This window comes from Candidatus Electronema sp. PJ, assembly GCF_048287395.1.
In the GTDB taxonomy this organism is placed as follows: Bacteria; Desulfobacterota; Desulfobulbia; order Desulfobulbales; family Desulfobulbaceae; genus Electronema.
In genome coordinates, this window is record NZ_JBLWEO010000014.1 from 1 (window position 1) to 55,452 (window position 55,452).

At 53.3% G+C, this 55,452-nt stretch carries 58 protein-coding genes, 1 tRNA gene and 1 pseudogene (1 of these 60 only partly in view); 12 read left to right on the forward strand and 48 right to left on the reverse strand.

The features are described from left to right. On the reverse strand, window positions 1-147 hold a 147-nt coding region (locus tag ACNKIB_RS01530), incomplete at its 3' end, for a transposase (RefSeq protein ID WP_417908834.1). A gap of 210 nt (window positions 148-357) precedes the next feature. Between ACNKIB_RS01530 and ACNKIB_RS01535 the strand changes: the two genes are divergently transcribed. Then, a complete protein-coding gene (locus ACNKIB_RS01535; protein WP_417908778.1) occupies window positions 358-696 on the forward strand; it encodes a hypothetical protein in 339 nt (112 codons plus the stop codon). A gap of 115 nt (window positions 697-811) precedes the next feature. Here the strand turns inward: ACNKIB_RS01535 and ppk1 are convergent, their stop codons facing one another. The 6 genes from ppk1 to ACNKIB_RS01565 all read right to left on the reverse strand — a co-directional run bounded on the left by ppk1 (window position 812) and on the right by ACNKIB_RS01565 (window position 6,358). Then, complete coding sequence (gene ppk1 / locus ACNKIB_RS01540; RefSeq protein WP_417908779.1) at window positions 812-3,004, reverse strand: polyphosphate kinase 1; 2,193 nt, start codon at window positions 3,002-3,004, stop codon at window positions 812-814. 157 nt (window positions 3,005-3,161) lie between these two features. Beyond that, entirely contained in the window at window positions 3,162-4,067 is a 906-nt protein-coding gene (locus ACNKIB_RS01545) for an ABC transporter ATP-binding protein (RefSeq protein ID WP_417908780.1), read from the reverse strand. Continuing rightward, complete coding sequence (locus tag ACNKIB_RS01550; protein ID WP_417908781.1) at window positions 4,064-4,495, reverse strand: DoxX family protein; 432 nt, start codon at window positions 4,493-4,495, stop codon at window positions 4,064-4,066. The genes ACNKIB_RS01545 and ACNKIB_RS01550 overlap by 4 nt, the downstream gene beginning before the upstream one ends. A gap of 447 nt (window positions 4,496-4,942) precedes the next feature. Next, window positions 4,943-5,776: an ABC transporter permease gene (locus ACNKIB_RS01555; protein WP_417908782.1), complete on the reverse strand. Its 834-nt coding sequence runs from the start codon at window positions 5,774-5,776 to the stop codon at window positions 4,943-4,945. Window positions 5,777-5,811: 35 nt separating this feature from the next. Beyond that, window positions 5,812-6,102, reverse strand: a complete 291-nt coding sequence (locus tag ACNKIB_RS01560) for a BrnA antitoxin family protein (protein WP_417908783.1) — start codon at window positions 6,100-6,102, stop codon at window positions 5,812-5,814. Further along, a complete protein-coding gene (locus ACNKIB_RS01565; protein WP_417908784.1) occupies window positions 6,074-6,358 on the reverse strand; it encodes a BrnT family toxin in 285 nt (94 codons plus the stop codon). Before ACNKIB_RS01565 ends, ACNKIB_RS01560 begins: the two co-directional genes overlap by 29 nt. A 159-nt stretch (window positions 6,359-6,517) precedes the next feature. Here ACNKIB_RS01565 and ACNKIB_RS01570 point away from each other — a divergent pair, with 159 nt between their 5' ends. Further along, window positions 6,518-7,114 carry a hypothetical protein gene (locus tag ACNKIB_RS01570; protein ID WP_417908785.1) on the forward strand — a complete coding sequence of 199 codons (597 nt, stop codon included), beginning with the start codon at window positions 6,518-6,520 and terminating at the stop codon, window positions 7,112-7,114. Window positions 7,115-7,375: 261 nt separating this feature from the next. Here the strand turns inward: ACNKIB_RS01570 and ACNKIB_RS01575 are convergent, their stop codons facing one another. The 5 genes from ACNKIB_RS01575 to ACNKIB_RS01595 all read right to left on the reverse strand — a co-directional run bounded on the left by ACNKIB_RS01575 (window position 7,376) and on the right by ACNKIB_RS01595 (window position 11,174). Further along, on the reverse strand, window positions 7,376-8,425 hold the full coding sequence (locus tag ACNKIB_RS01575) for a putative urea ABC transporter substrate-binding protein (protein WP_417908786.1): 1,050 nt from the start codon (window positions 8,423-8,425) through the stop codon (window positions 7,376-7,378). 18 nt (window positions 8,426-8,443) lie between these two features. Then, entirely contained in the window at window positions 8,444-8,692 is a 249-nt protein-coding gene (locus tag ACNKIB_RS01580; RefSeq protein WP_417908787.1) for a DUF2442 domain-containing protein, read from the reverse strand. A 4-nt stretch (window positions 8,693-8,696) separates the two neighbouring features. Further along, on the reverse strand, window positions 8,697-8,945 hold the full coding sequence (locus tag ACNKIB_RS01585; RefSeq protein WP_417908788.1) for a DUF4160 domain-containing protein: 249 nt from the start codon (window positions 8,943-8,945) through the stop codon (window positions 8,697-8,699). 10 nt (window positions 8,946-8,955) lie between these two features. Then, on the reverse strand, window positions 8,956-10,164 hold the full coding sequence (locus tag ACNKIB_RS01590) for a toxic anion resistance protein (RefSeq protein WP_417908789.1): 1,209 nt from the start codon (window positions 10,162-10,164) through the stop codon (window positions 8,956-8,958). 176 nt (window positions 10,165-10,340) lie between these two features. Further along, window positions 10,341-11,174 (reverse strand): hypothetical protein, encoded by an 834-nt coding sequence (locus tag ACNKIB_RS01595; protein WP_417908790.1) that lies wholly within the window; start codon window positions 11,172-11,174, stop codon window positions 10,341-10,343. 82 nt (window positions 11,175-11,256) lie between these two features. Here ACNKIB_RS01595 and ACNKIB_RS01600 point away from each other — a divergent pair, with 82 nt between their 5' ends. Further along, window positions 11,257-11,535, forward strand: coding sequence for a BrnA antitoxin family protein (locus ACNKIB_RS01600; protein WP_417908791.1), 279 nt, complete (start codon window positions 11,257-11,259; stop codon window positions 11,533-11,535). Here the strand turns inward: ACNKIB_RS01600 and ACNKIB_RS01605 are convergent. From ACNKIB_RS01605 to tatC, 11 genes are all read right to left on the reverse strand, one after another. After that, window positions 11,513-11,689: a hypothetical protein gene (locus ACNKIB_RS01605; RefSeq protein WP_417908792.1), complete on the reverse strand. Its 177-nt coding sequence runs from the start codon at window positions 11,687-11,689 to the stop codon at window positions 11,513-11,515. The two genes, ACNKIB_RS01600 and ACNKIB_RS01605, sit on opposite strands and share 23 nt — an antisense overlap. Then, window positions 11,689-13,245, reverse strand: coding sequence for a phosphate ABC transporter substrate-binding/OmpA family protein (locus ACNKIB_RS01610; protein ID WP_417908793.1), 1,557 nt, complete (start codon window positions 13,243-13,245; stop codon window positions 11,689-11,691). The genes ACNKIB_RS01605 and ACNKIB_RS01610 overlap by 1 nt, the downstream gene beginning before the upstream one ends. Beyond that, on the reverse strand, window positions 13,242-14,042 hold the full coding sequence (locus ACNKIB_RS01615; RefSeq protein WP_417908794.1) for a vWA domain-containing protein: 801 nt from the start codon (window positions 14,040-14,042) through the stop codon (window positions 13,242-13,244). The genes ACNKIB_RS01610 and ACNKIB_RS01615 overlap by 4 nt, the downstream gene beginning before the upstream one ends. Window positions 14,043-14,053: 11 nt before the next feature. Further along, complete coding sequence (locus ACNKIB_RS01620) at window positions 14,054-15,772, reverse strand: ABC transporter substrate-binding protein (RefSeq protein WP_417908795.1); 1,719 nt, start codon at window positions 15,770-15,772, stop codon at window positions 14,054-14,056. A gap of 105 nt (window positions 15,773-15,877) precedes the next feature. Continuing rightward, complete coding sequence (locus ACNKIB_RS01625) at window positions 15,878-16,885, reverse strand: DUF3108 domain-containing protein (protein WP_417908796.1); 1,008 nt, start codon at window positions 16,883-16,885, stop codon at window positions 15,878-15,880. A gap of 115 nt (window positions 16,886-17,000) precedes the next feature. Next, window positions 17,001-19,136 (reverse strand): ferrous iron transport protein B, encoded by a 2,136-nt coding sequence (gene feoB, locus ACNKIB_RS01630; RefSeq protein ID WP_417908797.1) that lies wholly within the window; start codon window positions 19,134-19,136, stop codon window positions 17,001-17,003. Window positions 19,137-19,178: 42 nt separating this feature from the next. Next, entirely contained in the window at window positions 19,179-19,349 is a 171-nt protein-coding gene (locus tag ACNKIB_RS01635) for a FeoB-associated Cys-rich membrane protein (RefSeq protein ID WP_417908798.1), read from the reverse strand. A gap of 3 nt (window positions 19,350-19,352) precedes the next feature. Beyond that, a complete protein-coding gene (locus ACNKIB_RS01640; protein WP_417908799.1) occupies window positions 19,353-19,640 on the reverse strand; it encodes a FeoA family protein in 288 nt (95 codons plus the stop codon). Between the two features lie 210 nt (window positions 19,641-19,850). Continuing rightward, window positions 19,851-20,858, reverse strand: coding sequence for an NAD-dependent epimerase (locus ACNKIB_RS01645; protein ID WP_417908800.1), 1,008 nt, complete (start codon window positions 20,856-20,858; stop codon window positions 19,851-19,853). Window positions 20,859-21,057: 199 nt separating this feature from the next. Further along, window positions 21,058-22,338 carry a class II fructose-bisphosphate aldolase gene (locus tag ACNKIB_RS01650; protein ID WP_417908801.1) on the reverse strand — a complete coding sequence of 427 codons (1,281 nt, stop codon included), beginning with the start codon at window positions 22,336-22,338 and terminating at the stop codon, window positions 21,058-21,060. Between the two features lie 57 nt (window positions 22,339-22,395). After that, window positions 22,396-23,130 carry a twin-arginine translocase subunit TatC gene (gene tatC / locus ACNKIB_RS01655; RefSeq protein WP_417908802.1) on the reverse strand — a complete coding sequence of 245 codons (735 nt, stop codon included), beginning with the start codon at window positions 23,128-23,130 and terminating at the stop codon, window positions 22,396-22,398. Window positions 23,131-23,292: 162 nt separating this feature from the next. On the opposite strand from tatC, the gene ACNKIB_RS01660 reads away from it, so the two are divergent. After that, entirely contained in the window at window positions 23,293-24,672 is a 1,380-nt protein-coding gene (locus tag ACNKIB_RS01660; RefSeq protein WP_417908803.1) for a sigma-54-dependent transcriptional regulator, read from the forward strand. A 78-nt stretch (window positions 24,673-24,750) separates the two neighbouring features. On the opposite strand, the gene ACNKIB_RS01665 is transcribed toward ACNKIB_RS01660, so the two are convergent. Further along, entirely contained in the window at window positions 24,751-25,071 is a 321-nt protein-coding gene (locus tag ACNKIB_RS01665) for a hypothetical protein (RefSeq protein WP_417908804.1), read from the reverse strand. A 96-nt stretch (window positions 25,072-25,167) separates the two neighbouring features. Here ACNKIB_RS01665 and ACNKIB_RS01670 point away from each other — a divergent pair, with 96 nt between their 5' ends. After that, entirely contained in the window at window positions 25,168-26,907 is a 1,740-nt protein-coding gene (locus ACNKIB_RS01670; RefSeq protein ID WP_417908805.1) for a two-component system sensor histidine kinase NtrB, read from the forward strand. Here ACNKIB_RS01670 and murA read toward each other — a convergent pair. Together murA and ACNKIB_RS01680 are read right to left on the reverse strand one after the other, a co-directional pair. Then, entirely contained in the window at window positions 26,904-28,187 is a 1,284-nt protein-coding gene (gene murA / locus ACNKIB_RS01675; RefSeq protein ID WP_417908806.1) for a UDP-N-acetylglucosamine 1-carboxyvinyltransferase, read from the reverse strand. The genes ACNKIB_RS01670 and murA overlap by 4 nt on opposite strands. Window positions 28,188-28,281: 94 nt before the next feature. Further along, window positions 28,282-29,355, reverse strand: coding sequence for a hypothetical protein (locus ACNKIB_RS01680; RefSeq protein WP_417908807.1), 1,074 nt, complete (start codon window positions 29,353-29,355; stop codon window positions 28,282-28,284). Between the two features lie 487 nt (window positions 29,356-29,842). Between ACNKIB_RS01680 and ACNKIB_RS01685 the strand changes: the two genes are divergently transcribed. Continuing rightward, the gene (locus tag ACNKIB_RS01685; protein ID WP_417908808.1) at window positions 29,843-30,520 is read left to right on the forward strand and encodes a hypothetical protein; all 678 of its coding nucleotides are present in this window, start codon (window positions 29,843-29,845) and stop codon (window positions 30,518-30,520) included. Window positions 30,521-30,596: 76 nt separating this feature from the next. Here ACNKIB_RS01685 and ACNKIB_RS01690 read toward each other — a convergent pair whose 3' ends face one another. From ACNKIB_RS01690 to ACNKIB_RS01780, 19 genes are all read right to left on the reverse strand, one after another. Next, complete coding sequence (locus ACNKIB_RS01690) at window positions 30,597-31,028, reverse strand: HD domain-containing protein (protein WP_417908809.1); 432 nt, start codon at window positions 31,026-31,028, stop codon at window positions 30,597-30,599. 201 nt (window positions 31,029-31,229) lie between these two features. Continuing rightward, window positions 31,230-32,093 (reverse strand): peptide chain release factor N(5)-glutamine methyltransferase, encoded by an 864-nt coding sequence (prmC, locus tag ACNKIB_RS01695; RefSeq protein WP_417908810.1) that lies wholly within the window; start codon window positions 32,091-32,093, stop codon window positions 31,230-31,232. A gap of 83 nt (window positions 32,094-32,176) precedes the next feature. Next, window positions 32,177-33,247 carry a peptide chain release factor 1 gene (gene prfA, locus ACNKIB_RS01700; protein ID WP_417908811.1) on the reverse strand — a complete coding sequence of 357 codons (1,071 nt, stop codon included), beginning with the start codon at window positions 33,245-33,247 and terminating at the stop codon, window positions 32,177-32,179. 90 nt (window positions 33,248-33,337) lie between these two features. Next, on the reverse strand, window positions 33,338-33,556 hold the full coding sequence (gene rpmE, locus ACNKIB_RS01705; protein ID WP_417908812.1) for a 50S ribosomal protein L31: 219 nt from the start codon (window positions 33,554-33,556) through the stop codon (window positions 33,338-33,340). 126 nt (window positions 33,557-33,682) lie between these two features. Then, window positions 33,683-34,930, reverse strand: coding sequence for a transcription termination factor Rho (gene rho, locus ACNKIB_RS01710; protein WP_417908835.1), 1,248 nt, complete (start codon window positions 34,928-34,930; stop codon window positions 33,683-33,685). Window positions 34,931-35,156: 226 nt separating this feature from the next. After that, the gene (locus ACNKIB_RS01715; RefSeq protein WP_417908813.1) at window positions 35,157-35,441 is read right to left on the reverse strand and encodes a hypothetical protein; all 285 of its coding nucleotides are present in this window, start codon (window positions 35,439-35,441) and stop codon (window positions 35,157-35,159) included. Window positions 35,442-35,829: 388 nt separating this feature from the next. Then, window positions 35,830-36,420, reverse strand: a complete 591-nt coding sequence (gene coaE / locus ACNKIB_RS01720) for a dephospho-CoA kinase (RefSeq protein WP_417908814.1) — start codon at window positions 36,418-36,420, stop codon at window positions 35,830-35,832. Continuing rightward, a complete protein-coding gene (locus tag ACNKIB_RS01725) occupies window positions 36,413-37,345 on the reverse strand; it encodes an RluA family pseudouridine synthase (protein ID WP_417908815.1) in 933 nt (310 codons plus the stop codon). The genes coaE and ACNKIB_RS01725 overlap by 8 nt, the downstream gene beginning before the upstream one ends. Window positions 37,346-37,359: 14 nt before the next feature. Next, window positions 37,360-37,863, reverse strand: coding sequence for a CarD family transcriptional regulator (locus ACNKIB_RS01730; RefSeq protein WP_417908816.1), 504 nt, complete (start codon window positions 37,861-37,863; stop codon window positions 37,360-37,362). A 141-nt stretch (window positions 37,864-38,004) separates the two neighbouring features. Next, window positions 38,005-38,595 carry an aminoacyl-tRNA hydrolase gene (gene pth / locus ACNKIB_RS01735; RefSeq protein WP_417908817.1) on the reverse strand — a complete coding sequence of 197 codons (591 nt, stop codon included), beginning with the start codon at window positions 38,593-38,595 and terminating at the stop codon, window positions 38,005-38,007. A gap of 110 nt (window positions 38,596-38,705) precedes the next feature. Further along, window positions 38,706-39,263, reverse strand: a complete 558-nt coding sequence (locus ACNKIB_RS01740; RefSeq protein ID WP_417908818.1) for a 50S ribosomal protein L25 — start codon at window positions 39,261-39,263, stop codon at window positions 38,706-38,708. Between the two features lie 86 nt (window positions 39,264-39,349). Beyond that, a complete protein-coding gene (locus ACNKIB_RS01745; RefSeq protein WP_417908819.1) occupies window positions 39,350-40,288 on the reverse strand; it encodes a ribose-phosphate pyrophosphokinase in 939 nt (312 codons plus the stop codon). A gap of 30 nt (window positions 40,289-40,318) precedes the next feature. Then, a tRNA-Gln gene (locus ACNKIB_RS01750) sits at window positions 40,319-40,393 on the reverse strand. Window positions 40,394-40,427: 34 nt separating this feature from the next. Beyond that, a complete protein-coding gene (gene ispE / locus ACNKIB_RS01755; RefSeq protein ID WP_417908820.1) occupies window positions 40,428-41,321 on the reverse strand; it encodes a 4-(cytidine 5'-diphospho)-2-C-methyl-D-erythritol kinase in 894 nt (297 codons plus the stop codon). Between the two features lie 2 nt (window positions 41,322-41,323). Next, window positions 41,324-42,559, reverse strand: coding sequence for a glycosyltransferase family 9 protein (locus tag ACNKIB_RS01760; protein WP_417908821.1), 1,236 nt, complete (start codon window positions 42,557-42,559; stop codon window positions 41,324-41,326). Between the two features lie 227 nt (window positions 42,560-42,786). Continuing rightward, window positions 42,787-43,731, reverse strand: coding sequence for a lysylphosphatidylglycerol synthase transmembrane domain-containing protein (locus ACNKIB_RS01765; protein ID WP_417908822.1), 945 nt, complete (start codon window positions 43,729-43,731; stop codon window positions 42,787-42,789). After that, the gene (gene lptF / locus ACNKIB_RS01770) at window positions 43,724-45,145 is read right to left on the reverse strand and encodes an LPS export ABC transporter permease LptF (protein ID WP_417908823.1); all 1,422 of its coding nucleotides are present in this window, start codon (window positions 45,143-45,145) and stop codon (window positions 43,724-43,726) included. Before lptF ends, ACNKIB_RS01765 begins: the two co-directional genes overlap by 8 nt. Further along, a complete protein-coding gene (locus ACNKIB_RS01775) occupies window positions 45,135-46,586 on the reverse strand; it encodes a M23 family metallopeptidase (RefSeq protein WP_417908824.1) in 1,452 nt (483 codons plus the stop codon). Before ACNKIB_RS01775 ends, lptF begins: the two co-directional genes overlap by 11 nt. Window positions 46,587-46,607: 21 nt before the next feature. Continuing rightward, complete coding sequence (locus tag ACNKIB_RS01780; RefSeq protein ID WP_417908825.1) at window positions 46,608-48,131, reverse strand: Rne/Rng family ribonuclease; 1,524 nt, start codon at window positions 48,129-48,131, stop codon at window positions 46,608-46,610. Between the two features lie 286 nt (window positions 48,132-48,417). Between ACNKIB_RS01780 and ACNKIB_RS01785 the strand changes: the two genes are divergently transcribed. Continuing rightward, window positions 48,418-48,777 (forward strand): diacylglycerol kinase, encoded by a 360-nt coding sequence (locus ACNKIB_RS01785; RefSeq protein WP_417908836.1) that lies wholly within the window; start codon window positions 48,418-48,420, stop codon window positions 48,775-48,777. A 292-nt stretch (window positions 48,778-49,069) separates the two neighbouring features. Here the strand turns inward: ACNKIB_RS01785 and ACNKIB_RS01790 are convergent, their stop codons facing one another. The 3 genes from ACNKIB_RS01790 to ACNKIB_RS01800 are packed head-to-tail and all read right to left on the reverse strand — an operon-like array spanning window position 49,070 to window position 51,425. Next, window positions 49,070-50,173, reverse strand: a complete 1,104-nt coding sequence (locus tag ACNKIB_RS01790) for an adenylosuccinate synthetase (protein ID WP_417908826.1) — start codon at window positions 50,171-50,173, stop codon at window positions 49,070-49,072. Continuing rightward, entirely contained in the window at window positions 50,170-51,033 is an 864-nt protein-coding gene (locus tag ACNKIB_RS01795; RefSeq protein ID WP_417908827.1) for a hypothetical protein, read from the reverse strand. The genes ACNKIB_RS01790 and ACNKIB_RS01795 overlap by 4 nt, the downstream gene beginning before the upstream one ends. A gap of 2 nt (window positions 51,034-51,035) precedes the next feature. Continuing rightward, complete coding sequence (locus ACNKIB_RS01800; protein ID WP_417908828.1) at window positions 51,036-51,425, reverse strand: hypothetical protein; 390 nt, start codon at window positions 51,423-51,425, stop codon at window positions 51,036-51,038. Window positions 51,426-51,847: 422 nt separating this feature from the next. Here ACNKIB_RS01800 and ACNKIB_RS01805 point away from each other — a divergent pair, with 422 nt between their 5' ends. The 5 genes and pseudogenes from ACNKIB_RS01805 to ACNKIB_RS01825 form a co-directional block, all read left to right on the forward strand. Beyond that, window positions 51,848-52,249 (forward strand): hypothetical protein, encoded by a 402-nt coding sequence (locus ACNKIB_RS01805; protein WP_417908829.1) that lies wholly within the window; start codon window positions 51,848-51,850, stop codon window positions 52,247-52,249. 28 nt (window positions 52,250-52,277) lie between these two features. Beyond that, a complete protein-coding gene (locus ACNKIB_RS01810; RefSeq protein ID WP_417908830.1) occupies window positions 52,278-53,087 on the forward strand; it encodes a DUF2145 domain-containing protein in 810 nt (269 codons plus the stop codon). Between the two features lie 9 nt (window positions 53,088-53,096). Next, window positions 53,097-54,527: an FAD-binding oxidoreductase gene (locus ACNKIB_RS01815; protein ID WP_417908831.1), complete on the forward strand. Its 1,431-nt coding sequence runs from the start codon at window positions 53,097-53,099 to the stop codon at window positions 54,525-54,527. Window positions 54,528-54,699: 172 nt separating this feature from the next. Beyond that, a pseudogene (gene vapB, locus ACNKIB_RS01820) lies at window positions 54,700-54,958 on the forward strand (type II toxin-antitoxin system antitoxin VapB). 117 nt (window positions 54,959-55,075) lie between these two features. After that, a protein-coding gene (locus ACNKIB_RS01825; RefSeq protein ID WP_417908832.1) for a GlcG/HbpS family heme-binding protein crosses the window boundary here: on the forward strand, window positions 55,076-55,452 show its 5' portion. Its footprint extends 334 nt past the window's final position; 377 of the gene's 711 nt are visible here — the first part of the coding sequence; it begins with the start codon at window positions 55,076-55,078; its stop codon lies off the right edge, out of view.

Below are 55,452 nucleotides of genomic sequence, written 5' to 3' on the forward strand. Positions count from 1 at the left end.
CCACGGCGCGCCGGGGCGCAGCACCCATAAAATGCCGTTCAACACTTCGCGCGGATCACGCGGCTTGCGGCCACGGGAATCTTTCTTGCACATCAACTGCAAGATGACCGGCTCTATTTTTATCCATTGTCTGTCGGTAATTTCCATGCGGAAAATTTAACAAATTTAATGGCATTATTCTAGTTTATTTTGAGATAGGTTCGAGATTACGGGAAAGGTGCGGCAGCGGCTGAAGAGGTGAGCAACTCAGATAAAAATAACCCAGCTTGCTTTTTTGTTCTTGACAGCGTACTGGTTTAATGGGAAATTAAATCGATGCGTGATCAATTCCTTCTATCTATCTAAGGAACAATTCTTATGAAAAATAGAATTTTTCTTTGCGTTGCGGTAGTGACTGCAATAACAGCATACACAGGGGTAACTTCAGCAGAAGCTGAAACATTTTCTGGAAAAGTAGCTGCCATCACAAAAGGCAGCAAATCCACAACGGTTGAAATCACCCCTTCTTCAGCCGGAGGCCATGTTCCTTATCGCTATTCCGTTTCCACTACCTTTCAAGAAATTGCTGACATGCTCTTAAAAGCCATGGAATCAAAGGTAGCAGTCACTGTTGTCAGCTCAAAAAACTGTTCTTTTGAGGGAATGCTGCGAGATTGCGGCAGCATCGTCACAGTGGAAGCCGCCAAACCGTTATAGATTTTGCTGTATCTCTCTTTTCACCCCGCCGCAAGCCGCAGAGATCTCCTGCTCTGGCTCTGCCTTGCGGCAGTGGGTGTCCGTCTAATCGAGAAGAAGTTTCGTCTGCGGCTCCTTACTTCTTCAGTACGCCCTTCTTCCGCTTGATGATTTTCTTCTTTTTCAGCTTGAACAGCCGCTGGGCATCAGAGAGTCGCTTCTCGGCCTGGCGGATAAACTTTTCATGGCTGCCGACCGGATCTTCCCCCTTGCGCTGAACATAGCTGCCATCAGGCTGCATCTCCCAGGCACTGCGCTGATCAGTGAGCTGGACATCAAGGAAGCGGCGCAGTTCCGCCCGCAGCTCTGGTGGCTCGACCGGGGTGATGACTTCCACGCGCTCTTCCAGGTTGCGCTTCATGATATCGGCAGAGCCGATGAAATATTCCTCATCGCCACCGTTGTAAAAAGCATAAATGCGGCTGTGCTCGAGGAAACGGCCTACGACTGAGATCACCCGCACATTTTCAGATAACCCAGGAATGCCAGGCCGGAGTCGGCAGGTATCGCGGACGAGCAAATCCACCTTCACGCCTGCCATAGAGGCGCGGTAGAGGGCGGCAGTGATGTCTTTGTCCTCCAAGGCATTGGTCTTGAATTGAATCCGGCCCGGTGTTTTCTCGGTATGATTGCTAATCTCGCGGTCAATCTTCTCCAGCAGGGCTTTTTTCAACACCCGGGGTGAGGGCAGGAGTTTCTGATAGTGGCGATCAGGGGCATAGCCAGTGGTCAGATAATTAAATAACTCGGTGAGGTCTTCACCGATGATGGGATCGCAGGTAAGGATGCCCAAATCGGAATACATCCGGGCTGTGCCTGCATGGTAATTGCCGGTGCCAATGTGGGCATAGCGGCGTAGGCTGTCAAAGTCGCGGCGGACAACAAAAATCACCTTAGAATGGGTCTTCAGACCAACCACGCCGTATGTGACATGCACCCCAGCCTCCTCCAGATGTTCAGCCCAACGGATATTGGCTGACTCGTCAAAGCGGGCCTTCAACTCCACCACGACCGCCACCTGCTTGCCGTTTTTGGCTGCATCTAAGAGGCAAGGGATGATGTCTGAATCTGCGGAAGTCCGATACAAGGTCATCTTAATCGCCAAAACTTTGGGGTCTTGGCTGGCCTCGCGCAGGAATCGCTGCACAGTGCTATCAAAGGATTCGTAGGGATGCTGGAGCAGCAAGGCCCCCTGCTCTCGAAGGATATGAAAGATATTCCGGGAGTCACCAAGCAGCCGGAAATGATCCAATGGCTGGTGGGGCGGATGATGCAACTCAGGCAGGTCAAGCGACGCAAGCTGGAAGAAGTCGCGCTTGCCAATGACCCCTTTGACCGTGAACACATCCTTGTTTTCATCAATGCCCAGCTCAGCGGCTAACATGCCCCGATGCGAGGGGTTCATGCTCGACTCGATCTCTAAGCGGACAATCTCGGCAAACTTGCGGTCCCGCAAGGCAGTCTCAATCACCGCCAAAAGGTCATTGGCCTTTTCCGCGTTTTGCTCAGTGATAGCGTTGCGCGTCACGCGGAACAAGGCGCAGGACTCAATCAGCAGACCAGGAAAGACAATGCTCAGATTATTGGCAATCAGGTCTTCAAAGCGGAGGTAAAGGTGGCCGCTGCCAATCTTGATGAAACGGGGAATGCCGACCCGGGTCGGTACTTTGATCCGATTGAGAAAGGTGTGATCGTCGTGTTCATAGCGCGTCACGACCAACAGATTGATGGACAGATTCGAGATAAAGGGAAAAGGATGGGCTGGATCCATGCCCTGCGGGGTGAGCAAAGGGTAAATGTTGTCGTGAAAATAGCGATCAGCCTCTTTCCGCTGTTCTTTATCTAATTCCTGATAAGCAGCGATGCGGATGCCCTGCCGAGCCAATTTGTCGAGCAGCACTGCTTCCAGTTCTTCCTGCCGATCAAGAAGCTCGCTGACCACATCATGACATTCCGTGATCTGCTCGCCCGGACTCCGGCCATCGACAGTTAAACTGCGGACTCCGGCCCCAACTTGCTGTTTCAGGCCACCGATCCGCTTCATGAAGAACTCATCCAAGTTGCTGCCGACAATGGCCAGGAACTTAATCCGCTCCAACAGAGGAGTGCGCTCATCCTGCCCCTCGTGCAAAACGCGGCGATTAAATTCCAACCAAGTCAGTTCCCGGTTTAGATACCACTGGGACGAGTCAAGATTGAACTCCTGCTTGGCTAAGGGTTCCTCAAGCGCAGCATCCTCTTTTTTCTCCTGTCCGGGCAAGGTCATCATGGTGATTTATTCTTTGTATTCCTCTCGAAAGCAGCGAACCACCCCTCAGGGCAGAGCAGAAAAGTAGAAAATATATACCACAAATCTGTTCAGATGTATAGAGAGGTAGCATAAATTGTCTTCTCTTCGGGTAAATGAATTTTCCGGCCTGCTCAAACTAACTGTTGCGGCACTCTTCTGGCCGTAACGTCTGAAAGGAATGCGGGTGGGCCAGATCAAAACTGCTCGCATGACGGAGATACTTGGGGTTAAACCCCTCCTGCCGGATTTGCTGAATCAGCGCACCGAATTCAGCCGTGGTTTTGACAAGGGTTGACTGGGCTACTTTGGGGAGTGCATAGTCAGAGACAATGCGGGCACCGCGCCGCACTTCTTCGCCGTGGCCTCGGTTGTCGGTGTAGTATTGCGACAGGACAATAATCCGGGTGCCAAGAAACACCGCCTCTTCCAGGTCGTGGGTGACAAAGAAAATGGTCATCTTGAACTCTTCCCACAGCTCCAGCAGAAAGATTTGCATATTTTCCCGGCTACCAGGATCAAGCGCACCAAACGGCTCGTCCATCAACAGGATTTTCGGCTGCATGATCAGCGACTGGGCAATCGCCACCCGCTGCCGCATCCCGCCAGACAGTTCGTGCGGGAACTTGCGACTGTGCTCTTGCAGGCCCATCCGGCTCAGATAGGTCATTGCCTTTTCCTCAAACTCCTTGCGTCGTCGCCGTCGTTCAAAAAAGCCATGCGAAAGACGCAGGCCAAGCAGCACGTTGTCCAGGACATTCAGATGCGGGAAAAGGGAATATTTCTGATAGACAATGCCCCGGCTGTGATCGGCAAAACCACACGGCTGGCCATCAATCAGCAGCGTACCAGAGGTGGGAAATTCCTGCCCCAGCACCAAGCGGAGCAGGGTTGATTTGCCGCAGCCTGACGGCCCAACCACCGTGACCAGTTCCCCTTGCGCTACAGCTAAATCAATGTCATCCAGCACGACCTTGCTGCCATAGGCCTTATAGACATCCTCGAGAAAAAGGCAGCTGGTTTGGCGCAGCGCGTCCGGGTTCATGATTCTTTTTTAGAATGCTGGGAGTCAAAGCTGAATGCGCCAGGGCCATTGGCGATAATCAGCAGCAGGCCGCCACTAATCGATACGTTTTTCATAAAAGACTTGAAGTGCTCCTGCATTTGTCCTGGCGCAGTGTATGTCCAGAAATGATGAAAGAAATAGGTGCCTGAGAGAGTGAAGATCAAAAGCAGCACTGCCCCGGCCCGCGCCTTAAACCCGACAATCAGCGACAAGCTGCCTACGAGCAGGAAAAGAATTGCGCCGATCAGCATGAACCTGGGGAAAGGAACTCCCTCTTGCGCCATTTGCACAACAACATGATCGAAATCTGGAATCTTGTTGACAAGCGCGGTTAGCAAAAAGACTGAAGCGAGCAGTATTCTGCCTATCAGATTGATGATTCTAGCTGGGTCTATCTTCATCTTCATAAGATTTCTCAAGAAGTCACCAAAGAGTATTTGCAGTACGTAGCCATTGAAGCAAAGTACAAATAAGTAAGAGAAGAGTACAGCTCGTTTACCAAGGAGTTTGGCTCGGCCAGAAAGGAGTTGTACTCGGCAGAAGAGAAGTTCGGCTTGGCCAAACTGCTTTCTTGCCGACAACCAAAGGAGTTTGGCCGACTAAAACTCCTTTCCTAATCGGCAGAACTCCTTTCTGGCTTACTAGCACTCCTTTGCTACTCGGCCAAACTCCTCTGCTGCCGATTAGAACTCCTTGCCAAGTCGGCAGAACTCCTCTTTGGCCGACTATAACTCCTTTGCCAGCGAGCAAGAAAGGAGTTTGGCTTGAGAGTGATGCAGAAAATCCTACCACAAAAGAAGCCAAACCACTCTCCACTGCAACCGAATTATTGACTTCTGCAAAAGCTTTTCTGCCTATTCCTGCGAATCTATGTACCAAGCGTAGCGGGTTCGCAAAATAAGGCGTAAAGCAAAATCCACGGTCGCGCTCAATAGGGCAATCCAGAGTACATAGGGAATGATCAGATCCATTGCCAGATAACGCCGCACCAGAAAGATGCGGTAGCCGAGTCCGTTGGTGGCAGCAATGGCCTCAGCCGCGATAAGGAAGAGCCAAGCTGGCCCCATGTTGATTCGCACGGTTTCGATCAGGCGTGGCATGATCTGGGGAAGCACGATACGGTAGGCCAAACTGATTTGCGACGCGCCCAAGGTGCAGGCTTTGATGATCTGCTCGTGTGGGATCTTTTTGACCGTCAGTTGGATGTCTCTGGTAATGAGCGGAAAGGTGCCGATGAAGATCAGCACTACCTTGGCCAGTTCATCTACGCCAAAGACAATGAACAGGATGGGCAGAACGGCCAGCGGCGGGATGATGGAAATAAAGGTCACAAAGGGCAAGAAGAGATGCTCCATGCCGATAAAGAGACCAAGGTTGAGGCCGCAGAGCAGACCGCACAGGGCAGCTATTCCTAGCCCGATGCCAATGCGCCGCAGGCTTGTGCCAGTGTCTGTCCAAAGCTGGTATTCGCCGGTGCGGGCATTCTCCTCGAACGCAGCCCGCTTCATGGCATCATACATCTTCGAGGCAGTCGGCAGGAGCTTGTCCGAAGGATTCTCCTTCTGCCGGATATCCGAAGCTATGCCGTAGATGATGACCAGCAGAACAAAAGGGATGATGGTCAGTACCCACCGCAGCCAGTTGGGTGGGATCGCGTGAATGCTGAGGAATTTAGGTGGGGAGGGCATAGTGGAGGGGAGTAGATTATTTTGATTGGGTTGCTTCAGGTTGCACGATGAGAATCTACATACTGCTGAAGGATATCGTTGAGTTTAGCTTGCCAGCCTTTGCCGTGCCTTTTGAAGAAATCAACGACTTCATGATTCAGCGTGATGCTGATACGCTCTTTGACTGGGTGCATTCGGAGAAGCGCGTCTTCGGTGAGCGGCGGATTGTCTGGGTCAGACAACGCCGCACGGGTGATCTCTTCGTCGGTCAGAGCATCAACCTTTGCCCAGTCTGTTGCTGACGACATCTTTTTCAGTTCATCCGCAGAGTAAGTCACGATGGCCATGATATGCTGTTTCCTCACGTTGATTGGCTTTTCTCAGGCTGATCAACCTTATCCTGCTGTTCCGCTGGGTATATACCAAAACCACAAGTCTGTTATGAAGAAGCCCGAATGCCCTGATACGCTTCTCGCCGTAATTGCTCCGGTCATCCTCAATTTCAAGAGCAGAATGCCAGTCAAAATAGACTACATCGGCAAAGTCAATGCCATGTTTCTCAACATTCTGCCTGCACTTCTTTTCATCCCATTCGTACTGCATGAATTTATTGTATGCACATCAATGGATACGGTCAAGCGGTTACTGGCCTGAGACGGGAAAGGGAACAAGGGGGATGGCTGAGTCTATTTCTCCAGCAGATTTTCTCTATTGACAGAGCCATTCCAGGCAATTATGCTGGCTGAGTATGAGTAATTCCCCTTGCAGAATCTGCTTCCTCTCCATTTCGCTATGCACTGGCTCAATACTACACTTGAACTGCTGTCACCCGGCTGGATGGGAACCATTGCTAGTCTTCTTGGTCTCATTGTCGGTCTCATCGCTGCGGTCGTGACCTATCTGCTCACCCGGCAGCGCACCCATATATCATACTCTGAACGTCTAAATGCGTTGATCAGCAATTTAGGTAAGGCAACCAATGAGGTCGATGCAATCTTGGCCGATATGGCTCAAGTCGCTAAGGATCGATCAGAAAACGTTCAGCTCCTTGAGAAGGAATTGAGACTGTTAGAAACGAAGGAACAGGAACTGAAAGAGAAGGTCAACTTGTTACAAAATACGCCACTGCCAGTTGTTGAGCATTTTGCAAAATTGCTTGAACCGGGAGAACGCCGCAGTGCGAGGCGAGATTTTATGCTATTTGGAGCTGGCCTTATTTTAAGTACCTTAATATCCTTGCTTCTACAGGTAGTTGGCCTAACACACAAAGATAACGGCACTGAGGCGAACAAGCAGATAATGGTGCAACCTGCTCCTGCTACGTCAAATCAGTTCACTGGGTCAAGCAAAACGCCATAGGTTGGTGAACCATAACCCAAACACACCACTAAGGTAGCTGCTCTTGTCACTGGTGTGTTGATGGCTTGGACAGCCTGCCTGCCATATCTTATAATGACGCATGATTCAGTCATTCAAGGACAAAAGCACAGAGGCCATCTTTGATGGCTCCGCCTCGCGGGCAGCATTGAAATGCTGCCCGAAGTCTATCTGGCCTGTCGCCCGACAGGCCTATACCATAACTATACGCAGCTCTTGTCCCTTAGGGGTACGCAGTAGTTTTCACAGCTTCCCGTCCGCCGCCATCTGCATGTAGGTCTTGTCAAAGCGCAGCTTGACGTTGGCCTTATCGCCCAGCACAGAACCATCCGGGAAGGCGATGCCCACCAAGTCCTTACTCGGTGCGCCCTCGCCGTATAAGCCGTGGTCAAAGCTGAAGGAGCGGACATAGTCCATCGTCTTCTTCACCTGCTCGCCTGCGGCAAAGGCGGCAGCCTCAGCCGGGGTGTAGAACATCTTCGTGGTCTTGAGCTGCGCCTTGAACTCTGCCAGCGTGCCGCCTGCTGACTTTGCCATTGCCTCCAAGGCCTCCTTGCTGCCTGCCGGACTGCTCATCTTGGCCATCGCCTCATACCAAGCACCGGTGAGGGCCTTCTTCAGGGTCTCCGGCGCGCTGGACTTCACCACCAGGCAGTCGATAATCTCCCCTGGAATCTGCGAGGAGTCGAAGACAAGGTTGGCACCTTTGACGTTGCGCACCTGCATGAGCAGCGGGTTCCAGGTGGTGACTGCCGCCTTGGGGTCTTTCTCCGCTTCTGAGGCAAAGATGGAGGCGATGTCCGCGTCACTGGTGTTGATCAGGGTCAGGTCTTTCTCCTTCATGCCGTTCATGTCCAGGGCGCGGGTCAGCAGGTAGTGAGAGACCGAGAGCTGAACAATGCGCATCTTTCGTCCTGCCAGATCTTTCACCGAGCTGCCGTTCATGGCGACAACACCGTCATTGCCGTTGGAGAAGTCGCCGACGATCAAAGCCGTGGAATCCACACCACCCACTGCCGGGATGGTCAGGGCATCCATGTTGGTCATCACACAGCCGTCAAACTGACCAGATGTATAGAGGTTGATGCTCTCCACGTAGTCATTGACCAGGACGATCTCCACCTTGTCAAGGCCATACTTCTTGGCCCACTTGTCCATGATGCCGGACTCCTGGATGTAAGCCCAGGGTTCCCAGCCTGTGTAGTGCGACCAGGCAATGCGGTGGGTGCTGCCAGCAATGGCCTGGCTGGCCAGCAAGACGGTGATCAGCAACGACATAATTCCTTTCTTCATGGTTCCTTTCTCCTGATGTTACGCTATGGTTTGGCCTCTGCTCCACAGTTCATGCTCGCTGAGGTCTATTGCCTTGTTCCAAGAAACTGCCCAGCCTCCCGGCTCCACACGGACAGCTTTGAACAGGGCATAGTTCGCCAGCGGCGCAAACACCTCTTTGTCAAGCAGCGGCTCGATGTCATATCGCTTCGTTATATTATTGTCAAACTCAACGGCCAAGGTGTGCGGGTCAAGCACATGGACTGACCGCACCTTTGGGTGGCTCATGGCATTACTCCAAGGGTGGAAGCTGACGAAGCTCCTGCTTGTTCCACATATCCAGCAGCTCGCTCTGGTTGCGCTCCGCCCATTCAAGGACTAAGCTCCTTGCCCTGCGAGGCAGGTCGCCTTCAACCATGTCAAGGGTGCTGATGTTAAACAGGCCAATATACTCACCGTACACAGCATGAAAGTGCGGCGGCGGATGATCACCAAAGAACAGCTTGATGACGATGCCATAGAATCTTGCAATCTCAGGCATGGCAATGCGCTCAGTCTATGTTCAGGTACATAGCCGGGCTGACCTGATTGCCCCGCTCCAGCTTCTTAATGGCACTCTCGGTCTCGTTAGTCAGCCTGTCCATCTCCAGCACGCTCTTTGCCATCTGCGGCAGAGCCTCTTGTCGGAAACGGGCGATGTCATCCAAGGCACCGTGGATATCAGCGAATGCCTGCTTGAGCACACCAATGTCAAGCTGACTGGTCGAGGCCTGCTTGTGAATCTCCACCCCTTGCTCTTTCAGCCGCCGGGCTGTATCGCCAATCAGCTTGTTGGTGGTGGTGTTGACCGCCTCGATCTTGCCGAGGACAATCTTCTGGTTTGCCAAGGCCAGAGCCACGGTCACAGCCACGTTCAGGGCATTGACGGTCACATTCACCGCCCGGTTCACTCCCCTGATCAGCTCCTTGTTGTTGCGGACAATGATCTCTATTGCCAGCACGGCCTGCTGATTGACGGCCAGCTGCTGCTGCAAGTCCATCAAACGCTGCCGGAGCGGGAAGAGCAACTCCTCATTGATGAAGCGGGCACGCGGGTCATCCGAGGGGATGTCCTCTTGCACTGCCTGACTCAGCTTGGTGTCCAGCAGCAGCCCAAGTTCTATGGCTTTCCTGAGCTTGTGGGTGGCCAAGCGGAGCTGCTTCTGGTCGTCAGTCAGGGTGAGGTTATCTCGCTTCAGCGTGTCCGCGCCAGTCTGCAAGGAGCGGAAGATGGCATCGAGTACCGTCTGCGCGCTCTCGAACTGCATAAAGTACCGCTTCAAGGGTGTGCCGATGCCGGGCAAGGCACCCAGAAGGCGGGCGAACCACCCCGGATCAAGGTTGAACTTCTGCGGGTCCAGCTCCTCCACCTTCAGGTTGAGGTCAACCAGGGCATTCGCCACTGCGCCACCATCCTCGCCTTTCTCCGCCAGCTTGCGGATTGGCTCACGCAGCATGGCACTGCGCAGGGCCGAGTCCTTCTGGGCCTTAGCTCCAAGGTTGTCGATTGAGGCAACATTCTGCTGCCTGATCTCCAGCTGGGTGGCATCCTCTGGGTTGAAGGCGAGGATGTTGGCAATGAACTCATTCGCCATCTTCTCTAATTCCGGGTCAGCAGCCTTTGTTACTGCCAAGCTGCTTGGATCAACCAGCCCTAGCTCTGCACTGAGCTTCTGCTCATCGACCTTAACCAAGCCTCTTTCCTGCACTGTCTCTGCCATCTCCCTGTCTCCCTTGATAGTCACGTTGCGTGGTCTGAACAGGGTACCCTGCAAAATATCTAGTGGGTACCCATCAGCCTGTCTAGTGGGTACCCATCAGCCTGTCTAGTGGGTACCCATCTGAATGCCTAGTGGGTACCCTCCAGATTTTCACCTGGGTACCCAGCAGCGGTGCTTTAATAGTGGCGGGCGCGGGCCGCCACCTGCTGGAGCTGTGCTATGGCTGTCTCAAAATCGCCCCTGGCCAAAGCGGTGTCCGTGGACATCGCGGCCACTGCCACCACGGTCTCTTCCAGGGCGGTCATCGCCTCCTCGTTGGCCGCCAGCAGTTCATCCACTCGCTCTAGCTGCTCGCAGCGCAGCTTGCGGCGACGGATGAGGGCCTCGCGCTCCTTGCGGTCAGCCTCGCTGTCCGGCTTGTCAAGGTTGGCGAGCCGCTTGTCAATGTAGGCCAAGTCAATGCCGCCGACACTCTCCAGTAGGGCAGCAACCCGTTGCAGATTATCCAGACCGCCTAAGTACACCTGCTCTGCCGCACCCAGGAAACGCCCGTAGGACAGCTCGCCTTGTTGGAACCTTGTTGCCAGCAGGCTGCCTAGCTTGTCAAACTTGGCCCGCATCCGCTCGAACTGCTCCAAGCCCTGCTCGGCAGAGGACTCAGCCCCGGTGATCCGCTGCGCCTGCGCCAGGTTGCGGCGCAGGCTCTCAAGGAACTGGGCCTTCTGCGCCTGGGTGCCTTCTGCGAGCTGCTGCAAATAGCGGGCAGAGAGGGTCTCACCCCGGAAGAAGATGTTGACAATGGCACTGCCCAAGCCCACGGTCAGCCCGCCAATCAGGCCTAGATAGAGCAGAGGCGTGTTGAAGAGATAGGCGGCAAAGCCGAGCGGCAGTGCCAGGGCAGGCGGGTAGAGGGTCAGCCAGTGACTGAGGCCCTGCCGCACGATCTGCCGCTGAATCGCAGCCTGGCTGAAGTCTTGCAGCTTGGGCGGGGAGGGAGGATTGGACTGCATTGGCTCAGAATCCCTGTTCAGCGGGCGATAAGATGGTCAGCATGTTGACAAGCAGCCTGATTGTATATACGATAAAAGGGCCATGAAACGCAGACCTGAACATATTTCCCAGGCAGACTGGGATGCTGTTGACTCCCCGCCGTTAGACAACTCCCTTCTTGCTGCTATGAAACCGGTGAGGATGGAACATCCCAACATTCCGCCACGGGTGCGCGGCCCCCAGAAAGCAGCAAGGAAGGCCGCTGTCTCTATCCGGCTTGACCAAGCCGTTGTCGAGTCCTTCCGGGCTACGGGTCGCGGTTGGCAGGCCCGCGTGAATGACATCCTGCGGGACTGGCTCAAGGAGCACAAACCGGCTTGAGGAGCCTTGCGTTCACAACGTTCAGGAACTCGTCTAAAGAGACAGCTCTGCCGTCGATCATCGGGGTTGCCTGGGCAAAGAACTCATCTGTCAGTTCCGGGGCATCATCAGGATCAGTCCATGTGGAGGAAGTATCTTCCGCTTTCTCGTTCATCACATATCCTCCCGCACTAGCACCAGTTCCACTCGCGGCAGGCGGTACTCGTAGGTGCGCAGGGACTCGCCGGGCTGCTGGGTAAGCGGCTTGGTGCCGCCTAAGCCCAGAGGATGAACGCGGTTGGCATCAAGGCTGTGGGTGATCTGCAAGTAGCGGCTCACCGCCTCTGCCCGCTCTTGAGAGAGGCGCAGGTTCTCCTCTGCGTCCCCGCGCACTCCAGTATGCCCTTTGATGACAATACGGAAGTGCGGGTAATGACTGAGCCGGGCCATTGCCGTGTCGATGGTCTGCTTGCCGAGGATGTCCAAGGTGGCTGTGCCCTGCTGGAAGATGATCGGATCAATCTTCAAAGTGCCGACCTCTTTCAGTGCATCCCAGCCTACATTGTCAAGCGGGGCAAAGCTAACTGCTCCGATTGAAGAAGCCTTCTCGCCAGACGCAGTAAAGCCTGCTGTGCCGCTGCTGAAGAGTTCTTCGAGAAAGCTCTTGTTGGTGAGCCGGTAGGGATTGCCGTCCGGTACTGGGCTGGCGGGAAAGTCACCGGCATTCACCAGTATCTCTGCTGCCGATTCGATGGCCGCGACCAAGCCTTCCTCCCCTGCCCCTCCTGCCGCAGTGATGCCGAACCACTGCTCGCAGTTGTCTGAGAGCGAGAGCCAGTCCACGCCCTTGAGCATAATCCGCACCGGCTCTTCAGTAAGCCCCGTTTCCTCCTTGATGTGGCGGATGAATAGCTCCTCTTCTTGGCGGTACTTCTTCAGCACCTTAAAGTAGGTGGCGAGGAAGAGCTTAACGATGTCAGGGTTCTTCTGGGCAAAGTCCCGACGAACAAGCAGTACGTCCACAATCAGCCGCTCTGTGTCCTCAGTGCCAAGCAGCTTCACTATCCCCTTCTCCTGAAGAGCCTTGGTGACATCTGGTTCCCAGAGCACAGCCACATCGGCCTTGCCAGAGAGCAAGGCATTCTTCGCCTGCTCAGAGCCGTTCACGGCCAGACGCAAAGGGCCAGGCGGCGGGTGCAGCTCCTTGACGTTGAAGTGATCTGCTGCTGCCTTGGCAAGATGCTCGCTGGGACTGGCTGGAGTGAAGGCGACCTTAGCATCCAGCTTGCCTTTCAGGTCATCAAGGCTGGCCACCCGGTCTTTGCGGGCAAGAATGGCATCGCCACCCTTGGATTCGTCAAGCACGGCAACGATGACCCCAGGATAGGCAAACCGCTCGGCATTGAGGAGGTAGGAATCGACTGTAGCTACAGCGAAATCAAGCTCGCCCTTCTCAAGACGTTCCATGCGGCGAGCATAATCAGCCTTGTCGTCCTCCCAGGCCAGCAGCCAGCCTGCCCGGTGCATCGCACTTTTCATCTCTGGTGAGCGCAAAGGGAAGTAGCCAATCCAGTTGTCGAGGGCAATGCGGAGTTTGCCCTGCGTTTGGGCGGCATCGCTGGTGGTCTGCTGCTTGCGGTCAAGCAGCTTGGGCAGGAGCAGCCAGATGCCGTAAGTGACACCCAGGCCCAGGAGCATCAGGAGCAGGGCACCAATCAGCCTGGCCTTCATTGCTGGAACGTAGCGACATCAAAGGTTTCTGCTTCCGCCAGCACATCAGCCAAACCTTGGCGCAGGGCAGCTGGATTGTCCGCCGCCTTATAGACCGTGCGGCCTGGCATGTTGAGAGCGTGATCTGTGCCGATGCAGAAGCCAATGGTGTGCAGCTCCACCGGGGTGTTATCCAGCATCCACGCGACCTTCTCGTTGGGTTCCTGGCCTGGATTCGCTTGACCATCTGTAACCACGACTAAGATATAACGGCCATAGCCGAGCTGACGCACAGCCTGCTGCTCAAGCCGGGCATAACCGGTGCTGATCGCATCACGTAGTGGGGTGCCGCCAGCAGCGTAGGCAGACTGCACCTGCTCGGTAAGCTGCTGGCGGTTGCCGGTGCCCAGCGGTACCAGTTCCCGAATTTGGCTATCAGTGAAGATCAGCATCCCAAGGTTCGCATCTGCGGGCACACTGGCAGCAAACTCTTTAAGTGCGTCCTTGGCAGTCTCGATCTTATTTTTATTGCCAGAACACTGACTATCTCCCATAGAGCCGCTGCCGTCCAAGACGACATAATAGTTGTCAGCCAGCAGGTTCGGAGCCAGGACTGTATTGCCATTTGGCGCAGGCGGCCAGGGCAAGGCGAGCGGTTTAGGCACGGAAGAAGCGGTTGGAGCATGAGCAGAAAGAAGACTGGTGGCCTTGTTTTGTTCCTTGAAGAGGATAAACAGCACAACACCTATGATCACGAGAAAGACTATGAAGAGTCGAGGCAGCGTGCTCTTTTTCTTCTGGCTGTAAAGCGTTGCCATTCCGTCCTCCTTCACAGTGGCTTGAAGACCGAGGTCTCGGCTTCGAGCTGGATGATACGGAACTCCACCCGCATGTTGTCACGCCACTCCTGCTCGGTCTTGGGTGGGCAGGGTTCGCCACCGCAGATGCCGCTCTTGGGCTTGGCGATACCGTGGCCAACCACGGCGAACTGGCTCTCATCAAGGACAACACCCTTGGCTGAGGCGAACTCGGTGATGCCATTACGCACCGCATTGGCCCGCGATAGGCTCAGATTCTTGGCTGACTGCTTGATCTGGCCCAGCACCATCTCTGTGGCGTTCTGCTTCTTCGCCTTGAGATAGCCCATTGGGTCAGAATGGCCCTCAATGGTGATCACTGCGCCGCCATAGGTGGTTGCCAACTCAATCACCTTGCTGAAGGCATCAGCGTACAGATCAGCAGAGAACTGGTTCTGGTTGGGCTGGAAAAAGACCTCAAAGGAGAACAACTCGCCTTGCCCCAAAGTGTCCTGCTGCTGCTTGCGCTGGATCACGCCTGCGACCTGGGCTGTGTCGAACTTGGGCACAGCCACGCCTGCCACGTTGGTCAGCCCTTCTTTGAGCGTGCCGTAGTCAAAGCCAGCCACAGTCAGGGGAGCCTTTTTCGCCAGTAGGCCGATCTTGACCAAGGCACTCTGAATCTGCTCCTTGAGGTTGGTGAAGTTACGCGGATAATTCGCATCCGTAAAGAACTTGACATTGCCAGCAAAGCCGACAAACTCGCAGTCAGCATAGAGTGATTCGGCATCAGCCACAGCAGCGGGACTGTCAAACAGTAGCTGGGCCGAAGCCTTGATCGTTTCGGTGTAGTCCTTCATCCGGGCTGCCTTGTCCTTGAATAGCGCAGCAAGCTGCTCCTCGCCCTGCATCAGGCCGTTGACAAACTTCTCCACCTCATTGCGATGAACCTTGAAGTAATCCGAGCGCACTGCATAAACATCGGCGATGACCCGGTTGGCGGTCTTGGTAGAGAGCATGATCTCCGCGCCTTTCACCGAACCTTCCGAGCCAGTGCCTACTTTGCCGCCGGAAGTCAGGGCCTGACCGTCTGGAATGATCATCAGAGCTGCGTCAACGTCGGCATCATGGAAGGCTTCTGCCGGAGTTTCCTGCGTGCCGGTCAGGTCTTTCACCCATTTGAGGTTGACATCGCTCATGGACAAGCCAGCATCGGCCAAGACCTTAGCCAGATAATCGACATGCGGGCCATACGCCTGAAGAGCCACGGTCTTGCCCTTGAGGTCTTTGGCGGTCTTGATGCCCTCTTTCACTACCAGGCAGTCGCCGCCGTTTGACCAGGTGAGTTGGTAGATGATAACCGGTGCGGTGCGCGGGTCACGGGCTAAAACCTCGGCAGCCATGTTCACCATGCCGAGTGTACCGCGTAAATAGGGAGTTTCACCGCTCAGATAGGCTTCGACTTGCTTCTTGAAGTCATCCTCACGCACTAAAGTCAGCTTGAGGCCCTTTTTGCCAAAGATGCTGTCCGGTACAGTCTTGGCTGCATTGCCGTTGGCCAGGATGGTGGCTTCGTCGCCACCCCAAGTAATCAGCGGCACGCGGATGGCATCTGCTGCCTTGACCTCCGCAACCGGCGCATTGATGGTCTTGGTCAGTGGTGGTGCGTCAAGATACTGCACTGCCTGGGCCGTAGCACAGCACAGCACGAGACAAATGCAAACGAACTGGCCAATTCTTTGTCGCATCATGAAATCCCCCTTTGGTTGTATGCAGGTATCGCCCCTGCTCCGGTGCAGATTGTCACGAACAGGGAAACATGTCAAGTTCTTTTGCGGAAAATGGAATGGATCGCACTATTTTTCCTGCTTGGTTCTGTATAACACGCAGGCTGGGTTGGAGTATTCAACCAGCTCTGCCACCAAGGAGCCGATCAGGAGCTTTGCTTGAATCTCCACCGGCACCCGACAGATATCATCTGTCAACCAGAACACGGTATCCCCGTTCTTGTCGTATAGACCCCGGAAGGCCATCTTCGGTTGCACCTTGACGGTGTTGAGTCTGCCGAAGAGGGTGTCTTTGGCTTCCTTGCGGAAAATTTTCACTGGCACGAGATGGCGTTTTTTATCGACAAAGACCGGTACAGCCTGCTGCTGTTCCTGGTTGAGTCGCAAGGCACGGGTGATAAAGAAGGCGGAGAATTCATTATAGGCCGGGCCGTCAAGTTGATAGCTTTCCGGCAGCTTGTTCTGCTTCTTGTAGATGATTTTAAACTGCTGCTGATCATACAGGGTGAGCCGCTGCACCGTCTTGCGCCGCTCAATCTGCTGCACTGCATAGCGCACTGGCAACTTGAGCGGCCCGCGCAGCTGCGTGACAAAGGTGTCATCAACTGGATAGACCGCCTTAAACAGACCATAATCCGTTACTCTGGCAATAAGTACCTGCCCGCCGTTGGCAGGTGCTTTGCTCAGGCTGAGATGCAGATCACCAATCTTTATTCCGCCTGACCAAGACACTGAAAAGTGCATTTTTTCCTGGCCTGAGTACACAACGGCAAGGGCTTGCGGGTCAAGGACAAGGGGAGATTCAGCAGCGCAGACAGGAAGCGGGCAGGCAAGGCAGCAAAGTAGGAAGGCAATGTGGCGGAGAGAATTCAATTGGTTAAAGAGCAGGTTGCGGTCTATTTTCCCCTGATTGGTCAGGGGTGCGGCTCGTTTCCAAAGGAGTTTGGCTCGGCCAGAAAGGAGTTGGAGTCGGCAACAAAGGAGTTTGGCTTGGCCAAACTCCTTTCCTGGTAAGCCGCAGAGGAGTCTTGCCGACTTGGAAAGGAGTTGGAGTCGGCAAAACTCCTTTCTGGCCAAGCCAGACTCCTTTCCTACTCGGCCAAACTCCTTTCTTGGTTAGCCGAAGAGAAGTTTTGCCGACTTGCAAAGGAGTTTTAGTCGGCCAAACTCCTCTTCTCCCGAGCCAGAAACCTTACCCAAGGAGCTGTCCAGCTTGAAAAATGGCTATCGCCAAAATAGAGGCAAGTGTGGTGTTAAACCCGATGGAAAAAAAAGCCCATTTCCACGAGCCGCTTTCCTTGGCAATCGCTACGGCGGTGACAAAACAGGGTGAGTAAAACATCACAAAGACCAGAAAGGCTAAGGCGGCGGCTGGACTCCAACGCGGATCAGCTGCCAGCCGCTCTTTCAGCGGGGCCGCATCTTCAGGATTGGTCTCGCCTAAAGAGTAGGCTGTGCCTAGCGTAGAAACAATGACCTCCTTGGCCGCAAAACCACCTACCAAGGCAATGTTGGTGCGCCAATCAAAACCAGCATATTGACTGATTGGTTCCAAAGCTAAACCAATACGACCTGCCAGAGAATGCCGTAGCCCGGCCTCAGCTTTCTGGCGTTCAAGCTGCGCAATTGCTTCAGGCGGAGCAGCAAGCTGCTGCTGGACAGCGAATTTTTCTGCTTCAGCTGCTGGTAGGCTAGGATACGTCATCATGGCCCAAAGTAAGATGGAGATCCCGAGAATGACTGTACCTGCTTTTTTTATGTACTGCCAGGTGCGTTCCCAAGTGTGAGTGAATAGGCCGCGTAACGTGGGAAAGCGGTAAGGAGGCAGCTCCATGACAAAAGGGGTGGACTCGCCTTTCAGCACAGTGAGGCGGAGAAATTTAGCAGCAAGCAGGGCTACTGTCCAAGTGAAGAGCGTGGCTAAGAACATATATGCGGGTTGATGATCGGCGAAAAAGGCCCCGATAATCAGTGTGAGTACCGGCAACTTGGCTCCGCAGTTCATGAACGGCACTGTAAGGAGCGTGGCCATCCGTTCTTTCGGCGAACGGAGGGTGCGAGCTGCCAAGACACCGGGTACAGCGCAGCCACCGGCAATCCCGCCAGAGACAATAAAGGGCATGACTGAGGAGCCGTGCAGACCAAAGAAGTGGAATATCCGATCCATCATGAAGGCAACCCGCGCCAAGTAGCCGGAGTCCTCTAGCACGGCAATGCCAAAGAACATGAACATGATGATGGGCACAAAACCGAATACCCCACCCACTCCGTCGATCAGGCCGGAAATGAGCATCGATTTCAGCGGCCCTTCGGGTAAGCTGATCTCAGCTATTGCACCGAGTAATTCAAACAGATAGCCCAGGGCATCGACCAGAAAGCCTGACCAGTTAAAGGTAAAGCTGTACAGACCAAAGAGAATGGCAGCCATGAGCAGTGGCCCGAGCACCTGGTGGGTGACAATCTTATCAATCTTGTCTGAGGCGTAGAGCCGGTCTTCGTCAAAGGCCCGTGTCACCACACCCTGGCGGAGGATGGCCTTGATAAAGCCGTAGCGGTGGTCAGCGATCACTGCCTCTGGGTAGGCATCGAGAGTATGGCGCAGATGCTGGGTCAAGGTCTCGCTCAGGCTCAGGAGCTGCCGCCCGGCTCGAGCATCTGCCCGCATGACTTGACTGATGATCTGCTCGTCATTTTCCAAGATCTTCAGGGCAGTCCAGCGAGCTGGATAACAATGCGTCAGGAGCTGCCCCTCTTCAATGAGGGTGATGCAGTCACGCAGGGCATAGTCAATGTCCGAGCCATAGCGGAGCAGGGTTGGCGGACGTTTTTTCTCTTGGCTGACTGCCAGCACCGCATCCAGCAGATCCGGTACTCCTCTGCCGCTGCGGGCAACAATGGGCAGCACGGGCACACCCAGCAGTCTGCTCAACTCAGTCGCATTGATGCTGATGCCCCGTTTCTCTGCGGCATCAACCATGTTCAGAGCGATCACCAGGGGCACGCCCAACTCCAGAAACTGGCAGGTCAGATAGAGGTTACGCTCCAGATTAACCGCATCAACGATGTTGACTACCACGTCAGGCTGCTCGTTCACCAAGTAGTCGCGGGCTACCAGCTCCTCAACCGAATAGGCAGTGAGCGAGTAGGTACCGGGCAGGTCAACCACCTGGATGGCAAAATCCTTGTGACTATGGAAGCCCTCTTTCTTCTCAACAGTTACGCCAGGGTAGTTGCCCACGTGCTGGTGCGAGCCAGTGAGATGGTTGAACAGGGTGGTTTTGCCAGCATTGGGATTGCCAGCCAAGGCGAGATGAATGGAGTCGTTCACAAAAATGCTCTGCGGCAGAGGGTACAGGGAGGGGACTCAGTCTCAGCGTTGTTTGTCCGCTTCTTCCTCAGGCGGCGGGCAGTTGGTTTTGCCGCAGGATGAACAGCCGCCTCTGCACTGCGAGGAGAAACCAGAACGGAAGGCGCGAAAGAGTCTGAAGGCGAGCCAGACGAGAATACCCAGGACAATGAGACCGACAAGCAGATCCTGCATATATCAAGCCGGTTCAACAAAGATGTTGGAGGCAATTGGCTCGTCCAGACTGAGAGTGCTGCCGTTGAGTCTCACCATACAGTGCTGCCTCCTGCGGCTTTCTCGAGAGCAGAGTGGTTCCAGCACGGTGCCAGGCAGGACACCAAGAGTGGCCATTCTGCCGCAGATCCCCCGGTCGCCGCTGATCCGGCAGACTCTGACCCGGCGGCTGCACCCGCAGCACTCAGAGAGCGGTCGTGCCCCGCCCTGCTCGCAGTCTTTGCTTCTGCCCAACAGATAATGAAAGAACATGCCGCTCTGCTCGTTAATGATGAAGAACCTGGGTCAATTCAGACCCAGTAATAATAAGTATTGTCAACAGGCTTGACAAGGGTTTTCTTGCAAGCAGGGGCGCGGAACAAGATGAGGCTTAAGGCGTGGTTATTAAGCTATTGCCGATAGGGAACATTTGAGCGCAATGTGGTTATTCCTCTCTCATATTGAGCATAAATCCTGCCTCTCTTATCCGTAATAGCCCCGGTACCACTCGACAAACTTGCTGATACCCTCCTCAATGCTGGTCTGCGGCTTAAAGCCGATCTCCCGCACCAAGTCGTCCACGTTAGCGTAGGTGGCCCGCACGTCGCCCGCCTGCATGGGCATATAGTTGCGGATTGCCTTCTTGCCGAGACAGTCCTCCAGCACATCTATATAGTGCAGCAGCTTCTGCTTGTCGTTGTTGCCGATATTATACAGCCGACACGGGCAGTAGCTGGTCGCCGGATCAGGCTGGTCGCCGCTCCAAGCTGGGTTCGGCACAGGCAGATGATCAATCAGGCGGAAGACTCCCTCGACAATGTCGTCGATGTAGGTAAAGTCCCGCTCCATGTCCCCGTTGTTGAAGATATTGACTGGTTTGTCTTCCAGAATCGCCTTGGTGAAGAGGAACAGAGCCATATCTGGTCTGCCCCACGGCCCATAGACGGTGAAGAAACGCAGGCCAGTGCAAGCCATCCCGTAGAGATGGCTGTAACTGTGTGCCATCAACTCGTTGGCCTTCTTCGAGGCCGCGTACAGAGAAACCGGGTGGTCAACGTTGTCATGCACCGAGAACGGCATGGCAGTATTGGCCCCATAAACCGAACTGGACGAAGCGTAGAGCAGGTGCTTGACCTTGTTGTGGCGGCAGCCTTCCAGCACGTTGAGAAAGCCGACGATGTTGGTGTCCACATAGGAATGCGGGTTGATCAGCGAGTAGCGCACGCCCGCCTGCGCTGCCAGGTTGACCACTGCGTCGAACTGCTCCACGGCAAAGAGCTGCTCCATCAATCCTCGGTCGGCCATGTCGAAGTAAGCGTGGCTGAAGCCGGGGAAGGCCAGCAGCTGTGCCAGCCTGGCCTTTTTCAGATTGGGATCGTAGTAGTCGTTGAGGTTGTCCAGTCCCACGACTGTGCGGCCTGCCTCAAGCAGGCGTTTAGACAGAGTATAGCCAATAAATCCGGCTGCGCCGGTAACGAGTATCTTTTGCATGATGGTTCCTTGCTTTGTAAAAAGGCGGCTGCGATGCTCCGCCCTCTGGAATGTCGTTCGCGGAGATACCATAGTGACTCCAACCGAGTCACTATGCTGACTCCAACCGAGTCACTATGCTGACACCAACCGAATCACCATGCTGACTCCAACCGAGTCACCATGCTGACTCTTTGCCTCAGACCCTAGTGTGAGAGCCTTAGTCCGAGAAGTCACCCTCCGGCCCTTTGTCCGTGCAGAGCGTGGCGGCGCGGGCGCGGATTTTCTCCTCTGTCCACTCGTCCGGTGACTCGATGCGCCCAGCTTTCGGGCCAAGGTCATAGGAGCCTGCCTCCAGAATGGCATCCACGGCGTGGCGGGCCGTGCCCTGGGCGTTGAAGACCTCGGTCAGCATGGTGAAGACGAAATCGCTGACCCGGCGGGCCATGCGTTCCCGAATCTCTCGCGGCTGGCCCATGATGCGGTTCTCAAAAGGCGCGTTGAGGCTCTTGTAATTGCCTTTCGACCAGCCTTTGTCCTTGGCGTAGGCCTTCATCTGCGCCCACAGCTCCTCAGTCACACCTTGGGCTGGCACCTTGATGAATTCACCGTTCGCATCCAGGATGGCATTGCCGTAGTCGTTCACTTCCACGCCCCAGGAGATCATCTGGAGAGCGGTGGCGACATTGGCCTTGGTGGTGCGGGTCTGGCAGGCAATCTCACGCAGCCGCTCTGAGCTGTTGCCGGACGTGCCGTGCTGCGCCCCGGACACGCCGTATTTGGCCAAGGCAGCGTGAATCTCTGCGGTCAAGCCGACCTGAATGCCTTGGGCAGAAGCCTCCAGACCGTGCGTGGTGCCGTTGTTGAGGTCTATCCAGTCCGGGAAGATGTCATGCGCGTTCAGGCCCTGCACCAGGAACAGTGCCTCTGGCGCGGACGACAGGCCAGCCGTGCCTTTGATCTCGCCCACTTCGGTCTCATAACCAGCCCATGCGGGGATAACACTGCTCAGGGCGAGACTGGCGAGCAGATTGTCGTCGTCCTGCATGTGCGAGGCATCAACGGCGATGGACGTGATGCCCGCGTCAAACATGCTGGGAATCTCAGTGCGGGCAAAGGGCAAGTCTGCTGCGGACTTGATGCCGTAGTGGTCAGCATGAATCGCCACAGGCACGGTGATCGCCAGCTCGTTGCAGAGCGCATCGACCTGCCGGGCCATGTTCCAATAGTTGGTGGCGCAGTAGAAGGAAGCACCGCCTTCCGAGCGGGCAATCTCAATGATCAGGGCGGCCTGCGCGCGCTGGGCAGCCAGCAGCGCACCCCGGATCACTAAGTTGCTGCGGCCATTGGCAGCCATGGTCATGGCCTTGCCCTTGCGCAGCATGGCCCGGTCTATCACCTTGCCGCTGACGATCAGGGCGCGGGAGTTGGGAAACAGGGCCTTGATGTTGGGTGGCCGACCTACTTCTAAGGCTTTCTCAAAGTCTGCTATGTAGGACATGGGTTCCTCCTTGTCTTCAGGTTGATCCGTAGCGCAGGGGCGAACGGTTTTTCGCCCTTACTGCTTATGAACAAAGAAACGCACCGCGATGATGCTGATCTCATACAGCACGACTAACGGCCCGGCCATAAGGAATTGGTTGACCGGATCAGGGGTTGGCGTGACGACTGCCGCGACAATGAAGGCAATCAGCACAGCGTATTTGCGGTTCTTCGCCAGAAAGGGCGCATCGACCTTGCCCAGCTTGGCGAGAAAGACCATGAACACCGGCAGCTCGAAGATCATGCCAAAGGCAATGAGCAGGAACAGGGCCAAGGAGAAATACTCGCTCACCGCAGGCATCGGCTCCAGAAAGCTGCTGGAATAGCCGAGGAGAAAGCGGAAGGTCGGCGGGAAGATGACTAAGTAGCCGAAGGCCGCGCCACCAAGGAAACAGAAGGACGACACCACCGTGAAGGGCAGCAGAGTCTGCTTCTCGTGCTGATACAGCCCAGGGGCGACAAATCGCCAAACTTGGTAGAAGATCACCGGGCTGGCCAGCAGCAGGCCTGCCACCAAGGCCAGCTTGAGATAGAAGAAGAAGCCCTCTTGGTAGGAGATGAAGATCAGGCTTTTCTGCTCCGGCATGACCTGCACCAACGGGGCAAAGAACCAGTCCGAAATCTGCTCAATTACCGCATAGGCGATGGTGAAACCAATGGCAGATGCCACCAAGGAAATGATCAGGCAGGAGCGCAGCTCGGCGAGATGCTCGGTCAGCGGCTGCTGGTTCAGTGCTTCCTGATCGTTCATAGCTGATTCTCCTTGATGGTTAACTGCCACAGCATACCCGGTTCAGGCAAAGCTGTCAAACCTCCAGCCAGAAGGCAGGCATTGACTTATCTACCACTTCATTGCTAAACTGGCAGCAGGCACTCTTTTAACCAAACAGCACCATCGTCTTCCCGCATGACTATGCCCCACCTTCTTATTGTCGATGACGAGCAGAGTATGCGGGATTTTCTCAGCATCCTCTTCTATCGGGAAGGCTGTGCAGTCACTGCCGCGCCCAGTGCCGAGGCTGCGTTAGCCGCTGTCGGACAGAAGAAATTCGATGCGGTCATCTCTGATGTGCGGATGCCGGGCATGAGTGGCCTTGAGCTGCTGGCAGAACTGAAAAGCGGCCAACCTGACCTGCCAGTCATCATGGTCACAGCCTTTGCCTCGCCTGACGACGCAGTACAGGCGATGAAGAGCGGGGCCTTTGATTATCTGGCCAAGCCCTTCAACGTGGAGGAACTGCGCAAAGTCGTGCGGTCTGCTTTAGCCAAGCGCAAGACGGACGCAGCGGCAGGAGATACAGCAGGTGGACTACCAGGCATTATCGGGTCCAGCCCAGAAATGCTGAAGATCTTTGATCTGATCCGGCGGGTTGCGCCCACGCCAGCCAGTGTTCTCATCACTGGCGAATCAGGTACTGGCAAAGAGCTGATCGCCAAGGCTATCCATGATCTGTCCAAGGTCGGGCAGAATCCCTTTGTCGCCATCAATTGCAGTGCCATCCCGGAAAGCCTACTGGAAAGCGAGCTGTTCGGCCATACCAAAGGCGCATTCACTGGCGCAGTGGCAGACAAGGCTGGGCTATTCGAGCAGGCCCACACTGGCACGGTCTTTCTCGACGAAATCGGCGAACTCACCCTGCCCATCCAGACCAAGCTGCTGCGAGTGCTCCAGGAGCGGCAGATCATGCCAGTTGGTTCAGCCCGAACCAAGCAGGTGGATGTCCGCATCGTCGCCGCCACCAACCGCAATCTGGAGGAAGAGGTCATGGAAAAACGTTTCCGCGAAGATCTCTTCTACCGCCTCGCCGTGGTGCCCGTGCGCTTGCCGCCGCTGCGGGAGCGGAAGGGTGATGTCCCTCTCTTGGTCGAGCATTTCTTGAAGAAATATGCCAAATTGATGGGCAGAGAGGTGCAGAGTATCTCCTCCTACGGCATGGAAGTGTTGATGAACTACAATTTCCCTGGTAATGTGCGGGAATTGGAGAACATCATCGAGCGGGGCGTGGCCTTGGAGTCGTCCAGCATCATCCTGCCGGAAAGCCTGATTCTCTCTGCCCGTAAGGAGCAGAAAAACACCGCCCCAGCACCGGTCAGAGAACCGCTCTTTGTCGGGGCGTGGGATGAGGATGAGCTGTTTGACCGGGGTCTGGAGGAGAGTGTGGCGAGAATGGAGCGAAAAATGATCCTCCACGCCATTGAGGCAGCAGAAGGCTCCAAGATACGCGCTGCCGAGCTGCTTAAGGTCAGCTTCCGCTCCCTGCGCTACAAAGCCAAGAAATATGGCATGGAATAGAGATCCTGCATACATCAACCAGAAGAAGAGTTGCCTTTTAGAGTCCAGCAATCAGGTTGATGTCAGGTGCTTTTGGGCCTAGTGCGCAGTGTGTGGAACTCCTTTAGGGAAGAGTGCTATTCGTTGACCAAGGAGTTTGGCTCGGCCAGAAAGGAGTTCTACTCGGTAGGAAAGGAGTTCGGCTTGGCCAAACTGCTTTCCTGTTGAGCCACCAAGGAGTTTGGCCAAGTCGCAAAGGAATCTTGCCGACTTGGAAAGGAGTTGAAGTCGGCCAAACTCCTTTGCAGGTAAGTACAACTTCTTTGCAAGTCGGCAGAACTCCTCTGTTGCCCAGCCAAACTCCTTTGCCAGCGAGCAAGAAAGGAATGTTTTCTCAGAGTTATCTTGAAAATATCGCAACTGGAGAAAAAGGCTTGCTCTCCGCTGCCATCAGGGAACCCAACTCTTCTTATTGACTTCTGCAAGAGGTCTCATGAACCAAGGCATAGTCAGATAATGGACAGAAGCAAATTCATCAAAGAGCTGACACCAAGGCAGAACACGGGTGAGCAGTTGCGCTTGCACATTCTCTGGTTGCTGATGATCCGGGTGATGCTCTTTACCCTGCTGATTGCCGTTACCGTCGTCCTTCAGACCAAGGGCCGCGACATTATCCTGCCGCCACCGGCAGTGACCATGGCTTTTCTTTCTGTGGTCTTCATCTACTCCATCGGCTCGGCAGGTTTACTCCAGAACCGTATTAAGCATCTGCCCCGCTTCGGTCTGCTCCAGCTCCTCTCAGACACAGTCTTTGCGGCTTTGCTGGTGGCAGGCACCGGTTGCAGCCAGTCGATCTTCACCCCTGTGTTCATTTTTCCGGTGATCGCGGGTGGCTTGACCCTCAGCCGCACTGGCGGCCTGATCGCGGCAGCGGCAGCCTCCATTCTTTACGGAGCCATCCTGGCCTGCGAATATCTGGGGCATATCCCCCAGTTTTACGCGCACACCAGATACGTACCGCCGACAGACTATCTTAATCTGACCAATGTCTATTCGGTCTATGGCATCACTTTTTTTACCATTGCCTTACTCAGCAATCTGCTTGCCGGACGGCTGCGCAGCACCGAGGAGGCCCTCTCCCGCACCTTTGTCCAGTTCGACCGGCTGAATCAGCTCTATAAGCAGGTCTTTGACGATATCGGCACAGGCATTATCACCGTTGATGGCCGCAATCGGATTACCTCCTGCAACCCAGCCTTTGCCCAGCTTTCTGGTTTTGCCGCTGCTGATCTTGTCGGCCTACCCTTTGCCTCCTTCTTCCCAGCGGCCATGCTCACTGAAACCGACCAAAGTAGGCAGGTCGCTGACATGCAACGGAAAGACGGCAGGATGATGCGGATCAGGCACACCTTTGCCCATCTCAACCTGCCTTCTGATCCAGTCTTGGACGATCCAGATCCAGGCAATGCTCAGTGCAAGGTGATCACGGTGCAAGATGTCAGCCTGCTGGAGCAGATGGAGCAGCAAATGCGGGCCGCAGAGAAGATGGCAGCGATTGGCGAGTTGAGTGCGGCTATTGCCCATGACTTTCGCAACCCGATAGCCGCTATCTCCGGCTCGGCCCAGCTTCTCAAGAGCGTCCATGCAGCGGACAGCAGCCCTGATCCCATCAGCCGGACTAACCGCCATCTCACCGAGATCATCCTCCGAGAATCAGCGCGGATGGAGAAGACTATCACCGACTTCCTCCAGTTTGCCCGGCCCTCTGCCCTCACGCCAGAATGGTTTGATCTCCGGCGGCTCACCGAGGAGACTATCCGCCAGGTCAAGGGCCGAGAGTCCTGCCCGCTAGCCGCTGCAATGGAGCTGGATATCCCAGATCACTTAGACTGCTGGGCTGATCGCCAGCTTGTGCAAATTCTGCTGACCCATCTGCTGGAAAATAGCTGTGCAGCCGCAGCGCAGACAAACTCCTGGCCGGTACTGATTAAGGCGCGCGAGAAACAGGAAGATGGGCGGAACTGCATCTGTATAGCCGTGATTGACCGTGGCCCTAGCATTGCTGAAAACATCCGCGAGGTAATCTTCACGCCGTTCTTCTCCACTAAAGCCAACTGTGCCGGACTGGGTTTACCCATCGTCAAGCAAATAGCCGAGCAGCACGGTGGCAGAGTCCGCCTGCAAGACCCAGAAGGCGACCAAGGCTGCGTGATGGAAGTCTGCTTACCTCTCCCCAGCCTACCAGACGAGTATTAGTCCGGCACCTGCTCAATCGCTGCGCCGACATGGCGCAGCTTCTCTGCCATGTTCTCATAACCCCGCTCAAGATGATAGATGCGGGAGATCTCCGTGGTTCCAGAAGCAGCCAGTCCTGCTATCACTAAAGAAGCTGAAGCCCGCAAATCCGTAGCCATCACCGGCGCACCAATTAACCGTTCGCGCGAGATACCTGTAACCACCGCGCTCCCGCCATCAATTGCGATCTCCGCGCCTAATCGTCGCAGCTCGGCGACATGCATAAAGCGGTTCTCAAAGATAGTCTCGTGAATGATTGACACTCCACTGCTTCGGGTCATCAGGGCCATGAACTGAGCCTGTAGATCAGTAGGAAAGCCAGGATAAGGCATGGTTGTGATATTCACGGCCCGCAAAGGACAGGGTATACCTTGGCTATCAACTGGGCAGAAGGCTGTGCAGCGATTCCCTTGCACAGTCATCTCCATACCCGCAGCCCGTAGCTTCTCAATTAGGGCAGCCAGATGCGCTGGTTCACAGTTTGTCACCTCTAAGCTCCCGCCTGCTGCTCCGGCAGCAATGAGGTAGGAGCCTGCCTCGATTCGATCAGGGATAATGCTGATCTCCGCTGGATGTAACTCCTGCACCCCATGCACAGTCAGGCAGTCACTGTCCTTGCCCTCAATCCGCGCGCCCATCGCTTCCAGCATATCAATGAGGTTGCCGACCTCTGGCTCCTTGGCCGCATTCTGAATCACCGTTGTCCCTTTAGCCTTGACCGCCGCCATCAACACATTCTCAGTTGCGGTAACAGAAGGGATGTCAAAGCAGATCATGCCTCCAGTCAGCTCGCTTTGCACGCGCGCCTCGACATAACCACCAGTCATTGCAGAAACCACGCCTAAGGCTTGAAAGCCCAGCAGGTGATAGTCAATAGGCCGGGCACCAATAGCGCAACCACCAGGCAAAGACACTCGCGCCGTACCAGTGCGGCCAAGCAATGGCCCAAGCACCAGAACCGAAGCCCGCATAGTCTTGACTAAGTCATAAGGAGCCTCAGCACCAGTCAGGGTCGTGGTATTCACTTTGACGGTACTGCCATCCCGTTCCCAGACTGCCCCCATGATCTGGAGGAGTTTGAGCATGGTGCGTGTATCACGCAAGTTAGGCACATTGTGCAAAATATAGGTGCCAGGGGCTAATAGCGTAGCCGCCAGCAGGGGCAAAGCGGCATTCTTTGCCCCGCTAACAGGTATGCTTCCGTACAGAGGGCGGCCTCCGTTGATGCGCAGTTTATCCATTGAGGTTATTGAGAGTTAAAAAAAGGAAAATACTCCATTATAAATGCAAGAGCGCACCCGACATCTGCACCTACTTCTCGCAGAAAAGAATTACTTAGACCTGGAGTACCAGTACATCAACTAGCCGGCCAGTGTAGAATCGCTTCACCAGATCCAGCAAATCAGGATAGTTGTTTACCGTCACTTTCAGGCTGGTTAACTTTGACTCTGGAAAGCCGGTTAAGGTAAGCGGGCCATTCGCCAGCACTTGCATGGGACTCCCTGCCCTGCCGTTTTCGCTCATGTCTAATAACTTTAGGTAGAGCTGGCCATCGTGTGAATTAATTGCCGCCTGAATCCGTACTGTTTCATTCGTAGTTAAAGTACCGCCCGTAACAGTGACATACGGAGCCGTCGCGCTCCCTGTAAGGATACCGAAATCCAATATCGCGCCTCCACCTAATCCGGTAAGAGTCAAAGGCGAGCGGAGCCTGCGCTGATAGATGCCTGTACGGAGCGTACCATTTTCGGTATAGCGGGTCGAAATAGACAGGATATACTCATTATTCCACGGATCTTCCTGAATAGGAAGATTAGGTGCAAGCAAAATAGCTGTATTCGAGAGCAGGCCAAAGCGCGTCTGGGTAATCTTACCACTGCGTGTCCCCTCAAGCACGCATTCGCCATTCTGCTGCACCTGATCAAACAAGAGGTTCGTCCCTGTAATCTTGAGCAAACCATTCGTGGAAACCACATCATTGAGCCTGAGACAGGTATCCTCAGCAATGGCAATCACTGGCAGTTTTTTTGCCAGTGGGAGCTTTTCTATTTGTATCCTTTGCCGCACCGAATTAACCAAGGTTTGGGAAGCAGAAATACGTACTTGCAGTATTTCGTCGATTGGCGGTAAGGGATCATCAGGGCTATTTAATCGTGCAGTAAAGGAGAGGCTTACCGAAAAATAGTTTTCTAGGTTAACACGACAGCCGTTTACGAGGCGATCTTCAATCTTCTTCATCAATGAACTTACAATCGACTGCACTGTTGCTTCATTATAATTTGGATTATCCTTACAAATATCAGCTATCAATTCGGTATAACCAACTGTTTCGTTAGGAACAAAGCGGGGGCGGTAGGACAGAGGATTGGTCAATGCGTTAACTTCTGGTCGCCACTGTACAGTTGCCATTTTTGCTCTCCTAGTGCATGTTGCTGCGCGATACGGGCGCAAGATGGATTAGTTTACCCATCGTATGCCTATACGTTGCCCTTGTCAAGAACAATATGCAGCATCGCGTGCGAGCTTGCTCGTGAGGCGCATAAGGCTTATGCGAGCATCGAATAAGTACTTAGGCGGGAGACGGGTAACTACTTAGGCTGGAGAGTTACATGAGCTTTTAAGTTTTAGTTTCAACGTGCAGCTAATTGTATTTATTTAGATTGAGTCGTTTTTTCTCTTTGGTGAGTTTATAGATTCGCTATAATTTATGCTGCATTTGCGTGTTTATTTTTTAGAGTAAGTAAAATTAATTCTTATTAATGATAAAAATTAGATGCCGCTATAAAAATGTCCTTTACAAGAACAAGAAACTGAACTAAGCTAATAACAGCTCGGTAGGTTGAATGCTTTTCGTCCTGCTGAAGAGCATTAACTGATAACACAAGGTGAAACGATCATGGAAACTGCAAAGAATGTAGTAAGGTTGTCAATGGTTGCTGCTGCTGTCTTGGCTTCAGGAACGGTGCTGTTTTCTGCGCCAGCAAGTGCTGAAAACAATAAATATACCTATACTTCATCTGGGAAAGGTATCTCTGCTTCTGAGGCTAACTATTCAAGTTGCGGATATAGTGATAGTTATTTTGATGCTCTTGAAAATGTGTCTAGAGATAGCTCTGGCAAAAATACCGGCAGTTTAGGTTATTTTGGTTCGTATTCATATGACTATTGTAATGGTAACTACAAGTCTTGTTGGGGATGGATTGATCTCAACAGCATAAAAGTATCTGGCAATAAAGGAACGGCTCAAGGCACAGGAGCTATAAGCTGCTATAGTGGTTCTTGGTGGGGCGGATATTCTTCATATACAGAGAATATTACTGCTGATGTAGCCGTGACCTGTTCAGGAGAATATAGTTATAACGATAAGTATAGCCAACGTACAACATATGCTGGGCCTTGGGGTGTAGATATCTACAGCTATAGTGGAAAAGGCAGCTATTGTTCGGCACAGGCTACAGGCTCAATTACTGGTGATATAGACACAAATATCACTCTTGGGCAAGCAGAGTATAATAGTGCCAGCATCAGCGATTGGAAGAGCAAAACCACTACTGTAAGCAAATACAAACCATAATCTATTCCACAACTGCCCTGTGTTCTTTTAGGCAGGGTAGCTCTTCTTTTTGAGCCTGCACGAAACGAGTGTAGGCTCAATCCATACTTGCCCGCAAAAGTAAGTCGCGGACAGCTTTATATTCTTCAAGACGCGCCATATCCTTTGCTGTTGGCTGTGCAATGCGGCTCATGTCCATATTATCACTATTATCAGCGAGCTTGACGGCTAAAGCAATTGGATTTCTTGCTGCACGAGTGGCCGCTGCCAGTCGTGATTCCCATGGCAGCTTTGTCAATGCGCGCACTGCGTCGATCACCATAGGTGAAAAACCTTCAGCGGCTAACTGGGCTAGCGTCACCGAAGTATCCTCAATTACATCATGCAGCACAGCAACTATCCACTCCTGCTCACTTTTCATGTGCAGCATTACCCGTAAAGGGTGCAGAATATAGGGCTGTCCAGCTTTATCCAGTTGCCCTGCATGGGCTTCAGCGGCAATCTGTATCGCACGTTCAAGTGTTGCCATCTATCGTTTCCCCTACAATTTGTATTCATACACACAGCTTGGCTTTGTAATTCACAGGTCAAGCCAAGCTAAACCTACACGATATTTTTGTCAAGAAAATGTGCGTTACTGCGGATGCAGCTTATGCGAGCAACGCCTTAGTGCTTAGGCGACACCAAGGTAAGCACTTAGGAGGAAGACGCATAAGCCTTACCTGGCAGATTAGCAACCTTTTACCCTACCCTGAGCAACGCGCGGTCGGCCTGCCCAGTCATTAATAATTCGCACTTGCTCGTACAATCCATCACGCAGCAGGGTTTGCTCTGTCTCTGTACTAATATCTGCACCAATCTCCAGAAATAGCCAAGATCCAGGTCGGAGATGCTGGGCGGCTTGTGTGCAAATCAAGTTAATTACATCCATACCAGAAGTACCACCCGAAAGGGCTAGGTTTGGTTCCCAGTCACGCACTTCTGGTTGCAAGGTTGGGATATCGCCTGCTTTGATATAGGGCGGATTGCTGATTATCAGGTCAAACTGTGTCGTCTTAGAGAAAGCAGTGAGGAGATCCGCGCAGAGGAGATGAACACGCCCAGCAAGCTGGTGCTGCTGGACATTGCTTCGTGCAACCCTCAGCGCAGAGAGAGAGCAGTCAACTGCCGTCACTGTTGCCTGCGGTAATTCCTTGGCTAAAACCGTCGCGATCACACCACTGCCTGTGCAGAGATCCAATACGTGCTGAGGGCGACAGTCATCTTCTGCTAGCACAGAGAGCGCATATTCCAAAAGAAACTCGGTCTCAGGCCGAGGGATGAGTACCGCCTGGTTGACTAAGAAGTCCAGACCCCAGAAGGCAGTCGTGCCCGTGATATGCTGGAGAGGTTCGCGCGCACAACGGCGCAGGAGGAGAGCGCGAAAGTCCTGTTCCTGCACTGGAGTAAGATCCTTAGTGTGTAGAAGGAACAGGCCACTGCGGGACACGCCCAAGTAGTGCCGCAGGAGTAGCTCGGCCTCAAGGCGGCTGTCCTCCACCTGGGCATGAGCAAGGGCGGCAGCTGCGCTAGCCAGAAGTTGATGCACCTGCATGGTGTTACGATGAAAAGAAGGGAGGAAGCAAAAGAAAAGGCGGACACGCAGGTCCGCCCTTACCGTAGTGTACTGCTGAAGAGCTACTCTAAGGCTTTGATGGCCTCAGTCTGGTAGTGGGTGAGGAGAGGGAGTATGATTTCATCCAAGGCACCAGCCATGATTTGCTCTATCTTATAGACAGTAAGGCCAATGCGATGGTCAGTGACTCTACCTTGCGGATAGTTATAGGTGCGGATGCGCTCACTGCGGTCGCCAGTGCCGATCTGTCCCTTACGTTCTGCTGAGATCTTATCGCTGCGCTCTTGCTCCATAAGGTCAAGAAGTCGGGCGCGCATTACTTGGATAGCTTTAGCCTTGTTCTTATGCTGCGACTTCTCATCCTGGCAAGTAACGACCAAGCCTGTAGGTAGATGCGTAACGCGCACAGCAGAGTCGGTGGTGTTGACTGACTGGCCACCAGGGCCAGAGGAACGGTACACGTCGAACTTCAACTCATTGGGTGCAATGTTCAGCTCTACCTCCTCAGCTTCAGGGAGGATAGCGACGGTGACAGCTGAGGTATGAATACGTCCTTGGGTCTCGGTCTCAGGTACCCGCTGTACTCGATGTGCTCCTGACTCGTACTTGAGACGGGAGTACACTTGATGACCAGATATCAGGGCGATCAACTCCTTGAAGCCGCCTATGCCAATGGGATTAGAACTCATCACTTCGGTCTTCCAGCCCTTGGTTTCAGCATAGCGGGAGTACATGCGGAAGAGATCAGCAACGAAGAGTGCTGCCTCATCCCCACCCGTACCAGCTCGGATCTCCAAAAAGATATTCTTCTTATCATTGGGGTCAGGAGGGAGCAGCATTAAGCGGATTTCCCGCTCCAGCTCCTCTTGCCGTTGGGTCAGCTCATCAATCTCGGCACGCGCCAGCTCGGCAAGCTCTGGGTCTTGGTCAGAGTTACGGAGGAGTTCGCGGCTTTCTGCCAAGTCCCGCCCCGCCTTATCATAGTCCTCGTGCAGAGCGCAGAGTCGCGCCACCCGCGCATGGTCGCGGACTATCTCCTGGTATTTCTTCTGATCATGCACAAGATCAGGTTCGGAGAGTTGTCGCTCCAAGGCGGAGAGCTTTTCCTGGATGTCAGACAGGCGGTCAAACATTGAGTTTACAGGGCAAAGGGAAGAGACGGAGAAACATGGAAGGCAAAAACTGCATGACCGATCCTGGATCAGTCATGCAGGATTGCAAGATCAGGCTTTTTTCTGCTCGAGGTGCTTGGCATACTTCTTTTTGAATTTCTCAATCCGGCCTGCGGTATCGATCAGCTTCTGCTTACCAGTAAAGAAAGGATGACAGGCCGCGCAGATCTCGACATTGAGGGCTTCGTTGACCGAGCCAAGCGCAACTTCGTTACCACAGGCGCATTTGGCAGTGATTTTGTGATAGGCAGGATGAATATCCGGTTTCATAGTGTTCTGAGCCTCCCAGAAGCAGAAGTGCCGCACAGGGCGGCGGGCAAAAGTATCAGTTGACAGATGGGGCATTATACCCGCTCCGCCCTGTTTGAAAAGCAAAAACTGGCACACACTGCCGTCTCAGCTATTCATTGAGCCGAAAAATTCGGCATTGGTCTTCGTGTGCTTGATCTTTTCCAAGAGGAATTCCATTGCGTCCGCCGGGTTCATCGAGGAAAGGAGCTTGCGCAGGATCCACATCCGGTTCAGGTCGCTTTCAGACAGGAGCAGGTCTTCCTTGCGGGTGCCGGACTTCTGGATGTTGATCGAGGGATAGATGCGGCGGTCGGAGAGCTTGCGGTCCAGCACAATCTCCATGTTACCCGTGCCTTTGAACTCCTCGAAAATCACGTCATCCATCTTGCTGCCGGTCTCGATCAAAGCGGTGGCGAGGATGGTCAAGCTGCCGCCTTCCTCGATGTTCCGCGCCGAGCCGAAGAAACGCTTGGGCCGGTGCAGGGCGTTGGCCTCCACGCCGCCGGAGAGGATCTTGCCTGAAGCCGGGGTGACGGTGTTGTAGGCGCGGGCCAGACGGGTGATGGAGTCCAAAAGAATGACCACATCCTTGCGGTGCTCAACCAGGCGGCGGGCCTTTTCAATCACCATCTCCGCCACTTGGATATGACGCTGCGGCGGCTCGTCAAAAGTGGAGCTGACCACTTCGGCATCCACGCCCCGCTGCATGTCCGTGACCTCCTCAGGCCGCTCGTCGATCAGGAGGACGATGAGGATGATCTCCGGGTGATTCTTGACAATCGAGCGGGCGATCTGCTGCATGAGCACGGTCTTGCCGGTGCGCGGCGGGGCGACGATCAGGCCGCGCTGGCCCTTGCCCAGCGGCGAGACAATGTTCATGATCCGGGTCGAGTAGTTGTCCGGCTCAGACTCAAGGTTGATCGGCTGGTTAGGATGCAGCGGAGTCAGGTTGACGAACAAGGTCTTGTCGTTCGCTTTCTCCGGCGGATCGTAGTTAACGCTATCAACCTTGAGTAGGGCAAAATAGCGCTCGTTTTCCTTGGGTGCCCTGACCTCGCCCTCAATGGTGTCGCCGGTGTTCAGGCTCAACCGCCGAATCTGCGAAGGGGAAACGTAGATGTCATCAGGACCAGGCAGATAATTGTAATCCGGTGCTCTGAGAAAGCCAAAGCCATCCTGTAACACCTCGAGCACCCCGCTGCCCCGTAGCTTGCCGTCTTCATCGGACTGTGACTTGAGGATGGCGAAAATCAGATCCTGCTTACGCATAGAGCTGTAGCCCTCAATCTTCAAATCGGCAGCTAAAGCGACCAGCTCTTTGATTTTTTTGTGTTTCAAATCATTGGGATTGATCATCAGGGGTTCCTTCCTCCTCAGGGGGACAGGTGGCGGTGGAAAAAATTTCCGAATTAAAATATCCCGGCATCATGGCCGGGGCGGACAGTCAAGGCTGATTACAGAACGGCAAGGAATAAACAAAAAATCGTCAGGAAGACGGGTTAGGGATGCGACAACTGCGTTTAGGTCGCTGGGTAGCGAATTTGGGAGCCAGATAAGACCTCTTGCCTACGTCAACAAATCAAGAAGAAAAGTGAGTTCCAGGTTGCAGCAATGCGATTGAAATGGAGAACAAACCTGTTTCTCCTGTTGCGGTATTTTGCACGTAACTCTTAAAAAATATTCCTTTCAAACTCGTTTGTAAAGGAGTTTGGCTTGGCAACAGAGGAGTTCTGCCGACTTGGAAAGGAATCTTGCTCGGCAGAAAAGGAGTCTGGCCGAGTAGGAAAGGAGGTTTTAGTCGGCCGCACTCCTTTGTGGCTGAACAGGAAAGCAGTGCGGCCAAGCCGAACTCCTCTGCTGCCAACTCCAACTCCTTTCTGGCCAAGCCAAACTCCTTGGCCAACGAGCGATACTCTTCCCTGGCGTACTTGCACCTGTCTTCTGCCAACTGCGAAAGATGCCAAATCTTACATGACAAATACCGCAAGAGGAGAAAAAGTTCCGCTCTCCGCTTCAATCTGCATGCCGCTTGCTGTACTATAGAACGCAACCCTTTGTGTTGACTTATACAGGAGATCTATAGTTAATAATTTTAGGCAGAAATAAAAAAGACAACAACAATTACCGCGACAAACTGGCAGGACACTTTCTTATTTTAGGTACAGAAATAATACTAGAAGAATAAAATAATAGTTTATTGTTTTGCCAGGATTCTGTCAAGATTTTTTCTCCCAACAGCAAAAAAACTACGGTTATCCGTGCATTTTTTTTGCTAGCTGCTGAAGCTGGCCGCAGGTTCTTGACCAATCACCTGAATTGTCAATGAGATAATCAGCCAGCCGGGCCTTTTCCTCAAGGCTCATCTGCGCGGCAATGGCTTGATGAGCCTGTTTCTCAGTGACTTGATCGCGCATAATAATCCGCCGGAGCCTCACCGACTCCTTCGCATAGATCACCACGGTCAAGAAAAGGCTGTCCTGCCAGCCAGCCTCATAGAGCAGAGGGATTTCCGCCAGCACGAGTGGTGCTGTCAGGCCTGCTACCTGCGTCGCCATTTCCTGTCGAGCCAATGGATGCAACAGGCTGTCAAGCTGATGACGCAAACCAACATTGGCAAAAATGGCCTGGCGCAGCTTAGGGCGATTCAGTTCATCGTTATCGGCGAAAAAGTCTTCAGGGAGCAGCTTTTGCAGAGCCAACCAGCCAGGTGCCTGCGGCAGGAGAAGCTGGCGACATATCTGATCCAAATCAAGCAGCGGCCAACCTCCCAACGCTGCCAGATAGCGGCTGGCCAAGCTCTTGCCGGAACCGATGCCACCGGTGATCCCGACGATCTTAGGCAAGGCCGGATCCCTCGCGCAGTTGGGTCAGCACCTCCACCATGTCTGGCCAAAGCGGGGCGAGGAAACGACAGGATTGACCAGTAGCTGGGTGGGTAAAAATAAGCTCCGAGGCATGGAGAAGCTGACGATCTGCCCGCACAATCTGGCTTTTACCGCCGTAGAGGGCATCGCCTAGTACCGGTACGCCCAAGGAGGACATGTGCACCCGGATTTGATGGGTGCGCCCGGTCTCAATACCGATTTCGGCAAAGCAGCAACCATTGCGGAACTGCTCCAATATCCGCCAGTTCGTCACTGCCGGACGGCCATCCCGTTGCCGTACTGCCATTTTTTGGCGGTTGACCGGATGTCTACCAATGGGCAGGTCAATCCGGCCCGCTACAGCCGCCGGACTGCGCAGAAGCAGGGCGTGATAGGTCTTACGAATTTGCCGTTCTTTGAAAGCAGCAGAGAGCAGGCGGTGCATGGCCTCGGTACGGGCGATCAGCATGATCCCGGAGGTGTCTCTATCCAAACGGTGCACAAGACCAGGTCGGTCGCCTTCTCCAGAACTCAGCTCTTTATAGCGATAAAGCAGGCCATTGACCAAGGTGCCGTCAGCATGACCGACAGCTGGATGGACAACCAGGCCAGGTGGCTTGCTAATCACCGCCAGATGTTCGTCCTCAAAGAGGATATGAAAATCAACTGGCTGTGGCTGCGGCTTCTCTTCTTTGCTAGGCTCGACAGACAGCTCTATGGATATCGTGTCACCAAGCCGCAGCTTATAACCTGGCTTGACCAGCCTGTCATTGATCAGCAATAAACTGGAGCGGATCAGTCGGTCAAGACTAGAACGACTTTGCTCAGGGAGCAATCGTACCAAATAATGATCTAACCGCAACCCTGCATCCTGGGCTTCTATCTGTAAGCAGCGAACCGCCATGCTGTCCTACGCGCTCAGGCGAACAGCTCCTCAATCTGTTGCTCCACCTTCTCCTCATCCATCTTGCGGGCCACAGACAGCTCGCGGATCAGGAGATTCTTGGCCGTGTCCATCATTTTGCGCTCACCGTAGGACAGCTCCTTGTCGCCCCGGAGCAGAAGGAGGTCGCGCAGCACCACTGCTACCTCAAACGCTGAACCGGTCTTGATCTTGTCCATATAGTCCCGGTAACGGCGGTTCCACGTTTGAGTGCTAATCTTGTTTTCCCGATTCTTGAGAATGTCCTCAACTTTCTTCACTTCGTTTCTGGAGATCACCGGCCTGAGGCCAACATTCTCGCTGTTGGCTGTCGGGATCATGATAGTCATACCGCTTTCAAGAAGCTTAAGGACATAAAAAGCCTGGTCAACACCGCCGACCTTTTGCACTTTAATGGTTTCGATCTGGCCTACTCCGTGCGAAGGATAAACGGCCATGTCACCTGTTGCGAATCTGATTTTTTCCTTGACTTCGCTCATAATACTCCCGGCTGACCGTAATATGCAGACAAAAGTAGAAAACAGCTATAGCCAAGTAAAATACCATATTTTTGCAAATCTGCCAAACAAAGGAAAATGAAGATTTGAATCAATACGATTAATACGAATACTCTGCTGCTGTTAGGGGGTGCGACCATTGATCTGGTTCATACACCACTCCGCGCCCTGACTAATAAAAAGCTGCACTGCCTCGCTCATCAGCGGCTGTCGGTCGTTGAACATTGCCAGCTCCGCCTCACTAAAGGCGGAGAGAACATAGCAATCAACCGGCATCCCCTGCCCTTCTTCGTTGCGCGGTGGACGACCTATGCCTATTTTCAAGCGGACGAAATCGGTAGTACCGAGATGCTGAACCAGAGAGCGGATACCGTTGTGCCCACCAGCCCCGCCTTTGGCAACTATCTTGATTTTGCCGAACGGCAGGTCTAGGTCATCGTGCAGAACGAGAATATGTTCCGGTTGGATCCGATGATACTCAGTAAAGCGAGCTACGCACTCGCCGGAGCGGTTCATGAAGGTTTGTGGCTTGACTAAAAGTATTTGCTTCTCACCCAGCCAGCCGCTACCGCAGATACCCTGCCACTTTTCGGCATTCAGCAACCAACCACACTGGTCAGCCACATAATCCAGAGCCAGAAAGCCTGCGTTATGCCGAGTCAGCTTATACTGTGCTCCAGGATTACCCAAGCCGACGATTAAATATCTACGCATCGTGCTTCGTAAACAAAAAACCGGAAGAAAGCAACCCCTTCTTCCGGTTCAAACATGAAACAAGCTCCGCGCCCTGCGGAGCTACCTGATGCCTTGTTCAGATAACCAGCTTAGATGACCATCGCGCAAACCTGCGCCGGATCATCGAGGAGTTGGACTTGCGCAGGAACAGTAAGATCAGCACAGAGGAGTCCCTTACCACCCTTATCGAGATCAGTCACATCCGCAACAATCTCATCGGGAATATCCAGCGGGCAGCCACGCAACGTGACCACTTCCTTGGCTACTGTTAACTCGCCGCCAAACTCTACGCCCTTGGCTACTCCGGTTAAGCGCAGCGGTACTTGCAGGCTCACTGGTTTGTCCAGCTCAATCTCTAGGAAATCGACATGCAAGACCTGCTCAACAGCAGGATCCTTCTGGATTTCTTGCACCACCACATGCCGTTCAGCTTTGTCATCGCCTTCAATCTTCAGGGTGACTACAGCGTTGCGGCGATGAATGAAAAGCAAATCTTTGTGCAGTACAGCAGCCTCAAACTGAAGAGGTAATGCCGTATCACCCTTACTATAAACCACTGCCGGAGTCTTTTTGGCTTTGCGCAATCGCCGACACTCGCCCTTGCCAAAAACCGTCCGCTTGGCAGCCGGCATATTCACCTGAATCATAGTCTTATTCTTCTCCCTTTCATCGAGAAATATCAAAAAGAGCACGCCAGAGTAACCACTCCCTGCCGGACGCTTCTCAGCAAATATCACACAAAGAGGTAGCTAACCGAGTCTTCCGAATGAATGCGACTAATCGCCTCGCCCAACAGCTCCCCTACGGACAGCACCTTAATTCTGCTACAACGTTCGCCTTTGTCACCAAGGGGAATAGAATTGGTCACGACCAGCGACTGAATTTCCGAATTGTTGATCCGCTCAATCGCAGGCCCAGAGAGCACGGCATGAGCACAACAGGCATGAACTTCTTTGGCTCCCTTTTCCTTGAGTTTGGCCGCTGCTCCGCACAGGGTACCAGCAGTGTCCACCATGTCATCAAGGAGTATGGCCGTCTTGCCGCTGACGTTGCCAATGACATTCATGGCCTCGCATTCATTGGCCCGTTCCCGGCGTTTGTCAATGATGGCCAAGTCTGCATTCAGCCGTTTGGCAAAGGCACGAGTGCGCTCTACCCCCCCAGCATCTGGCGAAACCATAACCACGTCTTCAAAATTCTTCCTGATATGTTCCAGCATGATCGGAGAGGAATACAGATGATCAACTGGAATATTAAAGAAACCTTGAATCTGACCAGCATGAAGGTCCATGCACAATGCTCGTCGGGTACCAACCGCCATCAGCATCTCAGCTACGGCCTTAGCCGTGATCGGCACCCTGGGCCGAATCTTACGATCCTGCCGTGCATAACCATAATAGGGTAAGACAGCCGTGATCCTTCGCGCTGAGGCCCGACGCAGGGCATCAATCATGATCACCAGTTCCATGAGATGATCGTTGACCGGGGTACAGGTCGGCTGGATAACAAAGACATCTGTACCACGCACGTTCTCGCCGATCTCAACGGAAATCTCACCATCGCTGAACTTCTTTACTTCTGCACTGGACAGAGGCATATCCAGATAATTGCAGATCTCGCGGGCAAGATCAGGGTTGGCGTTACCGGTGAACACCTTCATTATATTTGGCATGTCAACATCTCATCTCTTTCCGAACAGAAATGGCTGGGGCGGGAGGATTCGAACCCCCGAATGCAAGGATCAAAACCTTGTGTCTTACCGCTTGACGACACCCCATCCTTGATTCTGCACAAATTGTAGTACTTCGAGGCTACAGAGGCTGGACCAGATAGGTCTGCCTGTATTCTGCTTGCAATTCTTGTCGGCACGCTTCAGCTTGCGCTGCTGCGTCCCTCGCGAAGAGGGCAAAGACGGTCGAGCCAGAACCAGACATCATCGCACCCGCAGCACCTGCTCGCAACAAGCGGTGTTTCAAAATGCCGATTACGCGGTGCTGGCCTACGCTCACGCCTTCAAGGTCATTGACCATTTCTTCTGGTCGGAAAAGACCTTGCTTCAGGCGACTGCCCGATTCGCTCGCAAAGCTGAACAAATTAAACTTTTTCGTTCCTGCTGTCAATGCAAAAGTTTCGTAGGCCCATTTGGTCGAGATATCAATCCCTGGATTAACCAGCAAGACCTGGTAGCCGCAAAGTGGTTGGGCCGCTTGCAGTCGTTCTCCGATGCCAGTAGCCCATGCCGCAGGCAGATCATGAACAAAGAACGGCACATCCGCGCCCAGCCGAACAGCGATAGCGGCCAGCTTCTCGGTTGAGCAGTTGGTGGCCAGTAACTGGTTCAGCCCTTTGAGCACAGCAGCAGCATCGCTGGACCCACCCCCAAGTCCGGCAGCCATAGGGATATGTTTATGTAAAACAATCCGTACCCCTTGCCCTGCTCTGCCGATATGGGTTAGGAAAAGCTGGGCAGCGCGAAAGGCAATGTTCCGTTCATCCACAGGCAAAGCAGCCGCGCCTGAGCAGGAGAGGGAGATACCTGTCTGTGCAGTCAGCGACAAGGTAAGCTCATCATACAGGGCCACCTTCTGCATCAGACTGACCAGTTCATGATAACCGTCTGGTCGTCGGCCAACAATCTTCAGATAAAGATTGATCTTGGCTGGAGCCTGTAAGACCAGAGAACGTTCTTGCAATACCGGTGCCAATCTTACCTCGCTGGTGATTCTGGAGTGCCGCGCAGCAGAGGTCTAACTAAAGAAAAGACCTGATCCACAGTGATTGCCCGCATACATTGGTTATCGGTGCAAGGAGTCTTCCGGTGATTAGCTGCGCTGACACAGGGTGAACAGGCCAGGCCAGCAGAGATTGCAGTCGCATTGCCAAGTGAACCATAGAGAGTCGGGGTTTCAGGTCCAAAGAGGACAAAGACCCGCAAAGGGGTGATCGAGGAAAAGTGACCTGGCCCAGAGTCATTCGTGACCATGAAGAAGGCGATAGAATAGAGCAGGGGCAACTGCTCTAATGGGATGGCCCCAGCAAAGTTCAAGCAACGCGGATGATCGACACAGGTACAGAGATGCGCGGCCTCTCCGTGTTCCTTCTTGGCACCTGTGACCAATACCAGCACATCGGGAACCGTATTGACGATCCGCCGCATCAATTCAACATACCGAGCAGGCATCCATTTCCGCTGGGGCAGCATGTCGCTTGCATTGGGATTAATCAAGACAATACGGTGGCTACCCGGACGATAATCAGGATAATACTCAGCTACCCGCGCGTGCATCGTTGCTAACTCGGCGGGCGGAAAGCTGATCGTTGGTAGGACAATCTCCGCATCACTGATCCGCTGCTTGCAATAAGGCAGTTCCGGCTCTGAAGCGAGCAGGCTATTGACCAAGGCGATAAAGTTCTTGGCAATATGCTGATGCGGGTTATACGCCACCTTATGCGTGAGCATTTCTCCCCGGTACAAGCCCTCATTGCAGAACCGATAAAAACCCACGCGGTTGACTGCGCCGCTTGCGCCGGTGAGTAAGGCGGTAAAGCGCGAGAACAGCTCCAGATCAAGCACCGTATCGATCTGCTGTTCCCGTGTCCAGCGCAGGAAGAGCACCGTATCCTTTGCTAGAGTAAAGATATTGCTTTCGCGGAGGACAAAGATATTCTCTGAAGGGATGGTTCTGGTTAAGTCAAGGCTAGCCCTGTTCTTGGCAAAGATGACGAAGAACAGTTCCGCGTTCAGCTCCTTCCGGGCTTTGCGCAGGGCTGGATCAGCTAAGATGGTGGATCCCATCTCTGACAACTCAATAAAGAGCAAGCGTTGCGGTTGTTTGGCCGCAAGCGGGCGCAGCCGCTCTGACAGCCTGAGAATCAGGGTGAGTAGAAAGGTCAGGGGAATTCCTAACCAACGGTCAATAAAGCGCATCGTGTCAACGTTCATCCAGTTCTCCTCAAACAAGAAAACGAATAGTTCTGAAAATGTTCTTAGGCTGCTCTCTCATCTCCTTATGTCCGTCGGTTCCATACGTATGACTCTGCTGGTATCATACGTATGATACTGTTGGCACCATACGTATGACTCAGTCGGTACCATAGGTATGATACTGTTGCTACCATACCTATGGTACTTCTTCTCCAACGTCCGTTCGAGATTTTCTCGGCTAGGCTTTACGAGACCGCTTCCATCTGCTTGGGCTGCGGCCTGCTGTTTTGGGTCAAATAAATCACCAAACCAGGTAAGGAGGCCACCAGCGTGGTCAAGCCACAGAGCAAGGAAAAGGCGAGCACCTTGGTCTTATCTGCACCTATCAGCAGGAAAAACCCCACCATTGCCCCTTCCCGCACACCCCAACCAGCCAGGGAAATGGGTACGATAGTGAGCAAGACGACTGGCGGTACCAAGGCGAGATAGACGTGCAGAGGGAACTCCAGGCCAACTGCTTGTCCGTTCATGAAGAAAACGCTGATCGACAGCAGGTGGATCACAATAGATAGCCCCAGCTGGAGGATGATCGCTCCGGGCGAGGAATACACGTGGAAATAGTGCTCGGAAAGACTGCCGAGAAGGCCGAGATACTTGCCTGCGGCAAACCAGGCAAACTTGCGCAAGACAAAGAGCAACAGGAGTCCGACAGTCAAGGCACTGAGGATCAGCAGCAGGGCGTATTCTACTTGCGGCGGCAGCAGATGATGGTTCATCAGCAAGGCAGCAATATTAAGGAGCAGGAGACCGGCAAGACCAACAATCCGATCAATAAATACCCCAAAGAAGGCTTCCTTAGTTGAGCCAAGGCGGGAGCAGTCAAGGATACGGATGCCATCGCCGCCGATACTTGAGGGCAAGCCTTGATTAAAGAACATCCCCTTGAAGTAACTCTTTAAGTAAAACAGCTTGGGTGCTGGAAAGCCCAGCCGTTCCATAATCAGTCGCCAGCGGCACGAAGCAACAGTATTGGAGGCGAGTTGAAAGAACAGGGCCGCAAGAAGAAAGCGTGGGGAAGCCTTGAGCAAAGCTGCGGCGGTCTCACCAGGATGAATGCTGCGGAAGATGATAAAGAGCAGCAGGCAAGCGACAATCAGCTTGAGGCCGTAGGTCAGTACGGATTTACGCATGGGGGTTGGTTAGGCGTTGTTCGCAGTGTGGACAGGGACTGAACCCTGCTTTTTGGGCAACTTTAATGCTGACGAATTGTAAACCAGCACGCCGGTACATCTGGCAACCAGGTAGATGAAAGAGACCTGTATCAGGATCAGCATGAACTAGAAGCCCAGCCGAGCCAGACAGGGTTGTCTGTAGCTGCCGTGCTGGCTTGCGGTGCAGGCGGGCAGCAAGCCGCTGATACGGTCGGACTAGCAGTCCTTCTAGGAGCCAGCGACCAGCCAAGGTCACGGGTTCTGGCACAACCGGGCGTTCCTGTTCTGTGCGTCGGAACACAAAGAGGACCAGAACGCTAAATATGGCATTGGAGAGCCAGAGACCCGTGGGAACAGGCAGTACCTTATCTTCAGCCATTACTTGCCCAACAGTCGAGAGCATGTAATACAACACAAAGAAGAAGAGGCCAAGTGGTAGGCCGATAGCCTTGCGCCCAGGTCCGGCTTGCAGACCAAGCGGTAGGCCAAGCAGGCTGAGAATCAGGCAACCTACTGGCATGGCCAAGCGATGGTGATATTCACTCATAAAGGTGATCACATCCTGGGGATGCGCATTCGGACGACTGGCCTCTGTGAGCAGCTGTTCCTGGGACATGCTGCTTTTACTGAGCTGGGTAACATCATCGCCATCAATCTTGGTTGGTGGCTTAAGGGGGATGCGTAACTGGTAACGACGGAAGCGGACAGTTTGGCCATCAAAGCCACTGGTACTGTGCAAGGTGCCATCATGCAAGATAATCGTCACGGCCATCCGGCTAATATCTGCCTGCATCTGACCGCTCTTAGCCATGATGATATTAGGCTGTTGCCGCCCCCGCATATCTGAGACATAGACCCCTTGCCAGGCCCCGGTGTCTGGCTTGGTCTCATCCACATACACCACCACCTCGCCCAAGGCTTCGGTGAACTTCTTTTCCTTAATCCCCTTGTCGATCTTCTCCTTAGCCAACTGATACATCAGCTGCCGTATCGCCACTTCACCAGCGGGAATCAGGCGGACAGAGAACCAGCCAGTCAAGGTAGCAATCACACTAGCTAAGAGTACCACCGGGGGCAGCATTTGGCGCAGGCTGATACCACAAGCCTTGAGAGCCAGTAGTTCTCGATCATTGGTCAGGCGCGTGAAGCCAATGATCACCCCTGTCATACTAGCCATTGGAATGACATACAGGAGTAGATGCGGGAAGATATACGAGAAGAGACGGATAAAATCAGCTAGACCTATGCCTAAGTCCAGGACGATCTCCAGCAAAGGGATTAAGCGCACCAGAAAGAAGACGCTGTACAGGATCAGAAAGCTGGCAAAAAAAGGGGCGAGCAGTTCTGTCGTCAGGTAGCTGTACAGCAGCAAGGGCAGACGCTTACGGAGCATGAGTCTCCGTAGGCTGGGACGCGGCTGGGGGAGCAGCGTTCTGGGCTGGAGGTGTAGGTTTCTGGTTGATGATGTTGTTGATGTTTACGTCAATCCAGTGCTGATCCCACCATTCTACTGGGGTAACAAAGATGCCATGCACTAGCATCGAGAAATGGAGATGATCACCTGCGGCCATGCCAGAGGTGCCGGTGCGACCGATAATCTCGTCCTTTTCTACCATCTTGCCCACTGAGGTCTCAAGCCGACTGAGATGCGAATACAGGCTGCTGAGTCCTTGGCCATGATCAATGATCACCATATTGCCGTAAATACCCAAGTAATCAGCAAAGACCACTCGACCTCGATTAGCTGCCCGGACTTCTGCCTTTTCGTTGGAAGCGATGTCAATACCCAGATGGGTCTGCTGGTCGATCTCCTGGCCCTTGTAGTAGTATGTCCGCTGATCAGCGTATGCAGCACGTCCTGCGCCGGGCATCCGCAAAAAGCGATCCTGCCAGAGCTGCTCCTGGGCTGTATTCCGGCAGACATTGCTGATCTTCTCTGCATTCAATACCCGCACCTTCTGATTAACAAAGAGATACTTCTCTACGTCCGTGCCTTTCATCTCTGGGTAATGTTGCTGAAACTCAGGGAGCTTGTTCTGGAGGAAGCTGTCAGGGATTTCAATCCGATCACGCTTCTCCTTTGCCTTCTTAAAACGCACGCTAAAGCTCGCTTGCGCCTCATTGCCCGCTTCATCTGTGCCAATCACCCGCGTGTTCTCTGGCTTTTCGCTGTCCCAAGCAAGGGCGATGTAGGTGATATAGGTTTTATCCTTGCCTGGCAAAGGGAAACCTGGGAAGAACATCTTCTCAATCATAACTCCATGCCGAGATAATGGCTCAGAGGAGCTATACAGTACCATGCCACTGCCGCCTTGCTGTAGGTGCATCTGCGCATGTTCAATCATGAGCAGCGGCGGTTTGGAGTCAACTGTCACGGGCAAGCGCAGTTCAGTGCTGTTGCGCTTGAGTGAGAAGTCATGGACTGTTACCAGTAACTCGGCCCCTCCTTCCTTGAGGCCAAGACCCTTGACATCTACGTTGAGGACTTCCTGCACCTGAGATGGCCCGGCTTGAGAAAACCAGGATTGGCGGGGATACTGGCGGTCAAAGAGTGGATAAACAGAACCGTTCTGATGCCGTAGCGTAACCGTAATCTGCTGGATACCGCTCTTTTTATCTGCTGCCTGGAGAGGTAGAGCCATTGCCCCGCCAACAAACTTAATCTCCTTGTTGACCGCAACCGTAGGCTGCTCAAATTCCAGTACCATGAAAAAGGCAGCTCCTGCTCCGACCGCCACTAGCATGGATAGGGCGATCAGAGCCAGTCTGGCCAGCTCTTTCGCGTTGGCGGAACGGAAATAGGAGCCGAAACCGCGTCTGCTCTGTTTGATCATGATCAATGCCTTGGGGTTAGGTTATTCGTTCCAGATGATCTCGTAGCGCTGCACATGCAGGTCAGGTGCAGGTATCACCGTGATCCGTTTACCGACAGCCTGTTCGAGCAGCTGTACCTGACCTGCTTCTTCACGCAGGAGCAAGTCAGCAACGCGGGGATGCGTACGCAGAATGATGCTCGTGCCATTGATCTTTGCTGCGTCGCGGGAGATCTTACGGAAGATCTCGTAGCACAGGGTTCGCTTGGATTTGACTGTTCCTTCACCACCGCAGCAGGGACAGCTTTCATTCAACGTTCGCGAGAGGTTCTCACTCGCGCGCTGGCGGGTCATCTGCACCAAGCCGAATTCAGACATCCTGAGGATGTTGACCCGGTTGCGGTCTTTTGCCATAGCCTCTTGCAACGCCCGGTACAACGCCTCTCGGTCTTGCTCGGCCTCCATATCGATGAAGTCGATAATGATAATGCCACCAATGTTCCTAAGCCGTAACTGGGCTGCGATCTCCTTGACTGCCTCCATGTTGGTCTTGAAGATGGTCTCGGCGAGATCATTCTTACCGACATAGCGGCCTGTGTTCACATCAATCACGGTCAAGGCTTCAGTGGTCTCTATGATAATATACCCACCAGAGCGCAGCCAGACCTTTTTGTCTGCTACTCGACTAATAGCTGCTTCGATACCATAGGCTTCAAAGAGCGGTACCTCACCATCATAGTAAACAATCCGGCTTTTCAGCTTAGGGGCAAAGGTGCTGACAAAGTTCAGCAGCCGTTCATGCTCCTCTTGGGAGTCAATTACAACCTCGTTCACATTGTCCGTCAGTAAATCGCGAGCCGAGCGCAGTATTAAGTTGATGTCTTTATAGACTAACCCTGGCACGGCTGAACGTTGCGCACCTGACTTGATATCGTCCCAGAGTAGCATCAGGAACTCCATATCCGCTTCAATCTCGGCACTGGTAATATTCTCAGCTACCGTGCGAACAATGAAACCCGTGCCTGCTGGCCGCAAACTCTCGATCTTCCGGCGCAGCTCGTCGCGGACATGTTCATTCTCAATCTTGCGGGAGATGCCAATATGGTCGGTCAAGGGCATGAAGACGAGATTACGGCAGGCCAAGGTAATGTGGCAGGTCAGCCTGGCACCTTTTGTCCCAAGCGGGTCTTTAGCAATCTGCACCATGACAGTCTGGCCTTCTTTGAGCAGGTTCTCAATCCCAGAATGGGCAGGGCAAGAGCTTGTCAGAGACGGATCTTCAGGATACTGCCGTCGTTTTTCCTCACCCGTTGTCCGCTCCTCAAAGTTGGGCACAGAGGCGGGATGAACATCATCAACATAGAGAAACCCTGTACGCTCTAGGCCAATGTCCACAAAAGCTGCCTGCATTCCAGGCAGCACTCGTACTACCTTGCCACAGTAGATATTGCCGACCAGACCCTTTTCCAAAGGTCGCTCAATGTGAAACTCAAGCAGCGTGCCGCCCTCAACCAGTGCGATCCGGTTTTCATAAGGCGCAGCGTTGATCAGGATGTCTGTGTACATAATCTATGGTTCGTTATTTGCAACAGGCATGGTCTGACCGCGCGTCGCCAGGCGGTGAAAGGGATTTGGTGCAGATCACGGATGTCGTTCAGGTTGACGGAAAAAGCCGGACAGATACTCGATGTCCGGCTGCATACCAACAGGGTTATAATACCCGACTCGCCCTGCCCTGCCAAGAAAGGATTGGCCAGCCCAGTTCCTTCCCGGAAAAAGATGTGTACATTTTCCTGCATCCTTTTTAAGATGCAGCAGATTGTCCCTTCTCACCTCAGATAACTTTGCTGCTATGGTCAATTCCACCCAATCATCTGGAAGTCATCTGCGTAAAGCCTTAGGCTGGTCGCTGGCAGGTCTGGCCACTGCCTGGCAAGAGACTGCCTTTCGCCAAGAAATTTATGCCCTGTGCATTCTCGTCCCCTTGGCCTTTGTCCTTGGGCAGGGCGGCATAGAACATGCCGTGCTCTTAGGCAGTCTGTTGCTGGTTCTGATTGCGGAACTGCTCAACACCGCAGTTGAAGCAGCTATTGATCGCATTGGTCCGGAACGACATCCTTTATCTGGCAGAGCGAAAGATTTAGCTTCCGCAGCGGTGTTTATCGCTCTGCTCAATGCCGCTCTAGTTTGGCTGCTCATTCTGCTGGGTTAACTGGCTTGCTCTACTCCTTTCTTACTCGCTGGCAAAGGAGTTTGGCTTGGCAAGAGAGGAGTTCTGCCGACTCAGAAAGGAGTTGTACTCGGCAGAAAAGAAGTTTGGCCGAGTAGCAAAGGAGTTCTGGTAAGCCGGAAAGGAATCTTGCCGACTAGGAAAGCAGTTTGGGTCGGCCAAACTCCTTTGCGGCTAATCAGGAAAGGAGTTTGGCCAAGCCGAACTCCTCTGCTGCCGACTAAAACTCCTTGGTAAACGAGCCGTACTCTTCCCTTGCTTATTCAGCCGCATGTTATAATGCGTCTGCTAGAGTTGCGCCATCTTCTGAGCTGCTGATGAGTACGCTGCTGAAGCCCAGCTTTCCCGCTATCCTGCTGACAAATTCTGCCGCATTGGCGCAGCAGATTATCCTGCCCTGCCAAGTAAAGCGATATTCATCCCGGACATGATCTAAGCAGGTGATGACCAGATGCCGCTGCTGGCTAGTCCGAATGAGTTCATCCCTACTGATGGCGTATTCGAGCAAGGAAACATCGAGTAAACTCCGCCGAAACTCCCCTTGATAGCTATTGCAGATGTTGGTCTCCTGCGGGTTGGCCTTGATGTTGTGCGGCAGATGCTCATTTGACATTGGCCCATCGCCATGCCTGGTTTGGTAAGCACGGGTGACGAGATAGACTTCCAGCTCAGTGCTACCATACAGGGCAACTGCATTGGTGGTGCCGGTGTTGGCGCGAGTCACATAGGGAAAGAAGCCAACGTGCTGATCAAGCAGCAGTCCTTGCGAGCCTTCATAGATGTGATTGCTGAAACCGAGTGGCAGGCCGTGGGTCTTGCGGATATAGGGTGAATTGACTATCTGCTTACAGCAATCAAGAAACGCATCGACAGAAGCCTCTGCGTATTCCTTATAGAAGAACGTGCGGAGCAGGTCAAGGCGAGTTGCCAATATCCACGGTGAGAAGAGGTCGGCAAAGGTTAAGGAGTAATGCTGCTCCTCCCGGTTGATCGTATCACCTACACCTACTCCGCAGCTGCCGTGCGGATGATGCTGCCGGTTGCGGGCAATGTCATAGGGGGTGGTGACAGGGCATTGGGCATCTATGTAGAGCAGTGGCTGCACACCCTTGGCGAGCAGTGCCGCCAGTTCGTTGCAGAGGCCAATCGGCTCTATCGTGCAGAAGCGCGAGAAATAGCTGACCGCACCTTGCAGCGTGCCAGAGCCAAAGTTGGAGAAGACATGGCGCAGGCCCTGCGCAACCACCGTATGCCCAGCTTGTTGACCACCAGAGAAACGGATGACCAGCGGGTTTTCACAAGTCCGACAGAGCCAGTCGGTAACTAAGCCTTTGCCCTCATCGCCAAAGCCTGCGCCAATGACGAACTTGCCTTTCACAAGAGAATCGCGGTCTCTGTTAACCCTGCGGTTGGTGAAGGCGCACTGGGCTTGGCTGTTTTCCGCAAAGTCTCGGCAATGATATCTGGGATGACCTTCGAGACATCTTCGTGTCGATCCAGGATGATGAGCTGCTCGCCCATCAGCTGTTTCCAACCATCCATCGTGTATTGATTACTGCCTGCGCTCGTCTGGCGAATATGCAAGTGAAAGACGTGATACAGCTCTCTGGCTCGGTCTAAAAGGACTGATGCAGAATAGGTTTCATATTGGCCATCGCCCATGATGTGCTTCAAAGCTGCCGCAGGCACAGCAGGTAAAGTCGGCTCATCGCCAATAGTAAACAAGAAGCCCTTTTGCTTGCGCTTCTCAAAGCAATCAATGGCTGTATGAAAACCAGCGAAATACCAAGCCAGCAAATAGCTTTCACCTGCATTGCCACCACCGCCGCCCTCTAAATAGACATCCGTCAGCCACTTATCCAGCAGCTCATCATTAGATTCAAATTGCCCCACCTGAAGTGGGCTGTTGTCGCACTCATGATCACCTATGGCTAGGAACAGAAGCTGCGGATCAGGCGTGCCGCTTTGGATAATCCGGCCCATGATCTTAGGTAATCCTTCCTTAACCAGATGATGTGGTATCGAACCCATTGAGCCAGTTACATCCAAGGCCAGGATAATCGCCACCGAGTTAGGATGTTCAGCAGAATCCCGCGATTCCCTAACCCTGATCCCGTGCGGGTTCATGGCATTATTGATCGACCGCTGTGAGAATATTTCGTGGGCCGACTTGGTACCATAGCCCACCGATGCTGCCCGTGCTGCCCGGTCATCAACTGAATAGCTTCCCCAGCCCATGATTATTTCCCTCCAAAGAGATAGTTGTACCGCTGTTTGGCAATCTCCAAAGTAATTTCTGCCTGCCTGATTTTGATGCCGAGTTCAATGTCCTTAGCCACATAGTCATCGCAGTTAAAATCGCTGGCCAAGATCAGGCTGTGAGCAGAGGTGGGTGAGAGATCCAGCATATTCTCCTGCTCCCGCTGCATCTTGCGGATACTGATCTCTAAATCTTCGATCTTACGCTTATAAACCAGCTGCGCATCTTCAGCAATAGCTGCGGCCCGGTCTTCCCGAATCTCTTTGTTGTTCCGCTTCAGCGAGCTAATGAAGGCCCCTGCTAACTCTTTGTCTGCATCGTTCATTTCATTCTCCAGGATCATCGGTAGCGGTTTTCGCGTCAGAGACATACACATCTGCTAAAACAACGTGATCAGCCAGCGTAAAACTGCGGCAGAGGTTTGTCAAGAAAAACCTAAAAGGTAGAGGTGCAATTTCGTGAAATCCACCCAACCTAAAAAGCTGCGCTCGCAGGTCGATGCGATCATAATACTTATGGCAATGTGTCCTAAGTATTATAGGCAGTTCATCCTAAGTACTATGGAGGATGTCTCCTAAGCATTATCGACAGTTCGTCCTAAGCATTATAGACGGTTCATCCCAAGTATTATAGTCTGCGCCATGGGCAGTCATGCCAGTTATTTTTGAGTTGCTTTTCCTGGAAGAAGGTGGAATGATTATAGGCGGGATGACAGAGGTCATCAGAAGCAGGCTGTCAGCAGCGTCAGGCTATGACTGTATTTCCCTATCCGCTTTTTTAAGGAGAAGCATTATGCGTCCATCTTATCTGGTTTTAGCCCTGGTTTTGTGCTCACTTACAACGATTGGCCCAGTATTTGCTGAAAGCACCACACACGCTGGGAAAGCAGTCGAACAAGCATCGCAAGCCAGCAGTAATGCAAGTGGTAGCGCGGCCCATGCTATCAGTGCTTCTGGGCAGGTGACATCAGCTGCAGCTGCGGTACCACTGTCTGCTGCGGGTACAGTATCTGGTGCTGCTGGCGCAGCCAGCACAAGTGCTGCCCAGGCTGCCACAGAAGCAGCTTCAGCCCCGGCTGGTACGCCTTTACCAGTCAGTGACGAGACAGTTACCGTCACACCGCCAGACAAGGCTCTCGCCTCGCCAGATAAAGCCATCACGTCGCCGGACAAAGCCTTAAAGCCCAAGAATTAAGTTGATTTCGCAGCCAGGAGATATAAGGATGCGCGTGCTTCTTGCTCTTATTTTGTTAGTGATCGTCTCCTGGATCACTCCCCCTTCTGCCCAAACTGCTAACAATGGTTCAGTTGGCAGTCAAGCAGGAGGGGCTTTGCATTTTTCGCCAGAGCAAATTATTAGATTTGCGAAAAAGGTGGAAAAGACTATTGCCGCTAAGGGGGCAAGGGTGGCGATTGTGGCTCGCAAAGGGCAAGCTGCCTCTGAACTGCCACCAGGCATGAGTTTTACCCATACTGGCTTTGCGGTTTATTCAGAAATAACCACGCATGATGGCCGAAAGCTGCCAGGCTATGCGATCTACAATCTTTACCAGCAGGCGCAAGATCCTAGTGTCAGTGCCTTGGCCCAGGACTTCCCGGTTGACTTCTTTGCTGGTGCCGTAGAGCTGGAAGCAGGGATCATCATTCCTTCGCCTGAATTACAGAAACGCTTACTTGCAGTTATTGCCTCGCCAACCTATAAGCTGCTGCATGAGCCGCGCTATTCCTCTATTGCCAACCCCTATACACTGGGTAAGCAGAATTGCACAGAGTTTGTCCTGGATGTGATTAATGCTGCTATTTACCAGACCAATGATATTAAGCAGATCAAGGCCAATACTCAAAAGTACTTTGTTGCCCAAGAGGTTAATGTCAGTCCTTTGAAGTTGATGCTGGGTTCTATGTTCAGTGCTGCAATCTCAACCGCTGATCATCCTGGTGCCCCTGTCACAGCCACTTTTGAGACTATAGGTAATTATCTCCAACGCTATGATGCTGGTACAAAACGGCTGCGCGTTCTGTATCGCAACTAGGCCCTGCCCTTGCAGCTTTCCTCTCGCCTCTTTCGTAGTTCTTCCAAGCAGCCAGCTGGTATAGCTGCGCCTATTCTTCAGGAGTTGCGGGCCATCCTAGGTAAAGACAATCTGCTCACTACTTGGGAAGAACGAGCCTGCTACAGCTACGATGCGACTGGCCAGAGCTTTCTCCCTGATGCCGTTGCCTTGCCAGAAACAACCGAGCAGGTAGCAGCGATGCTTCGGCTGGCTAATCAATATCGTTTCCCGGTGATTCCCCGTGGTGCAGGCAGCGGGGTGACTGGCGGTGCTTTGCCAACAGCCGCAGGATTGGTGATCGCCTTTAGCAAAATGAATCAGATCCTGGAGATTGACCCTGCAAATCTGATCGCGGTAGTACAACCAGGCTTGATTACCGGTGAGTTACAAGCAGCCCTGAAAAAGCATAATCTGATGTATCCCCCTGATCCAGCCAGCTTGAAGTTCTGCTCTCTTGGTGGCAATGCCGCAGAATGCGCAGGTGGCCCAAGTGCAGTGAAATACGGCGTAACCCGTGATTATATTATCGGCCTAGAGGCAGTGCTAGCCACAGGTGAGATCATTAAGACTGGGGTACGCACGGAAAAAGGCGTGGTTGGCTATGACCTAACCCGTCTTCTGATTGGTTCAGAAGGTACTTTGGCCCTGTTTACCAAACTTATTCTCCGCCTGCTACCCTTAGCGCAGGCCAAGACCACGTTCTGTCTTACCTTTACCTCATTAGCAGCAGCAACGCAGCTGGTGGCAGAAATTCTCTCAGCTGGGCTATTACCTTGTACCTTAGAATACATGGATAGAACTGCCCTTGCCGCAGTGCGTACTCGGTTGCCGCAGCCATTATCAGATACGACCGCAGCCTTGCTGTTAGTGGAATTTGATGGCAACAGTGCAGAACAGGTGCAGCAAGAAGCACTCCGCTTTGTGAGCTTTGTCCAGCAGAAAGGGAATTGTGTACTCAGGCAAGCAACAGATGCAAAGGAGACCGATGAACTATGGTTAGCTCGTCGGTCAATCGCACCCGCAGTGCTTTCGCTTAGGCCGCATAAGATTGCTGAGGATGTAGTAGTACCGCGTTCAAAGATTCCTGATCTCGTGGCCTTTACTGAGCAGTTAGCTCTTGAGTTGCAGCTTCTGATACTTACGTTTGGTCATGCCGGAGATGGGAATATTCATGTCAACATTATGCTTGATAAAAGCAAACCAGAAGAGCATCGGCATGGCCTGGAAGCTAAGGAGCGGCTCTTCCGCTTTGTCCTTGGTCTGGGCGGCACACTCTCTGGCGAGCATGGCATTGGTATTACTAAGTCTGCCTTTTTGCCGCTGGAAATCGACCCGGCCAGCCTCAGTCTGATGCGCAAGCTCAAACAGCTCTTTGATCCGAACAACATCCTTAATCCCGGCAAGATATTTCCTGAATAGACCCTTGACATACAACTTATCGGCAACTTCCCTCTCTTTTTGATCTCACTTACCTTGCAATGTACGTTCCAGTCTGCCGCAGATGCTAACTGGAATTGTCTTGTTGACAAGGGCAGATGTGCGTCTTAAACTGTATCACTCCCCGCAACCCTTGAACGAAGAGGCCGCACTCATGCAGACAGCCAAGCTATTTGTCAATGGACGCAGTCAGGCCGTCAGACTGCCCAAAGGATTCAAGTTCAAAGGAACAGATGTCTTTATTCAGAAAGTTGGTGATTCTGTCATCCTATTGTCCAAAGGACAAGGTCTGGGAAACATTCCTCATCGGTCTCCACAGGTTCACAGATGATTTCATGGCAAATGGACGCGAGCAGCCAGAGATGCAGGATCGTTTCACCGAGAATGAGCGTCTGATGAAAACTCAATTGTAGGCTCAATCGGATGAAATTGATTGTTCATCCAACAGTATAACTTAACTATGGAGGAAAAACAAAATGAAGAGAAACTGCACGCTGAGAACAATAATTCCGTTTTTTGCCAGCGCAGCCATGCTGTTTGCAGCATGGCCCAGTCATGCCAGTGAACTGCCGACCCATGCCGAACTTCGTCAGGCACTTAAAGAGGTCGTGCAGGACAAGAACGGCGGATTCAGCCTGAACATGTGGGCCACAGTCGTGGACAGGGACGGCGTGGTGAAAGCGGTTGCCTTCTCCGGCAAGGACAGAGGCGATCAGTGGCCGGGGAGCAGAGTCATTTCCGCGCAGAAGGCCAACACGGCGAATGCGTTTAGCCTTCCGGCACTGTCGCTGTCCACAGCGAATCTCTATGCAGCAGTTCAGCCGGGGGGAAGTTTGTACGGTCTCCAGCACAGCAATCCGGTCGATGTCAGTGTCGCCTACGGCGGGCCGTCTGAGAAAATTGGTGC

What these genes read in the sequence shown, in the direction of transcription:
- ACNKIB_RS01535 (WP_417908778.1), top strand. Translation starts at nt 358, where the DNA reads ATGAAAAATAGAATTTTTCTTTGCGTTGCGGTAGTGACTGCAATAACA.
- ppk1 (WP_417908779.1), bottom strand. Translation starts at nt 3,004, where the DNA reads ATGATGACCTTGCCCGGACAGGAGAAAAAAGAGGATGCTGCGCTTGAG.
- ACNKIB_RS01545 (WP_417908780.1), bottom strand. Translation starts at nt 4,067, where the DNA reads ATGAACCCGGACGCGCTGCGCCAAACCAGCTGCCTTTTTCTCGAGGAT.
- ACNKIB_RS01550 (WP_417908781.1), bottom strand. Translation starts at nt 4,495, where the DNA reads ATGAAGATGAAGATAGACCCAGCTAGAATCATCAATCTGATAGGCAGA.
- ACNKIB_RS01555 (WP_417908782.1), bottom strand. Translation starts at nt 5,776, where the DNA reads ATGCCCTCCCCACCTAAATTCCTCAGCATTCACGCGATCCCACCCAAC.
- ACNKIB_RS01560 (WP_417908783.1), bottom strand. Translation starts at nt 6,102, where the DNA reads ATGGCCATCGTGACTTACTCTGCGGATGAACTGAAAAAGATGTCGTCA.
- ACNKIB_RS01565 (WP_417908784.1), bottom strand. Translation starts at nt 6,358, where the DNA reads ATGCAGTACGAATGGGATGAAAAGAAGTGCAGGCAGAATGTTGAGAAA.
- ACNKIB_RS01575 (WP_417908786.1), bottom strand. Translation starts at nt 8,425, where the DNA reads ATGAAGAAAGGAATTATGTCGTTGCTGATCACCGTCTTGCTGGCCAGC.
- ACNKIB_RS01580 (WP_417908787.1), bottom strand. Translation starts at nt 8,692, where the DNA reads ATGAGCCACCCAAAGGTGCGGTCAGTCCATGTGCTTGACCCGCACACC.
- ACNKIB_RS01585 (WP_417908788.1), bottom strand. Translation starts at nt 8,945, where the DNA reads ATGCCTGAGATTGCAAGATTCTATGGCATCGTCATCAAGCTGTTCTTT.
- ACNKIB_RS01590 (WP_417908789.1), bottom strand. Translation starts at nt 10,164, where the DNA reads ATGGCAGAGACAGTGCAGGAAAGAGGCTTGGTTAAGGTCGATGAGCAG.
- ACNKIB_RS01595 (WP_417908790.1), bottom strand. Translation starts at nt 11,174, where the DNA reads ATGCAGTCCAATCCTCCCTCCCCGCCCAAGCTGCAAGACTTCAGCCAG.
- ACNKIB_RS01600 (WP_417908791.1), top strand. Translation starts at nt 11,257, where the DNA reads ATGAAACGCAGACCTGAACATATTTCCCAGGCAGACTGGGATGCTGTT.
- ACNKIB_RS01605 (WP_417908792.1), bottom strand. Translation starts at nt 11,689, where the DNA reads ATGAACGAGAAAGCGGAAGATACTTCCTCCACATGGACTGATCCTGAT.
- ACNKIB_RS01610 (WP_417908793.1), bottom strand. Translation starts at nt 13,245, where the DNA reads ATGAAGGCCAGGCTGATTGGTGCCCTGCTCCTGATGCTCCTGGGCCTG.
- ACNKIB_RS01615 (WP_417908794.1), bottom strand. Translation starts at nt 14,042, where the DNA reads ATGGCAACGCTTTACAGCCAGAAGAAAAAGAGCACGCTGCCTCGACTC.
- ACNKIB_RS01620 (WP_417908795.1), bottom strand. Translation starts at nt 15,772, where the DNA reads ATGATGCGACAAAGAATTGGCCAGTTCGTTTGCATTTGTCTCGTGCTG.
- ACNKIB_RS01635 (WP_417908798.1), bottom strand. Translation starts at nt 19,349, where the DNA reads ATGCAGGATCTGCTTGTCGGTCTCATTGTCCTGGGTATTCTCGTCTGG.
- ACNKIB_RS01640 (WP_417908799.1), bottom strand. Translation starts at nt 19,640, where the DNA reads ATGTTCTTTCATTATCTGTTGGGCAGAAGCAAAGACTGCGAGCAGGGC.
- ACNKIB_RS01645 (WP_417908800.1), bottom strand. Translation starts at nt 20,858, where the DNA reads ATGCAAAAGATACTCGTTACCGGCGCAGCCGGATTTATTGGCTATACT.
- ACNKIB_RS01650 (WP_417908801.1), bottom strand. Translation starts at nt 22,338, where the DNA reads ATGTCCTACATAGCAGACTTTGAGAAAGCCTTAGAAGTAGGTCGGCCA.
- tatC (WP_417908802.1), bottom strand. Translation starts at nt 23,130, where the DNA reads ATGAACGATCAGGAAGCACTGAACCAGCAGCCGCTGACCGAGCATCTC.
- ACNKIB_RS01660 (WP_417908803.1), top strand. Translation starts at nt 23,293, where the DNA reads ATGCCCCACCTTCTTATTGTCGATGACGAGCAGAGTATGCGGGATTTT.
- ACNKIB_RS01670 (WP_417908805.1), top strand. Translation starts at nt 25,168, where the DNA reads ATGGACAGAAGCAAATTCATCAAAGAGCTGACACCAAGGCAGAACACG.
- murA (WP_417908806.1), bottom strand. Translation starts at nt 28,187, where the DNA reads ATGGATAAACTGCGCATCAACGGAGGCCGCCCTCTGTACGGAAGCATA.
- ACNKIB_RS01680 (WP_417908807.1), bottom strand. Translation starts at nt 29,355, where the DNA reads ATGGCAACTGTACAGTGGCGACCAGAAGTTAACGCATTGACCAATCCT.
- ACNKIB_RS01685 (WP_417908808.1), top strand. Translation starts at nt 29,843, where the DNA reads ATGGAAACTGCAAAGAATGTAGTAAGGTTGTCAATGGTTGCTGCTGCT.
- ACNKIB_RS01690 (WP_417908809.1), bottom strand. Translation starts at nt 31,028, where the DNA reads ATGGCAACACTTGAACGTGCGATACAGATTGCCGCTGAAGCCCATGCA.
- prmC (WP_417908810.1), bottom strand. Translation starts at nt 32,093, where the DNA reads ATGCAGGTGCATCAACTTCTGGCTAGCGCAGCTGCCGCCCTTGCTCAT.
- prfA (WP_417908811.1), bottom strand. Translation starts at nt 33,247, where the DNA reads ATGTTTGACCGCCTGTCTGACATCCAGGAAAAGCTCTCCGCCTTGGAG.
- rpmE (WP_417908812.1), bottom strand. Translation starts at nt 33,556, where the DNA reads ATGAAACCGGATATTCATCCTGCCTATCACAAAATCACTGCCAAATGC.
- ACNKIB_RS01725 (WP_417908815.1), bottom strand. Translation starts at nt 37,345, where the DNA reads ATGGCGGTTCGCTGCTTACAGATAGAAGCCCAGGATGCAGGGTTGCGG.
- ACNKIB_RS01730 (WP_417908816.1), bottom strand. Translation starts at nt 37,863, where the DNA reads ATGAGCGAAGTCAAGGAAAAAATCAGATTCGCAACAGGTGACATGGCC.
- pth (WP_417908817.1), bottom strand. Translation starts at nt 38,595, where the DNA reads ATGCGTAGATATTTAATCGTCGGCTTGGGTAATCCTGGAGCACAGTAT.
- ACNKIB_RS01740 (WP_417908818.1), bottom strand. Translation starts at nt 39,263, where the DNA reads ATGATTCAGGTGAATATGCCGGCTGCCAAGCGGACGGTTTTTGGCAAG.
- ACNKIB_RS01745 (WP_417908819.1), bottom strand. Translation starts at nt 40,288, where the DNA reads ATGCCAAATATAATGAAGGTGTTCACCGGTAACGCCAACCCTGATCTT.
- ACNKIB_RS01760 (WP_417908821.1), bottom strand. Translation starts at nt 42,559, where the DNA reads ATGAACGTTGACACGATGCGCTTTATTGACCGTTGGTTAGGAATTCCC.
- ACNKIB_RS01765 (WP_417908822.1), bottom strand. Translation starts at nt 43,731, where the DNA reads ATGCGTAAATCCGTACTGACCTACGGCCTCAAGCTGATTGTCGCTTGC.
- lptF (WP_417908823.1), bottom strand. Translation starts at nt 45,145, where the DNA reads ATGCTCCGTAAGCGTCTGCCCTTGCTGCTGTACAGCTACCTGACGACA.
- ACNKIB_RS01775 (WP_417908824.1), bottom strand. Translation starts at nt 46,586, where the DNA reads ATGATCAAACAGAGCAGACGCGGTTTCGGCTCCTATTTCCGTTCCGCC.
- ACNKIB_RS01780 (WP_417908825.1), bottom strand. Translation starts at nt 48,131, where the DNA reads ATGTACACAGACATCCTGATCAACGCTGCGCCTTATGAAAACCGGATC.
- ACNKIB_RS01785 (WP_417908836.1), top strand. Translation starts at nt 48,418, where the DNA reads ATGGTCAATTCCACCCAATCATCTGGAAGTCATCTGCGTAAAGCCTTA.
- ACNKIB_RS01795 (WP_417908827.1), bottom strand. Translation starts at nt 51,033, where the DNA reads ATGGGCTGGGGAAGCTATTCAGTTGATGACCGGGCAGCACGGGCAGCA.
- ACNKIB_RS01800 (WP_417908828.1), bottom strand. Translation starts at nt 51,425, where the DNA reads ATGTCTCTGACGCGAAAACCGCTACCGATGATCCTGGAGAATGAAATG.
- ACNKIB_RS01805 (WP_417908829.1), top strand. Translation starts at nt 51,848, where the DNA reads ATGCGTCCATCTTATCTGGTTTTAGCCCTGGTTTTGTGCTCACTTACA.
- ACNKIB_RS01810 (WP_417908830.1), top strand. Translation starts at nt 52,278, where the DNA reads ATGCGCGTGCTTCTTGCTCTTATTTTGTTAGTGATCGTCTCCTGGATC.